Below are 57,671 nucleotides of genomic sequence, written 5' to 3' on the forward strand. Positions count from 1 at the left end.
ATCGCATTTAATACTTCTTCATCACTTGCCCCTTGTCGGCCATAACGAACATTTTCGAAAATGTTGTCGTTAAATAACACCGTATCTTGCGGAACTATACCAATAGCGCTACGCAGTGATTTAAAGGTAAGTGCACTGATATCTTGGCCGTCAATTTCTATTGAACCACTACTAAGATCATAAAAACGAAATAACAGTTTAACTAAGGTAGATTTGCCGCCGCCGCTGGCGCCAACGATAGCTACTTTCTCGCCTGGATTAATACTGAAATTGACATTTTTTAGGATAGGGCGGTCACTATGGTATTTAAATGAGACATCATTAAAATCAACACGACCATCGATAATTTTTAAATCAATGGCGTTTTCTTTTTCAACAACGTTGGGTTTAATGGCAAGCAGGTTAAACATCAACTCAATATTGGCTAACGAGCCTTTCATTTCGCGATAGACAAACCCTAAGAAATTCAGTGGTAAAAATATTTGCATCATAAACGCGTTTATTAAGACAAAATCGCCTAAGGTCATTTCACCATTTGCCACTTGTGTTGCTGCCAGCGCCATCATTGCGGTCATAGATGCTGCAATGACTAATGCTTGCCCGCCATTTAATACAAACAGTGATAAGCGGTTTTTACGCTTGGCAATTTCCCAGTCAGCCAATTCGTTGTCATAACGTTTTGCTTCATAGTCTTCGCTGGTAAAATACTTGGTGGTCTCAAAGTTTATCAAACTGTCTATGGCTTGTGAGTTACTTGATGAATCTGCTTTATTCGCTTGCCTTACATAACCTGTGCGCCACTCTGTAGTCTTTATCGAATAGCCAACATAAACAAGTATTGACGTTAAGGTAATAGCAGCAAAACTGATACCGTAATTAAAAAACAGAATGAAAACCACTAAGCCTATTTCTAACAAAGTGGGGATGATATTGAACACCATAAAGCGCATTAAAAAATTGATACCGGTGGTGCCTCGTTCAATGTCACGAGACAAACCACCGGTACGTCGATTTAAATGAAATTCTAAATCTAAACTGTGCAGGTGCTGAAAAACGTTTAAACCGATGCGGCGAATAGCTCGTTCGGTGACTCGGCCAAACAGAGTATCGCGAATTTCACCAAACAAGACATTTGAAAAGCGCACTACACCATAGGCAACTACTAATGCGATTGGGGCGATAACTAAAGCGCTGGCATCACCTGTTGAGCTATCTAAATCATCAACAATATATTTCAAAATAAAGGGCAGACCAACACTAGCAAGCTTGGCTAAAACCATAAAAATTAATGCATTAAAAATGCGCCGTTTATATTCAAATAAATAGGGAATAACGTGTTTGATTATTTTCCAATTGAAGTTATCTGCTTCAGTTGTTGCATGATGTCCATGGCGCATAGATATGATTACTAATAAGTTACTGTATTATTATCATAACTAATCGATGGTGATTGAGAAATACAAACCCGCATTTAATCGCAGGTTTGTTGTTTTAATTTATAGAAGAATTAATTGATAATTGCTATAGATGGCTGAAATTTTGTTGAAAGGTTTAGTAATAAAAATCATCATGGTTATGAATTTGTGGATCTTCGATTATTTCTTCAATGCCAACTTCGATTTTGTGGTTATCGATTAAATCAGTTATATAAACGGTTTGCGTCGCGCCATCAACCCAAGTTACTGTGCCGCTGCCCTTATGCGTGCCGCAGATCATACCTATGCGCACTTTATTTAAATCCATAGCTTTCCCCTTTTAGCTGTTGAACAAAGTTTAGACGAATTAATGCTTGATTAGTTCAAAAAATGTACAATTTCATTCTGTCTGAGGTGGAGAGAAAAAGTGATTTTTGTTAAGGCTGATATTCACAACCTAAAGTTGTTGCATGTGATGCGCCAGTTACTTCGGGTAAGTTACCTTTAAGATTATGGTCAAACGCGAAAGCTAGCCAAGCAAATACCACTGCCTCTAAACTGTCGTTTTCAACGCCCTTATTTTCGGCAGTGGTAATGCAGTGCTCAGGGAGTAATACTTTTAATTGTTTCACTAACTCTGGATTATTGGCGCCGCCACCGCAGAGAATAACTTCTGAGTTAAAACATAATTTGTCTAAATCATTGGCAATGGTTTTACACGTTAACGCCAGCAACGTTGCTTGAATGTCTTGTGGCGACACATCTTCGATGAGGTTTATCGTTTTTAGCCAATCTAAATGAAAATATTCTCTGCCAGTGCTTTTAGGTGTGGGCAGAGCAAAGTATGGGTCATCAAGCATATTGGTTAATAACTGCGTGTTCACCTTGCCGGTTCGTCCCCATTTCCCGTCTAAATCGATACCATGCGGGCATTTTTCATGATGCTTCCGATACCAATCATCAAGTAGGGCATTGCCAGGGCCTGTATCGAAACCACAAATTTTTTGGCGTTTATCTTTTGGTAGAAATGTAATGTTACTGATGCCGCCAATATTTACTGCACACACATTATTTTTAGATGTGGAAAACAGCGCCTTATGAAAAGCAGGTACTAAGGGAGCTCCTTGGCCCCCAAGCGCAATGTCTTTATCTCTAAACTTACCAATGACTCTAATACCGGTTAAACAAGCTAACGTTTGATTACAGCCTACTTGCAGGGTAAATGGAGAGTTGGATGTGGGTCGGTGCCTAATCGTTTGGCCATGATTGCCAATTGCTTTAATGTTGTCACTGGATAAGTTTTGTTGAATTAACAGGGCACTGATTGCCGAGGAAAACTCTTCTGCTAAAAGCTTATCCAATTCACCCATGCGATCAATTTCGTTGTTACCAGGCGTATACAAGGAGGTGATCAGGTTTTGTGTGGTTTTGTTGTAAGCTTGAAAATATGAAGCGACTAAGTGATGGCTATCTGCTTTAAACTGTACCAGTGCCAAATCGATTCCATCGGCACTGGTTCCTGACATTATACCAATATAATATTGGTCATTATCGACGCTACTCACTAACACCTTGGGGCGCATCATCTGTGGCTGCAATTAATGTTTGTTTAGAGTTTTCTAACTCTATTAGTGCTTGTTTCGCTACAGCTGCAAATTCAGTTTTGTATTTTTTATTGATCGGCTCCGCATCCGGTAATTTTACCGTGCGCGGATTGCGATGTACGCCGTTTAGCAAAAATTCATAATGTAAATGTGGTGCTTGTGACAAACCGGTTGAGCCAACATAACCAATTACTTGGCCTTGCTTAACACGTTGACCTTTTTTAACAGCACGTTTGGAAAAATGTAGATACTTAGTGACTATGCTATTGGCATGTTGAATAAATACATAGTTACCATTGTATTTATTGTAGGTTGCGGCGATTACACGGCCATTACCTGCTGCTTTTACCGGTGTGCCTGTTGGCGCGCGATAATCTACACCATTATGTGCTTTTACACGTTTAAGAATAGGGTGGTAACGTTTAGGTTTAAAGCTTGAACTGATATATTGGAAACTAACAGGAGCGCGTAAGAATGATTTGCGCATGCTGTCGCCATTCGCAGCGTAATATTCACCATCTTTAAAACGAACCGCTTGAAACGATTCTCCCTGGTTAATAAACTCAGCGGCTAAGATATTGCCATGGCCAACAAAATCACCATCAATATATTGGTCTTCATACATTACGCTGAAACTGTCGCCTTCGCGAATATCTAAAGCAAAATCGACATCCCAACCGAATATATTAGCCAAATTCATTATTTGGTTGTTGCTCATTCCTGCGTTTAGCGCTGAATTCCAAAAGTTACTGGTAATGTTTGCTTGCGCATAGCCAATACGAGTTTCAATTTGTTTTTCATCGACGGTACTTTCAAAGCCGTTGTCGGTGCGAGATACCAATAACGTCTCAGTGATCGACTTTTTATATTTAACCTTTAACAGCTCACCATTATCGTTGCTGGCAATTTGAATTTCGTCGCCTACTTTCAACTTACGTAATGATTTACCACCTGCAGTTTTATCAACTGCATAGGTAGTTGCAGCGCTAAAACCGAAGCGTTTGAATATTTTTCCTAAAGAGTCGCCACTTTTAACCGTAGCAGTTTGCCACGAAATTGGATCCGGTTTATTTTGTTCCGCTTTTTTAAGTGCAACTTGAGTTTCTTCAGGGATTTCTAATGAATAAGTTTTTCCCACTTTAATTGCCGGATTTTCACTATTTCTACTCGCCGAAGCTTTTTCGGAAGGAAAAACTAATAAAATCAACAAAAATAAGCTGCAACAACTGATCATCAGTTGATGTTTTTTGGGAAGCTCTAAGAATATATTTTTTAATTTAATCAATGCTTTACTGCTTTATAAGGTGATTAGTACTAACTTTGCTTAATTTACTATACCAAAAAAATTAAAAAACTCACAACCCTAGGGTTCCCACAAGCTGTATATTTGCAGTAGAATCCGAACATTAAGATTAAAATAACACCGCGTTTTGAACTAAACGATGGGTGAATGAATTACTAAAAGGCGAAATAAATGACCGATATTCAGCAAGCGTTTGCCGAAATAAAACGTGGTGCAGAAGAAATATTGCTTGAAGATGAATTACTGGCAAAATTAAAAACTGGCAAACCATTAAAAATTAAAGCTGGTTTTGACCCTACAGCCCCAGATCTACACTTAGGTCATACAGTGTTGATCAATAAAATGCGCCAGTTTCAGCAGTTAGGTCATGAAGTGATTTTCCTAATTGGTGACTTTACTGGCATGATTGGCGATCCTACCGGTAAAAATGTTACCCGTAAGCCGTTGACTGAAGCTGATGTGTTAGCCAATGCAGAAACTTACAAAGAGCAAGTATTCAAAATTTTAGATCCTGCTAAAACCCGGGTAGAGTTTAACTCAACTTGGATGGAAAAATTAGGCGCTGCCGGCATGTTAAAACTTGCATCGCGTCAAACCGTTGCTCGTATGATGGAACGTGATGATTTTAAAAAGCGCTTTAAAGAAGGTCAGTCAATTGCTATTCATGAGTTCATGTATCCACTAGTCCAAGGTTGGGACTCAGTTGCATTAGAGTCTGATGTTGAGCTTGGCGGCACCGATCAAAAGTTTAACTTACTAATGGGCCGTGAATTACAAAAAGGTGAAGGACAACGTCCACAAACCGTATTAATGATGCCATTACTTGAAGGCCTAGATGGCGTGCAGAAAATGTCAAAATCATTGGGCAATTACATCGGAATTACTGATTCGCCAACAGAAATGTTTGGTAAAATCATGTCTATCTCTGATGTATTGATGTGGCGATATTACGATTTACTAAGCTTTAAACCAATCAGCGAGATTGAAGGTTATAAAGAAAGCATCGCTCAGGGCTCTAATCCTCGCGATGTGAAAATTGAACTAGCAAAAGAACTAATTGCACGCTTCCATGATGAAGATGCAGCACAAGCTGCCCATCAAGAGTTTATTAATCGTTTTCAAAAAGGTGCGATGCCAGATGAGATCGATGAAAAAGCTTTAACAACAGTTGAAGGCAATATTGGTATTGCCAATCTGCTTAAAGATGTTGGCTTAGCAGCAAGTACGTCGGAAGCAATGCGAATGATCAAACAAGGCGCAGTGAAAATTGACGGTGAAAAGGTTAGCGACAATAAATTGCAATGCCAAGCTGGCACGACTGCAATTTATCAAATTGGTAAACGTAAATTTGCTAAAGTAACGCTTAGCTAACCATTATATAAATTAAATTTCTTTGCAAAACCTAGCCAGTGTTAGTTCAATTAGCACTGGCTTGTTTTTATCTACTTTTCACGTAAAGTAAACTAACTATCTATACTTAATGGCTAATTTAATGCTCATAATAAAAAAATTGACCTTGCTAAGCGTTATATTTTGCTCTGCAACTTTTCTTAATGGTTGCTCGTCTAGCCCTGAAACCAGCTTTAATGAAGAGTTTGACTTCTCAAGTGTGAAAACCTATAGCTTGTTTCCGCGTGAATCTAAGTTTACTGAATTACAGGATATGAGCGACTTTCATCGAAATCGAATTGAACTTGCTGTTGAAAAACAAATGGAAAAACAAGATTTTAGCTATAGCCAGTTTGAACAAGCTGATGTGATCATTAGTTACTTTTTAGTGGGCAAAAGTCTACGTGAGTTACAAAAGTATAATAAAGGCGTGAAGGCTTGTTTGGGGTGTAGTGATAAAGAACAAGCTGCATTGAACAAAGAGATAAAAACTTCTATGTTGGTTTTAGATATACTCGATAGTGAAAAAAAACGTTCGGTATTTAGAGGTTTTACTAAGCTTGATTTAGACGTGGAAGATACCAGCGAAGAGAACCAGCAAGAAACAATCGAAGCGGTGCAAATGATCTTGTCGAAATTTCCACCGAAATCTAAAAATTAATTAGACCATCAATAATAAACTTTTAAATTTTATAATTTCTTATTGGACGCTATAATGCGCGCAATATATTTAGCTTAAAGAGCAACTCAATGACATTTCCAAACGATGAAAACGGTATAGTTCTTGCTGAAATGCAAGATGCAGGTATAGATTTAAGTAAATTGCTTACCGTTGAATTTTTTCAGTTATTTGAACACGAAAAAGATGCTAAAGACATGGCAAAATTTATCAGTAACAGTGATATGAATGCTACTGTCAATGTTCACCCGGATCAAACACCTAATGTGTGGGATGTGGATTGCAAAGTTGAAATGATCCCAAGCTATGAAAATATAGTTGCCATGGAAGAAAAGTTTGAACAGCTAGCGCAAAAATTTAATGGCTTTAATGATGGCTGGGGCGTACAACAAGACGATTAATCCGCTGGGTTTAATCGTCACCTCTGTTTGCCGTGAATTAATCCTTCAATTCATCATCAAAATGAAAAGCAGGTAAAGACACTTTCCAATAAATACCAGCTAAGCGTAATATTAATGCACCTGCCATTGCTAATGAGCCCGCTATAGGTTCTGACAACCCCAAATAAGTTAAGCCAACGAATAAGAAACTGCCTAACATGGCGGCTAAAGCATATATCTCTTTACGTAAAATAAGTGGGATCTTATTACAAATGATGTCGCGGATCATTCCTCCAGCTACGCCGGTAATAGTACCCATAATAACCGAGGTAAGAATAGTTTGATCATAGCTCAACGCTTTTTGTGTTCCTAGCACCGCAAATAAAGCTAAGCCGAAGGCATCGGCCACATGCATAAATCGTTTTGGTACAAGCCTGGGTTGTCTGATCAGTAAAATAGTAACTAATGCAGTAAAAAAAATGACGCCAACATATTCATTTTGTACTGTCCAAAATATTGGCGCGCCTAAGATTATGTCACGAATTGTGCCTCCACCAACAGCAGTTACAGCAGCTAAAACCATGACACCAAACGGGTCAAGGCGATATCTACCCGCCATAAGAGCACCCGATAAAGCAAAAACAATGACTCCGAATATATCGGCAAAATATATAAAGGTACTGATAGGGTTATCGCCATTAACCATAAATTGCTTTCCTAGTTTTTTACTACGTCTAAATCTGCCGTTTGCCAACCTTGCATATCACCACTTAAGTGACTCAGGTGCTTAAATTTATTGTCTCTTAGAATGTCTATTGCTATGCCTGCGCGGCGACCAGAGCGACAATATACAACAATATTTTTGTCTTTAAACTGGCCTATTTCAGCTAACCTGTTTGCTAATTTTTGATGGGAGATATTTATTGCACCAGGTATGTGGCCTTCATTATATTCTTCCGTACTACGTACATCTAGAAGTAAAAAGTCTTCATTTGCGGTTTGCATTTTTAACAATTGCTGCTGAGCTATATCACCGCTGAGCTTTATTTGCTGCTCATTTTCAGCAACTGAAGAACAAGCTGTAAGTAAAGTGATGAAGATAATTACAATTAATTTATGCATGGAATACTCTAGTTTGTTTAAAATACCAATCTGCATAAGCACCCAAAGGCCGATACTAAAATAATTTTATGCTGCGTTAAACATTTTTTCAGTGGAATAACCACAGTACAAAAAGAAAGCCTTGCCTAAAATTCTTTTACCTAATGCTGAGTGGCTCAATCCTTATGCAGCTTGGTATATTTCAAATACTAGCAGAAATATCAGGGCAACTGATACTTCTGTAGTTTTAAAGGCTGGTCAATTTAAAGAGTTTTACCCGTTAATTCATTGAGCATATTCAGCACTAATTCAGAAGAGTTTACTGATGCAGTTTCTAGATATTCTTCAAACGAAGTAGGAGACTCTTTACCGGCAATATCGCTCATTGAGCGAATAACAACAAATGGCACATTAAATTGATGACAGGTTTGGGCGATTGCGGCACCTTCCATTTCAACTGCTGCCATAGTAGGAAAATTAGCACGGGCTTTAGCAATATCATCATCTTTGGTCATGAATGTATCACCTGTGGTAATAAGGCCGGTCAGCGTTTTAATGCCTACTAGCTTATCAATTCCTGCTTGTGCTGCTGTGACTAGGGTAGGATGAGGTACAAAAGCGGCGGGCATACCTGGTAGTTGACCAATTTCATAACCAAATGCGGTTACGTCAGCATCATGATGCCTTACTTCTGAACTGATCACTATGTCGCCAACTTTTAATGATTGTTCAAAGCCACCGGCGGAGCCAGTATTTACAATGTAATCAGGAGAGAACTTCTCAATCATTAATACTGTGGCTAACGCTGAGGCAACTTTACCAATCCCAGATTGCACAAGTACTACTTCAGTGCCATCAATTTGACCGGTAAAAAAATTATAGCCGGCATGCTGGTGCTCGGCAAAATTCTCTAGTTTAGCTTTTAAAATTGCTACTTCTGGCTCCATAGCGCCAATAATGCCTGATTTCATAATGATACTCTTTATAACTATATTTTATGGCGGCATTATACTCGTGAGTATTCAAAGTGCAAGATTGAATACTCACCGATATTACTTGGGATAAGCTGCTTTTAAGCCTTTATAAACATTGCTTTGAAAGTCTTCAGCAGTGGTATCTAATGAGGTTACTAAGTCGGCTAATACTTCATTGTCTTCTTTGCCATTCCAGATTTTAATGTAAGTACCTGTTTTGTACCCGTAGTCTTGGCGGAAAAAGTTAAGAGTATTTTTACCAACGTACTGACGGAATAACTCATTTAAATCCATATCCATCAGAGCCATACAGGCGGTAAAACTTTTACCATCAAAATCTTTATTTGATACGGCCGCGGCAGCTAAATCTTCTAACGCCAGTTTAAAGTCAGTATGTTCAACAGATTGTTGTAATTCTGCAGCCAATTGCTCAGCGATTATGTCAACGTTACTTTCTTTCATTAAACGCAATGATAAGCCAAAATGAAAAATATCAACCAATTCTAATTGCACTTGCGGTACATCACACTCTTGATGTTTCCACCATTTCCAACCGTGATGATCAAGCATTTCGGCACATTCAACCCAAATGGCGCGATACCATTCATAATTGTCTGCGCGCCAAGAATCACTCACTCGAGTATTCATAGCATCTTGCATGATTAGCATTTGTTTAATTTGCTTAATAGAAGTAGATAAATCAGACATCATAGGCCCTAAAGTTGGATAATTTATAATAGTTTTAAGGCTGATATTTTGCCGTAAATTGACTAATATTGCTATTGAAATTGAACGCTATCAGGTTTTATTTCTTGGCTGCTGTCAGAAGCCGATCAAGGTTATTAGCAAAAGCTTGTTTGTCGGCTTGATTCAGCGGCGGTGGACCGCCACTTTGCACACCGCTGGCACGCATGGTATCCATAAAATCGCGCATATTTAATCGAGCGCGAATATTACTGGTAGTGTATAACTCACCACGTGGATTTAATGCGATAGCGCCTTTATCGATAACTTCGGCCGCAAGAGGGATATCTTGGGTTACCACTAAATCGCCTTGTTCAACTCGTTTAACTATTTCATCATCGGCGACATCAAAGCCAGCAGAAACCCTTACAAAAGAGATAAACTTTGACGGCACAATTCGCATAGCGTGATTGGCAAAAAGGGTCGTTTGTGTTTGTGTTCGGTCCGCTGCTTTAAATAATATTTCTTTAATAGCAACCGGGCAGGCGTCGGCATCAACCCAAATTTTCATAATTTATACATCTCAAATAGGTATTAGATATCAATCGGTTTTTCAATTTCATAAATTGCGTCTGAAATATCAGCTACTTTATCATTTAAAATAGCTTGAGCGTCATACAAGCCTTGATTATAAAATACTGCGCCCATTTCTTTGGCAAAGAAATCCAATAAAAAATCAGCATCAAACTGGCCTAAATCCTGATCTAGCTCGGTTTCGAAGTAACGTTGTAGCTTTATTACTAAACCATCTTTTTGTGCTTTTGAAAATTCAATTGTAGACAAAGTAATCCTTATTTGTGTGTTGCAATTGGTATTAATTTAACGCAATAACCTTTGGGTGTTTGTCGCTAGAATATTCGTGGTAAATATCATCTAAATAAGTAGCTAAGTTCGTCACTTCCATTTCAGCAGGGATTATTACATCATAAACCCTAGAGCGTATACCAACATCAGATTCGATAAACAATAGCCACTCGTTATTCCTTCTATGAACAGACATTTTTTTGCCGAATACGTCAAATTGAAGCGGTTTATTGTGCTGCATTAATATTATTCATTAACTAAAAAATCTAGATTACTTAGTTAAAGATTAATTTTCAAGAGAAAATCTAGACATAAAAAAGGCGGGTATAAGCCCGCCTTCGTGATCATTATAATGATTTAATCTAAGCTTGCTGAATTTGAATTAACTCTTCTGCTAAGACAAAATCTAGTATGCCCATTGCTGCTTTTCGGCCTTCATCAATAGCGGTAACCACTAAATCCGAGCCGCGCACCATGTCACCACCGGCAAAGATATTTTGCTTACTGGTTTGCATGGCAAAGCTAGATTGTTCCGTTGCTAATACTCGGCCGCGAGAATCAACCTCAACACCGGCATCTTTCATCCATTGTGGTGGACTCGGTAGGAAACCAAAAGCAATTACTACGGCATCTGCTTCCATAATGAACTCACTGCCTTCGATTGGCTCCGGACTGCGACGGCCATTTGCATCTGGTTGGCCAAGTTGTGTTTTAACAAATTTTACGCCACAAGCCTTGCCACTTTCATCAACGGCTACATCTAAAGGTTGAATGTTAAATTCGAAATTTACACTTTCTTCTTTAGCATTTTGAACTTCACGTGGTGATCCGGGCATGTTTGCTTCATCACGACGATAAGCACATGTTACATCTGTAGCACCTTGACGAACCGCTGTTCGAACACAATCCATTGCTGTGTCACCACCGCCCAATACAATAACTTTTTTATCGGCAAAGCTAGTGTAAGGTTTTACGTTCTCGGTAATGCCCATGGTTTTTTGAGTATTGGCGATTAAGTAATCCAGTGCGCTATAAACACCTGGAGCCGTTTCATTGTCAAAACCACCCGTCATATCAGTGTAAGTACCTAAACCTAAAAATACTGCGTCATATTGCTCGCTAATTTCGTTAAAGCTTATGTCAGTACCAACATTAGTATTAAGTTTAAACTCAATACCCATGCCTTCAAATATTTTACGGCGACGAACAACCACATCTTTCTCAAGCTTAAACGATGGAATACCAAAGGTTAGTAGACCGCCAATTTCTGCTTGTTTGTCAAAAACAACAGCTTTAACGCCATTACGTGTTAGTACATCAGCACATGCTAAACCTGCTGGACCTGCACCTATAATCGCTACCGTTTTGCCGGTAGATATTACGTGGCTTAGATCAGGAGTCCAGCCTTGGGCGAAAGCGGAATCAGTAATATACTTTTCAATATTACCGATAGTTACGGCGCCAAACTCGTCGTTTAGTGTACATGCCGATTCACATAATCTGTCTTGCGGACATACACGTCCACACATTTCAGGTAATGAATTAGTTTCATGACAAAGCTCAGCCGCTTCTAAAATTTTACCTTCAGTAACTAACTCTAACCATTGTGGAATATAATTATGTACCGGACATTTCCATTCACAATAAGGGTTACCACAGTCTAAACAACGATCAGCTTGACCAGCACTTTGATCATTGCTTAAAGGTTGGTAAATTTCCACGAAATTAGCTTTACGTAAATCGATAGCTTTCTTTGGTGGATCAATTCTTTTTACATCAATAAATTGATAAACATTTTTACTCATAAACTTTCCTACTGCGCCTGAACTCTTAATTCAGCTGATGAACGGCTGCGATGACCTAATAATGTTTTCACATCAGTGGCTTTCGGCTTTATTAGTTTGAATTTCGGTGCAAATTCACTGAAATTTTCGAGAATAAATTCTGCTCTAAGGCTACCGGTTTCTTCAAAATGATGGTTAATAAGACCACGAAGATGCTCTTGATGAATAGCTAATTCATTAAGCTCTAAAATTTCAATAGATTCTCCATTTAAACGTGAATCTAAGTCATCTGCTTCATCAAGTACGTAAGCAAAACCACCGGTCATGCCGGCACCGAAGTTAAGGCCAACTTGACCTATAATTGTTACGATGCCGCCTGTCATATATTCACAAGCATGATCACCAGCACCTTCAACTACAGCATTACAGCCAGAGTTACGTACCGCGAATCGCTCGCCAGCAGTACCTGCAGCATACAAGTGACCACCAGTAGCACCATATAAACAGGTATTACCCATAATTGGTGTTAGGTGAGTTTGATAAGTAACACCTTTTGGCGGCATGATAGTAACGATACCGCCAGCCATGCCTTTACCAACGTAATCGTTAGCATCACCGGTTAATGTAATATTAAGACCACCAGCATTCCAACAAGCAAATGATTGTCCTACGGTACCTGTCAGATGCAGATGAATAGGATTAGAACTCATGCCTTGATTACCGTGATGACGAGCAATTTCACCAGAAATTAATGCGCCAACTGAACGGTCAGTGTTTTGACTGCTAAAGTAATAATCACCACCTGATTTGTCTAAAATCGCTTCTTGTACTTGCGCCAGAATACTATTGTTTAATTCTGCTTTATCAAATGCAGGGTTAGCTTCAGTTTGATAAAGAGCTGTATGCTCAGGCGCCACAACAGGAGCCACTATGCCAGACAAATCTAGATTTTGCTGTTTAGCTGTTAAGCCTTCAAGTAATTCTAGTAAATCGGTACGACCAATTAATTCAGTTAATGATACAACGCCAAGTTTTGCTAATATTTCGCGAACTTCTTGCGCAATGAAGCGGAAGTAGTTCATTACCTGGTCAGGTAACCCTTTGAAGTATTCATCACGCAACAATTGGTCTTGCGTTGCAATACCGGTTGCACAGTTATTTAAGTGACAAATTCGTAAGAATTTACAACCTAAAGCCACCATAGGAGCAGTACCGAAACCGAAGCTTTCAGCACCTAAAATAGCGGCTTTAACAATATCAACACCGGTTTTTAAACCGCCATCAACTTGTAAACGTACTTTGTGACGTAAGCCATTAGCAACCAAAGATTGATGTGCTTCAGCTAAACCTAACTCCCAAGGACAACCCGCATATTTAACAGAGGTAAGTGGGCTTGCACCTGTACCACCGTCATAGCCAGAGATTGTAATGAAATCGGCATAAGCTTTGGCAACGCCAGATGCAATAGTACCAACGCCAGGGCCTGATACTAATTTCACTGAAACGATACACTTAGGATTTACTTGTTTTAAGTCGAAAATTAATTGTGCTAAATCTTCAATCGAATAAATATCATGATGTGGTGGCGGTGAAATAAGCGTTACACCTGGTACCGAGAAACGTAGTTTCGCAATTAGTGGTGTTACTTTATCGCCAGGAAGCTGACCACCTTCACCTGGTTTTGCACCTTGCGCTACTTTTATTTGTAATACATCGGCATTAACTAAGTAATGTGGCGTTACGCCAAAACGACCAGAGGCAATTTGCTTAATACGAGAGTTACGTACCGTACCAAAACGACTGGCGTCTTCACCACCTTCACCTGAGTTTGAATAACCGCCTAAACGGTTCATCGCAATGGCTAAAGCTTCATGAGCTTCCGGACTTAAGGCACCAATACTCATCGCGGCACTATCAAAGCGTTTGAACATTTCAGTATCGGCTTCTACCTCGTCAATATTGATTGAGTCAGTATCTTCTTTAAAGCTGATTAAATCTCTTAATGTTGCCGGTGGTCTTGAATTAACCGCATCAGCATACACTTTGTAATCTGCGTAATTGCCAGTTTGCACCGAACGTTGCAAGCTAGACACTACGTCAGGGTTAAAACAGTGATATTCTTCACCGTGAACGTATTTTAATAAACCACCATGGGTGATTTTTTGATGTGGTAGCCAAGCTCGGCGAGATAAGTTTATATTGTCTTGTTCGATATCTTTAAATTTACTGCCTTGAATACGACTTTGAATGCCAGGGAAACATAAATCCATGATCTCGTCTGATAAACCAATTGCTTCAAACAAGCCCGCACAGCGGTAACTGGAAATTGTTGAAATCCCCATTTTAGATAGAATTTTTAACAAACCTTTATTGATGGCATTGCGATAATTTTCGACCGCTTGTCTTGCTGGTATATCAATTTGGCCTTGCTCTACCATTGTTTCAATCGTTTCGTAAGCCATAAATGGGTAAACGGCGGTAGCGCCTAAGCCAAATAATACGGCAAAATGATGTGGGTCACGAGCCGACGCAGTTTCAACAACTATATTTGAATCACAGCGTAGATTTTGATCAACTAAACGTTTTTGCACTGCACCCACAGCCATAGCTGCAGGAATTGGTAATGTCTGTTTAGAAATTTCACGATCGGATAAAATTAATATGACAGTGTCTTTTTCACGAACTAAATTTTCAGCTTCATTACAAATTCGTTCAATCGCTTGTTGTAAACCTTCGCTAGCTGGGTAGTTTAGGTTAATTGTTTCAGAGTGATAATGTTTAGGATCAAATTCACGCAGCTGTTTAATACCGGTATACATTAACACTGGTGTTTCAAACAACACCCTATCAGCATGGCCGGTAGTTTCGTTGAATACATTGTGCTCACGGCCAATACAAGTGCCTAGAGACATTACAAAACGCTCACGTAATGGATCGATTGGCGGATTAGTTACTTGCGCAAACTGTTGGCGGAAATAATCGTATAAAGTACGAGACTTACTCGATAACACTGCCATAGGTGTATCATCACCCATAGAGCCTGTTGCTTCCTGGCCATTTTCAGCCATGGTTTTGATGACTTGCTGAATTTCTTCGTATGAGTAATTAAACAGCTTATGAAATTCATTCATTTGCTGGTCAGTAAATACTCTTTTACCGATTCGTTCCGCTTCTAATTTTTCAAACGGCACTAAGTGGCGAATGTTATTATTTAGCCAATCACGGTAAGGGTGACGATCTTTTAAGTCATTATCAATATCGCTAGATTTCAATAGCTTACCTGTGTAGGTATCGACTGAAAGCATTTCACCAGGGCCAACACGACCTTTTTCTATAACTTCATCTTCACCGTAATCCCAAATACCAACTTCAGAGGCAAGGGTAATAAAGCCATTTCTAGTTCTGACGTAACGAGCAGGGCGCAGACCATTTCGGTCTAGGTTACAGGCTACGTGACGACCATTAGTCATTACAATGCCTGCTGGACCATCCCATGGCTCCATATGCATAGAGTTAAATTCGTAGAATGCTTTAATGTCATCATCCATTGCTGGATTATTTTGCCATGCCGGTGGCATTAATAAACGCATACCACGGTATAAATCCATACCGCCAGACATAAATAGCTCAAGCATGTTATCAAGTGATGATGAGTCTGAGCCACTTTCGTTTACAAATGGTGCAGCATCTTGTAAATCAGGAATGAGCGGCGTTTTAAACTTGTAAGTACGTGCTCGGCTCCATTGGCGATTACCACTAATGGTATTTATTTCACCGTTATGTGCTAAGTATCTGAATGGCTGGGCAAGATGCCATTGTGGCGACGTATTGGTTGAGAATCGTTGGTGGAATACACATATAGCCGACTGCATACGAATATCTGCCAGATCTAAATAGAAGTTTGGCAAATCTTTCGGCATTACCAAGCCTTTATAAATCGTGACTAAGCAAGATAAACTGGCAACGTAAAATCGACTGTCTTCGATGCGTTTTTCTGCACGGCGTCTTGCCATATATAAGCGGCGTTCAAAATCTTGATTTTGCCACCCAGACGGGCCATTAACAAATACTTGTTCGATGCCTGGTAAATTACCTTTCGCGATTGGGCCCAGTATATTTAAATCTGTAGGAACAACGCGCCAGCCAACTATACTAAGTGTTTCTTGCTCAAGTTCTTCGGTTAGAATTTGTTTTGAAAGCTCAGCTTGTACAGGATCAGGGTTTAAGAAAATGGTACCAACAGCGTACTTTGCACTTAAGCTCCAATCGTTTTCATCAGCAATTGCTCTAAAAAAGCTGTCTGGTTTTTGCATTAACAAACCACAACCGTCGCCGGTTTTACCATCTGCAGCGATACCGCCGCGATGCTGCATACGATCTAACGCAGAAATTGCAGTTTTAATAAGCTTATGACTTGTTTCACCCTCTTGATGGGCGATTAAACCAAAACCACAATTATCTTTTTGAAAATTGGGATCATAAAGTTGCATGCATTGTTCTCCTGAATACTTTCTCGTTGGCGATATTTTTATGCAATAAAGAGAATATTAATATCTAAAAAATGAATAATTATCACAAATCCCAACGGGGGAACTTTCTAAGATATAAGGATGTGAGGCAAAGGTCAATATAAATTAGAGTTATTACTCTTTATGTTTTATAGGTCGTATGGGGCCATTTTCAAAGTATGGAGCTCGGTATGTTTTTACAAAAACCAGTAAAAATAAGGGGATGAAAGATTTGTAGTTTACCTTGGAAACTTTTGACTGTTATTCCATTTGTGTCAAAAAAATAAATAAAAAATATAATTCGATTATATAAAGCAATGTTTGTTCTGGTTAATTAGTGTTCAGGTAAGGTGGTTTGCATTTTAATATCGATATATTTTCGAAGCAGTTAACTGCGCTATAACGAGTGAATAAATTCATGCAGAGCCCACTAGATTGAAAAACTCATAGAACGATGATTAGAAAAGTTGATTGCTCTGATTTGAGATTATCATCAGAAATATTTATCCTGAGGTTATTTCCTAATGAACGGCATAAAAAAGCCAGTAGTTAAAAACTACTGGCTGTTAAAACCGTCAGATATAAGGTTAGCTAAACTATTAAGCTTTATAACCGTCTTCAATGCCTTTGGTGGTGATAGCAATAGCATCATGGGCATGTAAAGATTCAAGGTGGTTAATTTTAACCCAGAAGTCATCATAACCTTCAATTAAGTTCATTGCATGTTGAACACGACGAGCAGCATCTTCACAGAACATTAAGTTTTGACCATTCAAGCGAGCAAATTCTTGTTCGTCTTCGCGCTTAACTGCAGCTTGTACAGGTGTTTGTAATGACGCTTCTACCGTGTCAACTATATCGGTAATAGGGAAGGAACTTACCATTGAATTAAGTTTCACTTTTATTTCAGCAATAGAACGTTGGCTATGCGGAGTTGCTACAATACCTTCAGTGGTGCCTAACCATTGCTGGATGTCTTCTTTTGCAATACTGTCTTGCTGTTCAAACTTACTTGCAAATGCTTGTTGAATTAATTGGCGGGCAAGGGCAGCTGAACATGGACATGTAGATGAATAGGCAATATCTATGCATAGTTCAATGTCTAGTTTGCCTTGTTCAATTTTACCAATAATGGTCACCGGGTATACACGCCAGCCTTTTTTACCACTAATTAACGCTTCTCTGCGCATCGGATAGTCAAAGCTAAATTTAACAAATGCAGTATCACTTAAGTCTTCATGTGAACTAATAAACTCATTAAGTAAGCCTGTTAATGCTTGGTAAGTCAGAGTGTTGTTGCTGGCTAAATCGTCAAGTAATAAATATAAGCGCGACATGTGAATGCCTTTCGCTTTTGGATCGTTTAAATTAACAAAAGCATCTATGTGAGCAGAAACAACACGCTCAGCTTCATCTTTAGCTGCAACCATTACTGGCATTTCAATATTACCCATACCTACTCTATCTAGAGTACCTTCGGTTTGTGCCGCGGTTTGGTTGGCTATATCTGGCATTGATGTAGGCATATTGTTCGTGATTCCTATAAGTATTCGTTAATGTGCAAATTGCTTAATTTAAAGGCGCATATTTTAGCTGAACTTGGCTAATTATTTTATCTTTTTTTAGAGTTTAAAAGAAAAACTTATATACTTTTTTAAAGACCTAGTAAAAAGGTCGGCTATTTTGAATGAATTATGCGCTAAAAGCAATGTTTATACCTGTTGCCATTCAAAGTGAAGTTAAATTTTAGACCTGATTATTGAGGATCTACAGGTATCGAAGGGATTTAACTATACTAAAAGGTTAAATCCCTTAAGTGTTTGTGAGTTTTAGGTTGCAAAAATGTACTTTGTTGGTAACTGCAGGTGTTAATTGTATTTTATTGCAGCAAAGCGAAATCTTTCATGCTATGTTTTTCAAAATTATAAACGTAAAAAGTTTCACTTAAATATTTTCCGGAGAAGAAATAATGGAATTTCTTGATAAAGAGTTAATTAAACAATACATGGATGCGTTGGGAAATGAAGTGTTTAATCAAACAATTGATTTATATATTGAACAATCAGAAATATATTTAAAGCAATTAAATAATGCAATCAGTGACCAAAACTATACTTTATGGCAGGAAAGTTGTCATATTTTGAAATCAGCATCGGGTAATACCGGTTTAAAGCAAGTTTTTATTAAAGCTGGCAATATTGAATATTCTAAGCGCGACTTTTCGCAATTAGCCAAAGATTTAGATGAATTACACCAACTTAATAAAATTAGTATTGAACACATACAAAAATGGCTAGCCTGATCAGGCTAGCCATTTTACTTCATCGATTTGTAGTTATTAATTAATAACTACAATTAAGCGTTTAAATTACCAACAAAACGGTAACCTTCACCATGAATTGTATTGATAAATTCAGGGCTTGTTGCATCTGTTTCAAAATGCTTACGTAAACGACGTATTGTTACATCTACAGTACGGTCATTTTCACGTAAATCTCGGCCTGTCATCTCTTGGATCAAATCTTGACGAGTTACTATTTTACCACGATTAGCCATCAATAAACGTAATGCACGGTACTCACCACGAGGAATTGGGAAAGTATTACCTTGTGGTGAAGTCATTTGACGAGAGTTAGGATCTAATTGCCATTCATTAAATTGAATCATCGCTGTATCGGCTACTGGCGTTGACTTTTCAGGTTGTGACATACGCTTTAATAAGTTACGTACGCGAATGGTTAACTCACGTGGATTAAATGGTTTCGTGATATAGTCATCGGCACCAATTTCTAGCCCCAATACTTTATCTACATCGCTATCACGACCAGTGATAAAGATTAAACCAGTATCATTTTTCTCAACCAATTCACGAGCTAGTAATAAACCGTTTTTACCCGGTAGATTAATGTCCATTAATACTAGATCAATGTCGTTATCTTGTAATTGCTGTGACATGCTTTCGCCATTGGCTGCAATTAAAGTAGTGTAACCTTCAGCATCAAATAAGTTCTGTAGGTTTAAACGTGTTACTTCTTCATCTTCAACAATTAAAATTTTAGCTTGAGCTTGGTTGATCATATCTACCTCTGTTTAATAAACTTTAACAAGTAAGTAGTGCCTACTTGTTGTTCAGAAAGTGATGTTATTTTAGACAATCAATTTTCTGTTCAAAAATATATGTTGCATATGATAGAGCAAGTAGCCAAGGATACAATGGTGAAATTGTTGTAAAAATGTAAGTTAAAATATGTAAATGAGAATCAGCAATACTGAGTTAAGTTGTTGAAAATTAATAATAAATAAATGTACTTAAATTGTGTGATGTAAAACTTGATTTGCAACAAATTGTAAACAGGAAGGTTTTTTTAGGTTAGTTAGAGATGAATTTCGCAAATATATGATTGAATTTTGGTTAATGGCTTGTTGCCATCAACCTTTAATTAACTTTGTTTTGAGTTAATTATAACTTCTCATCAATAGTTCTTACGTTAATGGCTATTTTTACAATGATGAATGGCAAAGCCTTTTTTATTAGCTAATATTTCAGGCTGGTTAATTTCAGCTTTAATAATTGGTGCATATTTTAGAAAATTATTAGCAACGATGGTTAGAGTGGCATTTTTTAACAAGTGCATTTTTATATTCTTTAAAAATTGCTCTGTTGCCTGGTAATTGGTTTTAATACCCTGATGGAATGGTGGGTTTGATAATACCGCATTGTATTTACCACTAACGTTAGATAAACCGTTTGATGGATAAACCTTTGCAGATAATTTATTCAGTTGCAGAGTTTTATTGGTGCTGGCAATAGCTAGGGCATTTACATCAAGCATTTCTACTTCAGTATTTGGAAATGTTTTTTTCACAAAGCCGCCAATGATACCGGCGCCACAACCAAAATCTAAAACCTTTCCTGAAATGTTACTGGGCAAATTCTCCAACAGTAAACGAGTTCCATTATCAACTTCGCCGCTACTGAATACTCCCGGTAACGATGCCACCTGAATTTCAGTATTATCAATAGTTAAACTGAATTTGTCGTACCAAGCCTCTAAATTAAACTCCGGAGCATGATTATTAAATATGATCTCAAATATAATGCAATGTCTGGCAGAGTCTATTTTATTAGCGTTGAGAGAATAGTCGCTACTTAATTTTATAGCTGATTTAACGCCACCTTTATTTTCACCGACCACTAAAATCACAGCGTTTTCAGCCAGTGTTGGTGCCAGCATAGCCAATAAGAATTGATATTCTTTTTTTGATTTTGGAAAATAGATAATAACCAAGTCGTGCAATTGTTCTGTTATGTACTGTTCACTACACTGACTATTTATTTGGCTTGAATATTTTGAGCTGATGCTTTGGTATTCTGCGTAATTTACGTTGTAGCTACTAATCGTTGCTTGCGGGACGGTTGTTTGCAAGTGGGTAAAAAATTCATTATCAGGACAGCCAACAACCAGTGGATTTGTACTTTCCAGTAAATCTTCGTTTCTAAGTAATAGTTGTGATGGGTTTGATAATGACATTAAGTAAACTCAATTAAATATTTAAGCGCTATTTTCTTAATTAAGCAGAGAATAGTAAAGAAAATATTCATAAAAGCGGTAAGTAATATACCTTATGCTTAAAATGATTCACTTTTTGATGTTAAAACATTGAAATAAATTTAACTAGATGATTAAATAGCCAGCATTGAATGTCCCTAGAAATAGGGTTACATCAGAAGAGGAGCGTTAACCAGGTAGTTATCTTTAGGGGCCTTTACCCCGAAAATAGATAATGAGGGGGATTAACGCCGAGGCATAAGTGAAAAAGGTAACACTTATGTCGGACGAATGGGTTGAATCCCTTCGGCTGTCACTTAACGGCACATAAATGTTTACTACAACAGTAGATAATTTTGGTTTAAGTGGAGAGCTTCTGGTATTTGCACATTACTTGTGTAAATTCCTCTCTTCCTTTCTCTAAAACGCTTAACGATTAAATTAATAATAGGTATTTCCATATTATTAAGAAGTAATGAGATTTAACATGACAACTTTTCAACTTAATGATTTTGCTCTTTGGACTGCACTTGTTACCCCCTTTGACCAAAACGGTAGCGTCGATTATAACTGCTTGGCAAAAATTGTGGACGATCAGCAACAAGCTGGTAATGGTATTTTAATTTGCGGCAGTACCGGCGAAGGTTTAGCTCTTAAGCAAGAAGAGCAATTAAATATTGTAAAATTCATTTGTGATTTAAAACCAACGGTGCCTTTAATGGTCGCAGTTGGCGCTTTTGATCTTCCTGCTCAAATAGCTTGGATTGAAGCGTGTAATGAATTGCCGGTGCACAGCTATTTATTAACCGCACCAATTTATGCCAAACCAGGTGTTATTGGTCAAACTCAATGGTTTTCAGCGTTGCTTGATGCGGCAAAACAGCCTTGTATGTTATACAACGTGCCTTCTCGTGCAGGTATTAGTATTCCAGCTCAAACCGTTAAAAATTTATCAGAACATGAAAATTTATGGGCGATGAAAGAAGCCAGCGGTGATATAAACGAATTTCTTGCTTTTGCGGGCGCTGCGCCAAACATGAAAATGTTTTCTGGCGAAGATACACTTATCCCTTATTTAGCCGCTGTTGGTGCTGTTGGCTTAGTATCGGTATGTGCCAATGCATGGCCAGAAGCCACTAATTTGTATGTACAAAAATCTTTAGCCGGCGAAGGTACTGATCTGGTTCCTGTTTGGAATAGCGCTATCTCATCATTGTTTGATGTAGCTAACCCTATTCCTGTAAAAGTGTTAATGCATAAACAAGCGGTGTTAAACACCCCTGTTTTACGTGCACCTTTAACTCATCTTGAACTCGAATCAGATAAAGCAATACTAGCAGCTGATTCTGCTATTACAGAATGGTTATGTCAAAGCCGTACTCATTTACGTATCGTTAAGTAATTAAATTCTAACTGCATTAAGTGTGACCGTTGGCGGATAGCCAGCGGTGCTTCACACACTATTTCTGTTAACTCCTTTAATTTTATTTGATCTTGGCAAAATAAAACCGCACAATCCTCGGCTGATCTGCAACTTGCCATAAACGCAGTATAAAGCAGGGTAAAAAATCAAGAGACTAATCCGTTTGGTATTAGACCGCAAGCGGCAATATTTAATCCGATTGGTATTAGTGCGTAACAAGAGTAGAAAGCATGCATTCAAAAATACAGCTTAGCAAAGAAGACATTAGAAAAACCAAACCAGCACGAAATGAATACTTAAATAAGCCAAAAACACCGTTGATACTGGTATTAGATAATGTAACTAACAGCTACAATGTTGGCTCTTTGATACGCTTGGCTGATGCTTTTGCTATCGAAAAAATTATTATTTGTGGCGAGCTAACTATCTCAGATAAGAAGTTTAAAAAAGCCTCCAGAAATGAAGCTAAGTGGGTTTGTATTGAATATAGTGATAGCACCACTGCAAGTGTACAAACATTAGTGGAGAAGGGGTATGCAGTTTATAGTGTTGAACTATGCCATCAGTCTGTTGATTATAGTGATGTAACTTACCCATCGCGCTGCGCATTAGTATTAGGCAATGAACGAAAAGGCGTAAGTGAAGCAGTATTGCAATTAAGTCATCAGCAAATACACATTCCTATGTTTGGTATGGGTAACTCACTAAATGTGTCAACCGCTGGCGCTATTGTATTAGCTGAATGTGCAAATCAAATTAGAAAACAGCCATCAGCCTAATTTCATAGTCAAAAAGTGCTAAAATATTTTCAGACACCTATCATTTAAATGAACATAAGTTGTATTGGAGTATCTCTCAATGAATAGCATTGATCTGTTTGTAAAAAACTGGGGTAGCAAACATTCGATGCTCCCAATAGATAACCATGATATTGCCGAGCTTGAGTCAAAATTTAATGCATTCTTACCAGACTCATATAAATATTTAATTTCTAAATACGGCTTAGTCCACACGCCAAATGTGTTAACTAAAATCTGTGATTTAGGTGTCGATATATCTGAAGTCCAAGACTTTTTAAGCCTTGATGATGTGTTTTCATTATCAAAGTTATATGAAATGAGTGGCATGCCAAAAGGGCATGTTTTGTTTGCATCTGACTGTAAGGGAAATATGTTTTGTTTTAAACTTGCCGATTGTGCAGTTAAACAAGCAGATATACCCGTATGGTTTTATGACCATGATGCTCGCACTGTTAAAAAGGTATCCAATACTTTCACCAAATGGTTGGAAGAGTTCAATGAACTTTGAGACAGCTAACAAGGTTGTGGAATGAATAATTGATTCAAACAATTACTTCACTGCAAATTTAAAAAATAATACCGATACAAAAACAATCAAAACTCTTTACTAAATCTAACTGTGGCTTATTGCTAGTTGCAGCTATACGATTTTAGAAAAAATACCCCTTCATCTCCCACTAGTGGAGCGAGATGAGGGACCTCATTAAGCGCATTGTGAATATAAAAATCTCGACTTCCGGAACTTGTTTTAGAATCAATCAAATGTCGTCTTATCCTATTCAGGCCTACTTCTTCAAAGTATTTTTTGTTTATTTTCAAGTAGTAAATTTCTGTATGCTGATGGACTATAACCAACTACTTTTTTAAACGCTGTATTGAATGTTGATTTAGAATTGAAACCAACGTCATAGGCAATACTTGTGATTAATTTGTCTCTATCTTGTAAAGCCTGCTTCGCTTCTTCGACTCGAAAGCCATTCACAAATTGGAAAAATTTGGTTTGTAAAAATTGAGAGAGTGTTTCTGAAATGTGGTTTTCAGTTTCAGATATGGACTCAGATAGCTTGTTTAGCGATAAGTTATCTTGCAAGAACAACTTATCTTCTTTCATTGCATGCTCTAGCTTTGATGCAATTAATTGCATTTTTTCATCGCTAAGTAAAACTGCTCTAGTCTGATTAGTACGAGGCAAGCCTTTATCAGATTCCTTAAGCACTTTTTGGCTTAATGCCTTCTGTATAAAAATAGCCAGTGCAAAAACCTCTAAAACTGGAAGTAATTTCCCTGAACCAAACCAAAACCAACCCAGTGCACCTAAAAAGAACTCGACGGCATACATCAACCAAACAGCTCCCCAGATTACCAGTACAGTTCTAAACCAGCCTAATGAACGTTGCTCTATTTCAGAAAAGCGCTCCATGAGTTGTTGACGGTGGGAGATATGGAGTTTTAAGGCCATTATTAAGAATAAAACGGTGAATGAAATAAAGACACAAGTTGCGAAAAAACAAGTAAACACTGCTATTTGCCAAAGTTCTGGATCTCTAGTCGAAGGATCTGCTAAAGCCAGCTTTTCTGCGGGACTGATCATAAATATAAAAGGAAGCATTGCCAGTAAAACAAGAATAGGCCCAGAAAACGCTAATGCCCATAACCGTTTATCAATTGCTTTGTCTGGTGACATAGTTGCATGAGCATAAAAGTAGAGGGCTGGACCAAGCAAAACTCTAAACGGAAATTGTGCGCCCGCTAAGGCTGGCGCATAAACATATGCACCTGAATATATAAACAGCTCACCCGCCAAATGTATCAGCAACAACAACAACAGCCCTTTAAGGAAAACGTTTTGTCGTTCGTTCGGCCTATTGAACACCTCTATTAAAGCAAATATTGTCATTCCCATCATGCAGGAATATATAACCGTGGGAAAAAGGTTGACCATTAAACTACCAAAGATAAAGATTTTTAAGACTCCTTGGATTATAAAACTAAAATTCACCTGAATCCATATATCGTAAAATAAACCGATTTATACGCAACAGAAAAGTTCACCCCCATTTACCACTCAGTAAAGGTCAGTAAATGGCTAGTAATGCTTAGCTACGCTTGTGAGCGCAGTAAGCAAAATTTAGCTTTATTAGTTGTCGTTGATTTATTTATTAGGCGTATTGTCACTGTCATTTGGAAAGTTTATGCCCATAGTTAACAGCCAAATACCCACTCCCAGTTCAAAAAGAGCACCAGGAAAAAGCACGAACATTGCCTCGCGAGGTAAGTCAGGTATAAGCAGTTTAGCTAGAGGGTACAGAATCAAGCTCGAGTAAGTAATAATTCCCCATACTGACCAAGCTTTTGGTATATAACGAGTTTTAAAAAACAAATAAAATGTAATTACACCCGCAACTCCCATAGAAATCCAGCTATATTCATACGCAGGCACTCTAAAGCTTGAAGCTACAACAACTATTGTGTGTAATTGCTCCAAATCAAACATTTCTAAGAGGTATGCTTTACTCGATAATGCCAGTATTGCCATACTGATAACAACAGCAATTCCGCCAATAATTATCTCGACTAATCTAAGGCATAAGGCTGTTTGTGCTAGTTGCTTATTTACTGATTTTAGAACAACATAAAATGACACTGAAGCCATAATAACACCAAGAAACATTATTATTTCTGCCGCGATTCCTAGTCGAAAATGCATTTCGTTTTCAAATAAGCTGTTTGCTTGCATAGCGCCTATATCAGACAACTTAGTATTCAATAAAAAGTTATTAACCAAGCCTGCGACAGTAAAAGCAATATAAGAAAAACCTGCTATTCTGGCGTATAAATTTTGAATGTTTCGTTCAGATTCTGTACTCATTTTACATCTCTATTAGTTTTTAAATTAAGTGTTAAAGTTAAATTTTCTATTTATCTTCACCTTCTGCTGGTTGTCATTCATATTTAGCACCTAGGGCTAGGTAAGAATTGAAGTTCAACACTGTCGCTTATGCAGTAAACGATTTGGTACTTCTCGTTATGATTTCAAACTACGACGCAGTTTCTTGTTTCCAAGTTACAGCTAAATAAATAATGAATAAGCCGGTACAAATCTCAAAAAAACTAAAGAGCATATAGTGAAGTGTCGCGCCCCCCATAGCTACTGTAAAAGCTTGGACTGAAGTGGTGATGATGCCCGCAACAATATTAAAATATTTGTTTAGCGTGAAAGTTAAGAACTTAGATAAAACAATCATGATCATAGGGACCTGCATTATCACGGCAAAGACTAATAAAAATTCTTCAGTGATCTTCATACCACCTACATCACCAGATAAAAAAGCCTCTAAATAACTTGCAAGATGTAAAGTCATCACATCGCAAAAGATATAATTCACCGTTAGGAAAATCCAAAGATAAGGTAATAGGTTTTTACGATTGCCATCCCATTCAAAAATTTTCATATCATTCCTCTTTTTAAGTAATAGGTTTTGATATGAAAAGTGCCTCAATTTAGCCGTGTTGTCGTTTAAATGGGCCTATTCGAACGTATTTTTCAATTATTTTTCAAAAATTTGCACCTTTTGCTGCTTGCTAAAGGTTTAGGGGGTAAGTCTGTTGATTTTTTAAACGACTTATTAAATGCCGATTCGTTTCTTCAATACGAAAGCCATTTATAAAATAGAAAAAATCAGATGCTGTTTATTTTTCACATTGGCAGTCAAATTATTGGTAAGTATTAACAACTGCTTTGTCGCATCAGCTGACAAAATACATCCATTCCATTATAAAATTTAGGGCAATGGAAAATAATTAATAAAACATTTATATAATTGCGTACCGCATAATACTGACGCAGAAGGGAAGTGTAGTATGGTGATTAAATCTTCAGGCGCGTAAATATAACTCACTGCATTGTCATTATCTAAATCATCTACGTTTAGCATTTTTGCGAGTACATCACCTTTTTTTACATGCTGTCCAGGTTTTACATTATATTCAACAATGCCACCTTCTTGGGTGTACAAAATTTTATAGTCTTTGAGCATTACTGCGTACCGATCTATATTTTCTGGCTGTATGTCAGTGTCAATTAGGCAGTTCTTGTAATTAAGATAGGCCAAAATACCTTTTGCATCATACTGGCCCGAGTCAAAATTAATGACTTCTTGGCTGCCCATTTCCAGGGTAAATGCTTCAACCGGAATAGGCCATTGGTGTTGTGGGAATTTTTCAGAAAGCTTGTCCGCTAGTGTCCACCAATGACAAAACATGGCTTCGTCCAGAGCGCCGTTAAATTGATTTGGTATGAATATAACATGGGGGATATTAAAATATTTCGCCGAGTCTTTGGCATATTCCGGCACATAAATATGCCTGGTTGCTACAGGACCATTATGTAAATCGATGACTATATCGGCATCAAATGCTTGCGCTTGCAGCTGAAGATTTAAGCGCGGTGCTAAACCAATACCCCATTCTTTATTGAGCTCAGCTTCTATGGCTTGTTTTACCCATAGACGAAAATCGCGTTTTATATCATCAAATGATACATCTTCAGTCACAGTATCAATAAAGTCATTGACTAATTCTTCTTTAAAGTAATATCCGCGATTCCAATTTTGACCATTGATGGGATCAAAGCGTCCTAAGGTATATTCACCTGATTTGATATTTGTGCCTACGGGGTTACAGTTTGGTACTAAAACCACTTCTCCGCGAATAGGGGTACTTTTTAGATATTCAATAAGGTGATATATAACCACGTTACCTTGTACCTCTGCCCCATGAATAGAGCTTTGAATATACACTTTAGGGCCAGGCTCTTGTCCTTTAAAACGATAAATGGGCACATTCATTTTGCGCCCCGATGCGTTCGAGGCGACAGTTAAATGTTCTTTGAAAAATTTATTCATGGCTTAGCCTAATTCGATCTACATATTTGTATACTTGCTCTTAGTTTAAAGTTTATTATTAATTATTAAAATATCTTAATTTGTTAAAAGAGTAATAAATTTGAATCGAAATAGTAAAGACGTATCACCTGAAACAGTAAACTCTGCAGCTGCAATTGCTAAAAGCACCCAAAAGCCAGGGCAAACTAAAGAGCAAACGAAGCTAATTGCGCAAGGTATTCAAAAGGGTATTGAGCAATATAAAAAACAGCAAAAAGCGAAAGCTAGAGATGCTGATAAAGCGAAAAAAAAGCAACACAAAGCGAAGTTGCTCAAAAGTGCATCTATTGAAGCCGCAGTTGAAGACGTTAAGCCTGCAACGTTACCTTGGCTGTTGTTAGGAATTTCTTGGCTGTGCTTTGCTGCCTACATCCTTTTTGTTTAATTGGTGTGGTTGCTAGTAATTGCCTTTTTGACATAAAATCAGTCTATTCGCATTATTCGAAATGTATTAGGAGTCTATATGAAATTAATGGTTGTGGCGTTGTGGTTAGCCTGTTTTTACAATTTGGTTGCACCATTTGAGCAAGGGCTAGAGCAAGTTTTTCATTGGGTACTGATAGTGTTACCTATTGCTCATTTACTTGAATGTATTATTTTCAAGAAAAGGGTAGAAGAAGCCGAAGGTGATAATATGAAACATTACTTACAAATTTTAGTGTTTGGTGGTGTTCATCTATTACACCTTAAAAAGAAAACTAAAATAAAAGCCTAACCTCACTAAGTAAACTTAAATATCAAATCAATTACAGACAAAACTACCAATTTTGCCTGTTTTCAAAGTTTGTAGCCTGTTCTGGTTTAAGTTGTTTATTTACAGCACGGCGCTGGTTTTTTCCTAATATTACCTTAATTTGATACCAGCTTTCTTTGGCAAGTATATGCCAAGATTTTTTGTTCCAGGTATTGTTGTAAAGCTTTTTAACTGCGGCAACAGAGTCCGGTGAGCGCTCTGCAAAAGGTTTAATAAACTGCTGTGCTGCTTGATAAGGATCGTCTGCAATTTGGCTGATCAGTCCATAACCAAGAGCTTGTTCAGCAGGAATTATTTTCCCAGTCATGGCAAGTTGTTTGGCTACATCAATGTTTACTAGTTCCCTTAATGCCAAGTTAGCGCCCATATCGGGAATAAGCCCCCATTTAGCTTCCATGATAGACAAAGTGGCATCAGGAGTGGTTATTCTAAAGTCAGCGCCAAGGGCAATTTGTAAACCGCCGCCCCAACACCTGCCTTGGATTATAGCAATTACCGGTACTGGAATTTTACGCCAATTGGTACTTACCCGTTGCGCTAAGTTCGAACTTCCAGGGATAAATTTAAACAGCAACTTTAATATATTAGATTTTTCATTTAGTACTGATTTAACATCTAACCCGCTGCAAAAATCTTCGCCATTTCCACATAAAAACACTGCTCTTATTGCTTTGTTCTGACATAATTTTTTACTAACTTTATCTAATGCCTGAAACATCGCCATATCTATGGCGTTATGTTTATCTGCTCTGTTTAAACGCACTATTGCGATATTGTTTTCGATTTCTAAAGTAATTCGCTGTTGGCTCATCTGTTTATTCCGTTAAATTAGACTAATGAAAATATTTACTAATAAAGCCCATAAGCACATAGAGCTCAACATATAGACTTTAAATCTTTGCATCACTCTATTATTAGTACATTGAATAAAGCTATGTATTATTCTAAAGGCTACAAATCCCCAGGCTAAAAACGTTAAACTTGCTGAATCTAGTTCAGTGATTAACGCTAAAATAATAAGCCCATAAAAAATTACCGGTAGTTCAAATAAATTTTTTAAATTATTCGCCGGTCTATTTACTTCTTCAGGTAAAAGCTCAGGTATCTTTTCCGGTGAGCTTAACTTTTGCGCATTAATTTTATGCTTGATTACATAACGTAAGCGCAAAATATACATGTTTATCCAAACGATAGCGGTAAGTATCATAAGGGTTAGCATTGGCAGAATAAGGGGAGATGCTGTCATTCGAATTTAACTCTTTGTTAACATGAATATAGCCTAAACTATTTTTGTTGTTGATACATAGCATATTTTGTTTAGTAAATTTTTTAAGTGTGATAATATCACAAAATAAATGATGTTTTTAATTCAAATCCGAACCTCTGTTCGGTAATAAATCTGGCTAATATGATTTTTAAACGCTTACAGCAAACTAATAAAATGCTATCTGCAATTGTTATTGTGGCTATTTTGTTGTTTGCGCCATTAGCCAAAAGTACTCATTTAGCCGAGCATGACTTTTCTATTGATGATGTTCACTGTCACATATGTTTAGCAAAGGTTATGGATGACGATGACTATATCAACAGCGATGGTATACGCATTGAGAATCACTATTTTTCTCAAGTTTATTTTCAAAGCTATTCACTGTTATTAAAAGTTAAATCAAGACTTTACTCGCCACGTGCACCTCCTAAGTTTCTTTAAATAATTGGCCATTACTCATTATGGTATGAGTGATTTAAACAATATTTTTTGGAATAAATTTAATGAAATTAAGTAAAATAACTACTGCGGTAGTTTTAGGTTTAGCTGTTGTTCAAGTGCATGCTGCAACTGATGATATCAATGTAAGTGCTATTATTAATGTGGGTTATACCGAGCGTGAAGACTTTCAAGGCATAGCTGGTTATGGTGTAGATGACCATGCTGCAGGATTAAAAAACGGTTTTTGGACCGATCATACTGAAATAGCCATTAGTGCTCCTATTGATGATATGTTTTTCGGTAAACTAACTATGGTGTTAGATGAACATGAGGGCGAGACTGAAGTTGAACTTGAAGAAGCATTTATTCAAACCACCGCTATGCCTTATGACCTGTCTTTTCGCGCTGGTCGATTTTTGTCAAATGTTGGATATTTAAATGGTAAGCATGCTCATACCGATAGCTTTGCAGACAGGCCATTAGTTTACCGGGCTTTTATGAATGGCCATTATTATGATGACGGTGCACGTTTATCTTGGTTAGCCCCAACTGACGCGTATATTGAGTTAGGTACAGAGGTTTTTAAAGGCGCAACAATGCCTGCTTATTCTGATGGCGATGGTATTGGATCGCATTCATTATTTGTAAAAACCGGTGGTGACTTTGATGAATCACACAGTTGGCAATTAGGTGCATCTTATATTGGCTTTAAAAACGATGAAGAATTTTGCAGTAGTCATGACCATAGTGAAGATGAACATGAACCGCATGCATTAGAAGACGAGCATGGTGAAGTATTTGGCGCTTGTGATTTTAGTGGCGACAAAGACTACTATATTGTCGACGCTACATGGAAATGGGCACCTAATGGTAACTATAAATATCAGAATTTTACCTTGTCAGCCGAATACTTTTTTGTTGAAGAAAAAGGTGAATTGCATCATGAAGATGATCATGAAGAACACGTTAATGTATTTGAAGATGAGCACCACCACGATGAACTTGACGCCGAGCATAGCGGCTATTATGTGAGCGGTGTTTACCAGTTTACCCCTAATTGGGCTGCAGGGTTACGTTACTCTGAAATTGACTTTGAAGAACCTTATTCTGACGGTTTTAAGCCTGCAGTTTCAACAGCAATGTTGGAATACCGTCACTCTCATTTTTCAACTGTCAGACTACAATACAGCCAAGAAAAATCTGTTGAAGACTTCACGGATGATCAAATAACGTTACAATTTAACATGGCATTAGGAGCTCATGGTGCACATCAATTTTAAACAAAAAATTGCTCTAGCTTGCGCAGTGTTGCTGATAACTACGTTACCTGCACAGGCGCAATTAAACATATTTGCTTGTGAACCTGAATATGCTGCCCTTGCCAAAGAAATAGCAGGTGAAGAAGCAAATATCTTCAGTGCAACTACAGCTAAACAGGATCCTCACTTTGTACAGGCCAGACCAAGTCTAATATCTAAAATGCGCCGTGCTGATGTGGTTATTTGTGCTGGCGCCGATTTAGAAATTGGTTGGTTGCCCATGCTACAAATGAAATCAAATAATCGCGACGTACAATCTACTGACAAAGGTCTATTTTTAGCCTCTGATCATGTTGAAAATCTCGATGTTTTGGTTAACGTTGACCGCTCAATGGGTGATGTACATGAATTAGGTAACCCGCATGTACATTTAGATCCATTTAGAATTTCTAGTTTGGCAGAGTCTTTTACGACTAAACTTGTACAATTAGATGCTAAAAATGCTGCACTTTACCAACAAAATTTAGTAAGTTTTAGCGAGCGTTGGCAAGTTGCGACGTCTAAATGGCAGCAACAAGCAAAGCCGTTGCAAGGAGTGAAAGTGATTGCTTACCATTCCTCTTTCAAGTACTTATTTGAGTTTTTAGGTATGCAACAAGTTGGTGATCTAGAGCCTAAACCGGGTTTACCACCAACAAGTTCACATTTACTCAGTGTGCTAGATATTGCGAAGCAGCAACAGATAAAGCTAGTGGTTTATACTACCTATCAAGATGAAAAAGCAGCAAACTGGTTACAAGATAAAACTGACATCGTCAGTTTGCAGCTGCCTTATACGGTAGGTGGCAATGATCAGTCTCGCGACCTATTTACTTTGATGGACCAACATATCTCTATGTTGTTACTGGCATCACAACAAAAATAAAAAGGCTAAGTGCTAATGGTTGAATTAATTGATATTTTATTGCCGGCATTTGTGGCTGGCCTGTTAGTGCTTAGCACACATGTCCCTTTAGGCTATCAGGTATTAAAGCGCGGTATTATATTTATTGATTTGGCTATTGCTCAAATTGCAGGGCTTGGCGCTGTAGTCGTGCAAACAACCGATATTGGTCACCATCTCCCTGGTGCCAGTTATATCGTTGCTGCGCTGTTTGCCTTAAGTGGTGCTGGCGTTATTGCTTTATTTGAACGCTTTGCTAAGCAGCAGTTAGAAGCCCTGATTGGCTGTTTGTATGTATTGTCAGCAACTGGCGCCTTTTTATTACTTGCTAACGATCCACATGGCGGTGATTTATTAAAGCAAGTGCTATCAGGTCAAATTCTCTGGGTTACGTTTTCAGATCTATATCTTCATATGGTGCTATACGCAGCCATTATTGCACTTATGACGTTTAAATCAGCGCTATTATCGGGCAGGTGGTTTTACTTTGTTTTCGCTATTGCTATTACTAGCTCTGTGCAAATGGTTGGTGTATTTCTGGTCTTTAGTACGCTAATTATTCCCGCTTTAGCAACTGTTAGGTTAGCAAGGTTTAATACTCGTTTTGCTTACCTAATTGGTGTGCTGGCATACCTGATTGGTTTAGTCGCTTCAGCTACATGGGATTTACCAAGTGGTGCTGCAATTGTATGGTCTTTAGCGATGGTTGCGATCATTATCACTTTGCTGATGAATAAAACCAAATTGGTTAAGTAATTAATTAACGGTTATACGACATCAGAAAAAATACTCCGTCATCCCCCACGAGCGTAGCGAGATGAGGGATCTCCAGCCGAGTATCGTGCTTTGGAAGTGTATTTTTTTAAACCACAGTTTGCATCAGGAGATCCCACCCAAAAGCACGGTGGGATGACGGTTTATTTTTTCAAGTTTATATTCGTACTCTACTTAGAGTTATTTTTATATGGAGATGATTTACCGGCAACGGTTTTTTTATGCGTTTTCGGCTTAGCTGCATTACCCCTTTTGGAATCAGGCTTTTTAGCATAAGGCTTGCTTGATGTTCCGCTAGCGCTTTTACCTTGGTTGTGTTTACCTTTATTTGGTTTCGACTCAGTAACTGGCTTTTTCGGCTGTGGGTTTTTAACAAAGCGAATGCCGTCAGCTTCAATGCTTACTCGCCCATGTTTGAATAAATTACCAATGGTGCTTTTAAAAGTTTTTTTGCTTACGCCAAACGTTTGTTGAATAAGCTCAGGTGAGCTTTTATCGTTGATTGCACTAAAGCCATCATTATCTTGTAAATAAGCAATAAATGTTGGTGCAAAGTCATTCACTTTACCTATACCTGGTCGTGTTAGGGTTAAATCGACTCGGCCATCAGGGCGCATGGTTTTAATATAACCTAAGATGTTTTTGCCAACTCTTAACGGCTGAAAAATCTCGTTGTCGTACAACAAGCCCCAGTTCCTATCATTAATAATCGCTTTAAAACCAAGGTCAGTTTTGTCACCAATAATTAAATTAACACGTTCGCCAATTTCATAATTTGCTGGCCATATATCTAAATATTTATCTAATTTGCTCGATGCAGCAATACGATCAGTTTGTATATCGCGATAAATTTTCACCAAGTAGTATTTACCTACCACCATTTTGTGATGCTGCTGATTATAAGGAACCAATAAGTCTTTTGGTAAGCCCCAATCTAAAAAGGCACCGGTATTATTTACTTGCAGAACTTTTAAGCTAACAAAATCGTCAACTTGGCCTTTTGGTGTTTCAGTTGTAGCGATAAGACGGTCATTAGAGTCAAAGTAGATGAATACTTCAACGTTATTTCCTTCCATACATCCTTCTGGCATGTAACGCGTAGGTAATAGTATTTCACCTAAATCAGCGCCATCTAAATAAGCGCCAAACTCAGTAAGTTTTACGACCTTTAGCGTATTGATTTTGCCTATATCTGCCATTGGGGTTCCTAGTATTGGGTAAATTCGCGCAATTGTAGCATGATGCTTTAATTTCCGCGGGATCTTTTTACAGTTCAGCCTGCTGATTTTGGACTTTTAATTTACACTGAATGAATTCTCCATGACGTAAATGCAATAAATCAGCAATTCGCCTGATGATATGTTCTTCTATTATATCTAAATGACCATCGGCGTATGCGACTTGCCATAATAACTCAACTATCTTTATACGGTCACTTAGTTCGTAATGTTCATTAATTAATGTGGTGTACCGAAAAAAGTCATTGGCATGATGCGACTCATCTTCTGCGACGGCTAATACATCCTGCACTTCATGTTTATCAAGTTGAAATTGAGATTGCAGTAATTCAATAACCTTGTGCTTTTCATTATCTTCAAATTTGTGATCGGCCCGCATTACTTCAAACAGTAATACCGCCGTAGCAATTTCTAATGATAAAGTGTTATTTACAACATTATCTTGTTGCAGGTTTTTTATAAAAATTCGAATTTTAGTGAGCATGATTTACCGTTCTTAATGTTGAGTTAAAGATTATTTATCGAAGACTATTTTAGCTTGATTGCGACCATTATTTTTGGCCTGGTACAACGCATTATCTGCTATACCAATAGCGCGAACCAGGTTCATTTTTTCTGTACTTTTTCGCGGCGGCGTCATTAATGTAGCGCCGATACTTATTGTTATTGATTTTGATACCGAAGAGTCCGGATGTAAAATTTCGAGCATTTCGATACTTTCAATCATTTCTGTTAATTTCATTTTCAAGCCCGCTAACTCTATACCGCTAAATAGAATAATAAATTCTTCGCCGCCATAGCGAGCAACCATGTCGTTAATTCTTCTTGAAGATAATGTTAACGCTTGTGCTACTTTCACTAATGCATCATCTCCCGCTAGGTGACCTAAAGAATCATTATATTTTTTAAAGTAATCAATATCACACATTACGATGGCAAATGGCGTTTGATTACGCTGTAAATGGGCCCATTCTTGGGTGAATTTTTTCTCAAAAGCCAGTCTGTTTGGAATTTGAGTTAAAGCATCAGTTAATGATAACTCTGACAGTTGCTGTTGTTGGGAGTTCACTATTTCAACCATATGGTTGAAATGTTTAACAAGTAAATGAAACTCTCCTATTCTGCTTCTATGATGCAGTTTGATCAAATTCTGTTTGTCATTCATGTTAGTAATCGCGGTATTTACCTGCAGCAATGGTTTTACTACCTTGATTCTTATTAGCCAGAAAATAAGCAACATAATAATCAATTGGATTAATAAAGTGATTAGCAATTCTTTAGTTAATAACGTTTCTTTATAAACATTCAGATGAGTAATTCTTAACACTAAACTAGGAATACCCATTTCATCTTGTAAAACACGATATTTTATTTGTTCGATTGTAGTAACATTTGAAATTTCGTCTGACAGAATTGGGTAATCCTGAAAGTCGTCCGAATAAGGCAAAATAGTTAATTTAATTTTTACTTGTTCTTCTAGCTCTGAAACAAAGTTTTTGTCAAAACGTTGCAGAAATAATAAAAATCCATTTGTTTGTTCTGTTATATCACTGTCATATATAGCAGTTAATGCATACACCATTAAGCCTACATTAGTGTTTATAGTACCAACTAATGCTTTATCTGTAGTGCTAGCTTGTTTCAGTAACCCCGCATGGATAAGTTTTTGTTCAATTAATAGTTGTTTAAAATCCAACGGCTTTAATGTCATATGGTCTAAGCCTTTTTGAAAAATTGTTTTTCCGGAAGTGTCTAAAATAAAGGCGCCATCGATCTCTAAGTTTTGAAATACGTTGGTCGAAAAATTGGTATCAATATAGTCATCATTTGGTTGGGTTATATAATTATAAGTATCTTCCAAAATTGCATAACCATAATTCATTTGAGCGAGTGCATCGCCCATATGAACTGTGGTCGATATAATTCTATCCAAATCTCGGTTTTGTAGCTTAAGTACTGCCAATTTTTCATTAGGGATCTCAACAAAAAAACGATATCCTAACGAGATTGTTAATAAACAAATGGATAAGACTACGAGTATCACAATTGAAAGCGAACTTAATGAGAGTTGTTTTTTCATTCTGTTATGAGTTATTCCAATACGATCAATTAATCTACAATAAATGTTAAAATATTCAAATATTTACAGTTAGTTAATTATTACTTACACAGTATAGTGTACAAATAGAACTTTTATATACAGGCACAATAAAAATGACGGAAAATGTACAAGCGGTCGTAGATAAAACCAATAAAAGTAAGCGTTTATTATCTATTGATGCGTTGCGTGGCTTCGATATGTTTTGGATTTTAGGGGCTGAGGGGGTGTTTGCTGCATTATTTTTAATTACCGGGTTATCTGTTTTTAATGTTGCTGCAGAGCAGATGTTGCATACCACATGGCACGGCTTCACCATGTACGATTTAATTTTTCCTTTATTTATTTTACTTTCCGGTGTTAGTTTAGGGCTTGCAGCTAAGCCCATATCATTATATTCGGCAGTTGAACGAAAAGCTAAATATAGACATGCGTATAAACGACTATGTTTATTAGTGTTACTAGGTATTGTTTATAACCATGGCTGGGGCACTGGTATTCCAGCAGATTTTGGCGAAATAAGGTACGTTAGTGTACTTGGCCGTATCGGTTTAGCCTGGTTTGTTGCCGCCATGTTGGTTTGGCACTTTAAAACTAAAACTCAACTTTACATCACAGCCGGCATATTTTTCGCTTATTGGTTTATATTGGCATTTGCCAGCGTTGGTGATTTTGGTGGTGGTAATTTAGGGGCTAATTTCTCAATAAATGCATGGGTTGATCAAACAATGCTGCCGGGTATTCGTTATCAGGATTCAGCAGTTGATCCGGAAGGATTATTGTCAAATTTAGGCTCCATTATAAACTGTTTAATTGGTGTGTTTATTGGCCGCCTAATGAAAAGTCAAAAAGATATATCGACAGTTTTATTGCGAAATTTATTGATAATAGGTTTTTTTACTTTGAGTCTTGGATGGTTATTGGATCCAGTTTTACCAGTAAATAAAACATTGTGGACACCAACATTTGTATTGGTAACTTGTGGTTGGAGCGTATTATTTTTAGCGCTGTTTTATTGGTTAATTGACATGCTTAACTGGCAAGCATGGGCAAAGCCTTTTGCCATCATCGGGATGAACTCTATTATTATTTATTTAGGTACGGCTCTGGTAAATTGGAAGTACATCGTTGATAGCTTGTTTGGTGGGATTTTAACTTCCCTAAGTGATGGTTGGCAGGCATTGTTGGCGATTGTGTTTTTATTGTTGCTGCAATGGTTGTTGCTAGCCTGGATGTATAGAAACAAAATATTTATTAAAGTCTAATGCGCCATCATTTTTTCAGGCAATAACAAAAGGGTCCAAAAATAATATTATTGGACCCTTTTGTTATTTATGTTGTTTGTTATTATTTGCGCTCGTACACTTTGAAATTGTAGTTATGCGGATTTTTTTCATCTAAGCTATGCGGATCTTCTTTAACACAATGCCAATCGTTATCTGCATTATAATCAGGGAAGAGGGTATCACCATCAACGCTTAAGTCTATTTCAGTAATGTAAAGGCGTTGTGCTGCTTTTAAACAGTGTTCGTATATACTACCTCCACCTATAACCATTATTTCTTCCACATCAGTTACAAGCGCTAATGCAGCATCTACAGAGGTTACTGTTTCAATGCCTTGTGCTTGATAATTTTCATCACGGCTTATCACAATGTTACGTCGACCAGGCAGTGGAAAACCGATAGATTCGAACGTTTTTCGGCCCATAATTACCGGCTTTTTTAATGTTGTTTGCTTGAAGTACTTTAAATCGGCAGGCATGTGCCAAGGCATTTGATTGTCTTTACCAATTACCCGGCCATTGGCGTGGGCAACAATCATAGATAATATAGTCATTAAGGACCTTAAATCTGGTTTGAATTTAGCATAAAAATTTGCCCATAGAATAGCAAATAAGTTCAAGCTTGAGCAACAGTTCTACTTAACATAAAGAGTGTGCAATGTGATTAACCTAAGTTAAAACTTTCCTTTATCGGTATAACAAATGATATTATGAAACTTCGCTGGCTGTGTGGAGGTATTACGGTAGCCGTGATTTTGATTCGCATCAAATTTTACCACTTCTCCCGCTCTTAAAGGATGCCACTGCTGATCTAAAAAATATTCTATTTCACCTTCAATAACTAAAATATGTTCAATTACGCCAATATTATGAGGTTGTGACATCTGCTCATGCGATGGTGTCAATATTAACGACAGAACTTCACTTTTTGTTGTTTTATCAAAAGGAAATAACGTGGTAATGGAAATCCCTTTTTCTGTATTTAGCACTTTTGCGGTCTCATTATTTTCATGGGGAGTGCTGAGAAAGTAAGTGATTGGTAAATGAAAACCACTGGCAATCTTCCATAGACGAGTGATGGTGGGGCTTGACTCACCACGTTCAATTTGTCCTAACATAGCTTTTGAAACCCCTGTATGTACACTGGTGGTATCAAGACTCCAACCTTTCTCGTTTCTCGCTATTTTTAGTTGGGTGCCGACAGTATTATTAATATCTTTAGTCATTATTCCCTTGTGCGTTATAGCATACGGTGATAACTTTGTGCGTTAAAGCGCACGATGAAATATTATTATGGGAGTACTTGCTATGTTAGTCAATCGAATTTTAAGCGCGACGGCCACGGGCTTGGTGGTTGTGATTATTGGCTTTGCAAGTTCTGCAGCGTTAATTTATCAAACAGTTATTACCTTAGGGGGGGATGTTAGTCTAGCAGCAAGCTGGATTTTAACTTTAGGATTATCTATGGGAGTTACTTCCATAGGCTTATCACTTTATTATCGAGTACCAATATTAATTGCTTGGTCAACCCCTGGTGCAGCATTACTCATTACCATTGCCCAAGGAGTTACAATCAATGAAGCTATAGCAGGTTTCATTTTTTCGGCATTGCTGATTTTTTTATGTGGTGTCACTGGCTGGTTTGAAAAATTGGTAAATAAAATTCCATTGCAGTTGGCGTCAGCTATGCTTGCCGGAATTTTAGTTAACTTTGGCATTGATGTCTTTAACCAAATGAACGCAGAACCGCTACTTGTTGTGACTATGTTTGTCATTTTTTTGATTGCCAAGCAAGTCATGCCCAAATTTACCATGTTGTTGGTATTATTGAGCAGTATTGGCTTGGCATGGCAACTTGAATTAGTCTCATTGAGTGGATTTGTTTGGCAGGTGAGTGAGTTTAAATACATCTCACCTGAATTTAGCGTAGAAGCCTTGTTTGGTATTGGCATACCATTGTTTATTGTCACCATGGCAGCGCAAAACTTGCCAGGCATTGCCGTGCTAAAAGCACACCACTATAAAACACCTGTATCTTCTATTCTAAGCGTAACCGGGCTAGTTAACATACTAACAGCACCTTTTGGTGGTTATGCGATAAATTTAGCGGCAATAACGGCTGCAATGTGCATGACAACAGAGGTAGATAAAGATCCCTGTAAGCGTTATTTATCCGCTGTATTTGCCGGTGGATTTTATATTTTAATGGCATTATCTGCGGGGTATTTAATGGGAGTGTTCTCAGCGTTACCGTCAGCACTAATTTATTCATTGGCCGGTATCGCTTTATTCACCACAATTACCCACAGCATTGAACAAAGTTTGTCTGATAAAAAAGTGTCAGAAGCCGCTATAATTACCTTTTTGGTAACTGCTTCAAATATAGCATTGTGGGGATTTAGTTCAGTGCTTTGGGGGTTGATTGCTGGCTCTGTAACTTTACTTATTCAAAATTCATTTATGAAAGGTAAACTAACCTAGCTATTGCTATTAGAAACAAAAAGGCCAGATTAAAAATCTGGCCTGTTATTTTTATCTATGAATCATGCAAATATACCATGGTGCATAAACACTGAGTTGACTATATACTTATGCAGATTGGTATTACTTACGATATTCTACTTCTACGTCGTAATCGTCTTCATCCCAATCTTCATCATCAAGATCATCGGATAAATCACCACCTCCGGCAATAGTTTCCTCGTGGTAAGTATCCCACTTGAATTCTACATCTTCGGTTGGAACTTCTTCTTCGAAGGTTTCTTCTGGCAGCTCTTCAATAAAGGTCATTACTTTTTGAGTTAACTCATTAGTACCTTCACGATTAAATGCCGAGATGCTGTGTACTTCACCTTGCCAATCTAATGCATCAATAACGCGCTGCATTACTTCTTCAGCTTCGTCTTCCAGCAATAAATCAAGTTTATTGAACACTAGCCAACGAGGTTTGCCGGCTAATTTTTCAGAGTACTGGTCAAGTTCACGAATAATCGTTAATGCATTTTCTGCAGGATCAGATTGATCACTAGGTAATAGGTCTACCAAGTGCAAAAGAATACGACAACGCTCTAAGTGTTTAAGGAATTGGATGCCTAAACCAGCACCGTCAGCGGCGCCAGAAATAAGACCTGGAATATCAGCAATAACAAAACTGCGTTGTGAATTTAAACGCACTACACCTAAGTTTGGCACCAGTGTTGTAAATGGATAATCGGCCACTTTTGGTTTTGCTGCCGAAACACTACGAATAAGCGTAGACTTACCGGCGTTTGGTAAACCTAATAAACCAACATCAGCTAGCAGTAATAACTCAAGTTTTAAGTTACGTACTTCACCGGCTGTACCTAAACTCTTTTGTCGTGGTGCACGGTTCGTACTACTTTTAAAACGAGTATTACCCAAACCATGCCAGCCGCCTTTGGCAACCATTAGTTTTTGTTTATGCTTGGTTAAGTCGCCAATTTGTTCGCCCGTATCTTGGTCGGTAACTCGAGTTCCTACTGGAACTTTAAGTATGCAATCTACACCACCTTTACCGGTACAGTTACGACCCTTACCATTTTCGCCACGCTGGGCGTTATGGAAGCGTTCAAATCGGTAATCGATAAGAGTATTCAGGTTTTCATCAGCAACTAAATATACTTCGCCACCGTCGCCACCGTCACCACCATCTGGACCACCGTACTCAATGTATTTTTCACGACGGAAACTTACACACCCGCTACCACCGTCACCGGCTTCTACGCGAATTTCAACTTCATCTACAAATTTCATTAGCTTTAATTAAGCTCCAAACATAAATGTATGTATTTATTATAACCAGTGATTCAAAAAACCACTAATTAGAAAAGGTTGCCTTCGTAACCAAGCTGACTTTGGATATCTAAAGTAAAACTTGATTATTTAAACAAAAAAAAACCCGCTAGTTAGCGAGTTTTTTATATCTGTTTCGCTTATTGCTATTATTCAGCAATAATAGATACAAACTTGCGGTTTTGAGGACCTTTAACATCGAATTGTACTTTACCATCTGTTAAAGCAAATAATGTGTGGTCTTTACCAATACCCATGTTAGTACCAGCGTGGAATCTAGTACCACGTTGACGAACGATAATGTTACCCGCTAAAACTGACTCGCCACCAAAGCGTTTAACACCTAAGCGTTTCGCTTCTGAATCACGACCGTTACGAGTACTACCTGCTGCCTTCTTATGTGCCATCGTTAACTACTCCTATTAACCGTTGATGCCAGTAATTTTCACTTCAGTATACCACTGACGGTGGCCTTGCTGCTTACGTGAATGCTTACGACGTTTAAATTTAACGATTTTAACTTTATCGCCACGACCTTGAGAAACAACTTCAGCTGTAACTTTACCACCGGCAACATAAGGTGCTCCGATGTTGATGTCGTCGCCATTAGCAACCATTAAAACATTTTCGAATTCTACTGTTGAACCGATTTCTAGTTCAAGTTTCTCTAAGCGAACAGTTTGACCTTCGCTTACACGGTGTTGTTTACCACCGCTTTGGAATACAGCGTACATTTGCTACTCCGTACTGCGCCCATTAATAGTGACGCACAAATTAAAATAATAGGTCGCGGATTCTACGCGAAGATTTAGGGCTTAGCAAGCCTATTTAACAAAATTACTGTAATTTTTTATGAAAAAATATTTACAAAAAGTAACCTTTGCTTTTTCATTAGTTAAGGCAGGCCCAATATGGATTTTAATTGTAGCTATTTTAAGCTTATTTTACTTAGATAACTATGCTATTTGCTAAAATAGTGTAAAATCATCAGCCATATAAAAGTAAACAATCTTTGCATTGTATCCAGCAATAATAACAGCCAAATAAACTATGAACATAAATCAAATCCAAGAACTTGCCAGCTCTGATATGAGTGCGGTGAATGCACTTATTTATTCGCAATTAGAATCTGAGGTTGTGCTTATTAATCAACTTGGCATGTATATAGTTAATTCTGGTGGTAAACGTATTCGTCCACTATTGACGGTATTGGCTGCTCGTGCCATGGGGTATCAAGGTGATAAGCATATTTGCTTGGCGGCTATTATTGAATTTATTCATACTGCCACCTTGTTACATGATGATGTGGTTGATGAGTCATCAATGCGCCGTGGTAAAGAAACAGCTAATGAGCTTTTTGGCAATAGTGCCAGTGTACTCGTTGGTGATTTTCTTTATACCCGCTCATTTCAAATGATGGTCACTCTTGACGATATGAGTATTATGAAAGTACTTTCCAATGCAACTAATGTTATTGCTGAAGGTGAAGTATTGCAATTGATGAACTGCAATGATCCTGACACAACGGTAGAAAGCTATAAACAAGTGATTTATTGTAAAACAGCTAAATTATTTGAAGCCGCTACACGTCTTGCAGCAGTTGTTACCGAACAATCTGAAGATATGATAAAAGCTATGACAGCTTATGGTATGCACCTAGGTACAGCGTTCCAGTTAATCGATGATTTACTTGATTACACTGCAGATGCACAAGAAATGGGTAAAAATGTTGGTGACGACTTATCTGAAGGCAAGCCGACATTACCACTATTACATGCGATGCATAATGGTACTGAAATTCAGCGAGTGTTGATTCGTGATGCGATTGAGCATGGTAACGGAATGGATCACCTTGATGAAATCTTAACCGCTATGCGTGAAACAGGTGCATTAGAATTAACCCAACAAATGGCCGAAGAAGAATCTGAAAAAGCAATAGCTGCTTTAGATTGTTTGGCCGAGTCAGACCATAAACAGGCATTAATCGCACTTGCCCATTTGGCCGTAAAACGTAACGCTTAAAATCTTCAATTGGTCTGGCAGTGCCACCTACAGAAGTAGAAAAAGTACATCGTCATATAAAAGAAGAAGTCCTTAAGTAATGTTGTTACTTAAGGAGTAAGCTAGAGTGAGAAGAAGAGGCTATTAAAAAGACAAATCCTGAATGGAAGGACTTGTATTAGGAGCTACTTTAATTCTGTTTTAGTCACAGTTTACGTCAGGAGAACCCACCCAAAAGCACGGTAGGGTGGCGGCGCTCTTTTATTAATTTTGTGGGGCTGCAATTCGCTCAAAACAACTCGTTTGTTTGCCGCTTTGCTTTCGATGTTGCACGTACTCCTTAGCTCACCATCGAATACTCTAATGATTGTTGGGGCAATGTAAACCCAAAATAATAGAAAACCACCAGATTAAAGAAATCTGATGGTTCTATTTAGCTCCGCGCTAGGAAATCGGTTTGGCAAATTACTCCCCATTTTTTAATGAAAAATTAGCTGGTTAATCAACTCTCCTTACAAGTTTAGGCCGTTTAAAATTTAGATTAAAAGCATAAACTGCAAACACTACATTGATTCCATTCGTATATATGTATCGACATTTTTCACACTGTCTCTCCAATATCTATAAGCACGCTCTACAAGTCGCCACTGTTTTGGATCAAAATTCTTCAATTGCAATCTGACTTGTTTCAAATTTAATTTTTCTTGTGCAGAATGACAAAAGTTATAATCGTCATCTTTTATTACATTTTCAGGAATACCATCTTTTAGTTTAATTGCTTTAATACTTGCTAACACAGGTAATAACAAGCATTGCTGATAGGTGACAATCTCTTGCTCGTTGAGAATATTTTGCATATGTTTGTTGATGGATTTGATATCATTTTTCGCAAAATAAGCAGCTAGTTCGACCGACAGCCAACGCTGAGTACGAACCACAGAAAGTTCTTCTAATAATATTTGTGCGCTTAACAACTTTTTATTTTTCTTAAGTGTTGCCTGGTATAGCGAATCCTTATTGGCGTTTTCAAAACGAATAATAGGCTCAGAATTTAAGTAACTTTCAATATCGTCATAATTACTCTCTTTTAAATATGAGTTAATGGACTCCATTGCTTGCTGGTAAATTGGCAATGTACTGGAAAAATAAAAACCTTGCTGCTCTGCAACTTCTAAATCACTCAGCTTAGAAGACTTGGTTAATTTACTCGAAGTTAATGCTTTAAAAAAGTTATCGGGACGCCAATATAACTCGGTAAGTTCGGGGTCATTAGAAAGTTCAGGCCACGAATTTAGTAACGCCGTTTGCATCAAAATACTACAATTATTCGTCAAAAATTTATAATTTCCGGAAAAACTCCAATGAATATCGATTAAATTGCGCAACAGTAATTTTCGTTGGGCTTTCGTCATTTTTAACGGCAATGAATAGATCTCGCGAAACTCACCTATTGCGTACTCTTGGTAGGTATCGATAAAATCATGAGCAAATAAATAAGAGTTATAGCCGCCGAATAGCCCCTGAAAAGGATCAAGGTTAAATTCATCCACATGAGCTCTAAATCCCAGTACGATATGTTCAAATAAATTACTGTTGCATGCTTGCTCACTATAGTCGTTTTCAGGACAAACGATTAGCCGTAATGATATATGGCCAAACGTCGAAACAATGCCTTCACCACTGCCGGCAAATAAAATGTGAATCGCACTAACTCTGTCAGCATCGATATTCAATTTATTCTGGGTAGTGAGTGTTGATGTTAAATGAATTGGTAAGTTATTTTTACATTCGGTTGCTGATGCTTTAAGCCCATATCGCGTGATGAAGTACTGAGCATAAACAGGCCTTACACAGTGGTAGTCATGTCGAGTAATAAATGAGGATAGCGCCAATGCGAAGCTGTTTAAAACATCACTTTGATGATTGCCAACAATATTGAAGACCCGATAGAACTCTTCATCAGGAAGCAATGAAACATTCTCAGTAGCTAATAAAACCGCAGCTATAGAGTCAATCTTAGATAAATCATTAGAGCCAAATAACGATTTAGATTTGAGCGCTTTTACCTTTGAAAATTTGACTACTTCATCAGCAAGTATATGTTCAAGCTGATTTTGATTAGCCAGGTGTTCCACACTAGATAAATTTTCTGGTGGTGTCAGTCTTTGGCTTGTACATGCACAAACAAACAAAACTGTGAATAATAATGCAAAGCTAGATTTCAAATGCATAACAATGAGCTTAAAAGCCTTTTTTGTCAGGATTATTTCTCAGAGTTAACTTTATTATTAACCGCCTTTGAAATCATCGCGTCGGGCTTGGCATGAGTTGATGGCCGTGTTGAAATTTCATCTTGCAATCTGTTCAGCTCTGTCGCTTTCGTTGGTGCGCTAGTGACATCCATCATAATGCCGGCAGAAGTTGTTATCGGCACAGGAATTGAGGACATCAACACCCCACCTTCTCCGGAACTTACCATATCACTTGCACTATCTCCAGCTACATCAACTGACCCCTTGGTCATTTGAAAGAACTCAATTTCATCAATTTTCTTTTGCACTGCAATTGCCTGTTTTGCTGACGAAGCTTTTCCTGACCAACGCTCGGCCTCACTAGTATTTTGTTCAACGCCTTGGCCTTTTGCATAATAGTCAGCCATTTCTTCCATTGCCGCTATATCACCATTATTGGCTTTTACAAGTGCGATTTTTGCAACTTCAGTATCAAATTTTTGTTGCCAGTAATTGGCTAATTCTGAATTTTTTTCTACCCCTTCACCTGTGCTATATAAATTCACTAACGTTCTCATCGGTTTAATATAACCAGCGCGAGCTTGAGCAATCAAAGTGTTTGCATATTGACGTTTTTCTTCTTCTAATGCTAACTTTTCGTGCTGGCTTTGCTTTGCATGCTGCAACCAATAAGCAACTTTAGTAGTATCACTACCTATTTCAATACTATCGTCTGAGTTAGGATTATAAAAACGGTCATCATCGACCGCATCTGCTCGTTCATTACTTTGCGTTTGTGCTATTTCTTTATCGCTACTGCTGTTATCAAGTTGTTCTCCTTGTTGTTGATAATATGCATGTGCGGTCAATTGAGGATCAGGAAATACCACATCGATTTGCTTCGATTGTTGCTCGAAAAGAACAATATTTTTAACAAATACTTGCTCATGTGTTTCATCAACAGGTTTAACCACTATCAAGTTGACATCACCTTGCTCAACAAGCAACTTTGCTGAACAAATGGCGGTAAACTCACCATTAATATAAATCGCAGCATTTTTATCCCAATCATCACATACAACGCTAAGTTCAATATCAGTTTCGGCAATTGCATTGCTGTTCATAAAGAAAACTAGATAAGTTGCCAAAACGGTTTTTATGGTATTTTTAAACATTTTCTTCCCTTAAAATTTTTATTATTATTTTACGTTTATTTACTGGAGCCATTAAGCATTTCATCAGTCAATTTATCGACCATAAGATCCATAGCCAATATCATCGCTTGACCATCTTCTTTTTTGCTTTCTATTCGATTGTCATAATGCTGTTTATCGTATTGCTCAGTTGACGAGGAAATCAAATTTTTCACAACAACAATTGGCTTTGCTGATAGTTGGTCGTATAACTCAAGCTCTGTTAAGGTCGCTCTGTAATTATAAGAATAACGCTTACTGTTCTTTTCGATATTAAATATTGTGAAGGTTGAATTGTGGCTTCGCGTTTCGTAGATCATAGACTCAACGCCTAAAATGCTATCAACACGTAACGCTTTAGCAAGCTCTAATTTTTCTTGTGGCGTCATTTTAAAAAAAGCGGCTGCAGTTAACATTTTGTTGTTTCGATAATTAACTGAATGAGCACGATATTGGTTATCAAACGTCCCATATCTTTTGATCATTTGCAGATAATATGGGTTTGTTATTAATTCTGTAGGCTTTAAAACTTTAACGTTTAATTTTTTAGCGTAAGAGCTAATAAATGATTTATATAAATCATCAGTAATAACAGCTCTTAACTTTTTCTCATCGTTAGTTTCTCTATCAGACAAAAACACCTGTTCTTGCTCATTAAACACAGAAAAGCCTACGATAGCGGTTGTTTTCGCCTGACTTAAGCGATGTTTGTCGACTGTCATTGAACAACCTGAAAGCGCAATGATTGAAATAACTAATATAAGTTTTGTTGTTTTATTAATACCTAAATCCGTTGTGAATTGGCTATTTCCCTCATTCAAAGTTAACAGGTTTTACGTATTAAACCAAACAAATGTTCAATTTTAAGCCTGAGAAAAACAAGTAAAACACTAAGCTTATATTTTAAAATGGTCGAATTCGATCAGTTTATATCGATTAAGCAATCTGGAAATTTTGCACATTGGATGTCTCTGCCGCGCCATCAGCCGCTATACTACATTTGAAAAAATACTCCGTCATATAAAGGGGAGTGTCTTTATAAAATTATCGAATAAGTACACCGTCCTCCCACTATTTTTAAAGTGACTTTGTAAATACATTAAACCAATAGCTACATTTTTCATCTACACTTTAGTTTCAAGTATTGAAAAGGACTTCGATCATGAAACAACCAACCATATATATTCCTTCCAACGATTCAAATACTGTTATTTATGTTAGTGTTCCTAGCCACCTGGACAGAAAGACCGATTAAAAGGACAAATTCTGAATGGCAGGACTTGTCTCAGGAACTACTTTAATTCAGTTTTAGTCACAGTTTGCTTCAGGAGAATCCAGCCAAAAACATGGTGGGATGACGGCGCTCTTTTACTAATTATGTGCGGCTGCAATTCGCTCAAACCGCAAGTTCATTACCCGATGAAATAAGTTTACCCAGCTGATATTATTGATATTGTCAATTAGCAAGACAGGGGAGATTAGTGATAGAACAACAATTAACTATAATTATCGGTAGAAAAAATTTAGTAAAAAAAACCGGTCATGGACCGGTTTTTAGTGGATGTTTAATCGACTTATAATTAAGCGATAAAATCAACACCTTCTTTAATATCAGCATTTAAAGTTGCTAACATTTCGTTTTTAGCATTTTCTTCATAAGCACTTAACGCGCCGTAAGGTAGGTATTCTTCAACACCATTTTTGCCAAGGCGTACCGGCTGAGCAAAGTAAGTTGCATCACCAGTGTTACCCTCAACGTATGCGTAATCGATAACGTCTTCACCTTGTAAGCCTTTAACAAGAGACATACAAAAACGAGCAGCAGCTGCGCCCATTGATAACGTAGCAGAACCGCCACCAGCTTTAGCATTCACAACTTCAGTACCAGCATTCTGGATACGAGGAGTTAATGAGTCTATTTCTTCTTGAGTAAACTCAACGCCTTCAACTTGAGAAAGAAGAGGTAAGATAGTAGTACCAGAATGGCCACCAATTACCGGAACTTTAACATCAGAAGTTGATAAGCCTTTTAATTCAGCAATGAAAGTTTCAGAGCGGATAACATCAAGAGTTGTTACACCGAAAACACGGTTAGCTTCATAAGTACCCGCTTTTTTGAATACTTCAGCAACAATCGGCACAGTGCCATTTACTGGATTAGTAATAACGCCAACTAATGCTTTAGGACAATTGGCAACAATGCCTTCTGCTAAAGTTTTAATGATCCCAGCGTTAACTGCGAATAAATCAGCGCGGTCCATACCAGGCTTACGTGGCATCCCAGCAGGAATGATCACAATGTCACAACCTGTTAGTGCGTCACCTAAAGCGTCAGCACCGTAACCTTTAACGGTTACATCGGTAGGGATGTGAGAAAGATCTACTGCAACACCTGGTACTACTGGCGCAACGTCGTATAAAGATAACTCAGAACCCGCAGGTAATTGAGTTTTTAATAATAATGATAAAGCTTGGCCGATACCACCGGCAGCACCTAAAACAGCAACTTTCATTGAAACACTCCTAAGATATTTGTGGTGAGCAATTACCTCAGATTATTTGGAGTAATTACTTTATTTTCTAAAAACGGACAAAAGATACCGAATTGCGCGGTAAATTACAAACTATTTTGTCATGACAGGGCAAAGGCTGATATGATACTTTAGTTTAGATTTCCATGATTTGTACATAAATCTTACCGTTAACCAGATATTAACAATAAAAGACGACTTTATGAGCTCACAACAAAAACAAGAAGCATTAGTAAATGCATTTAAAGACCTGTTGAAACAAGAACAATTTGGCTCCCAAGGTGACATAGTTGACGCACTAAAAAGTGAAGGCTTTGATAATATTAGTCAATCAAAAGTGTCACGTATGTTAAGCAAATTTGGTGCAGTTAGAACACGCAATGCCAGACAAGAAATGGTTTATTGTTTACCTGCTGAATTAGGTGTTCCTACAGCGAAAAGCCCACTTAAACAACTTGTACTAGATATTGAAAGTAATGATGTAATGATCATCGTGCGCACAAGCCCTGGCGCTGCCCAGTTAATTGCTCGTTTACTTGATTCATTAAGCAAAGCTGACGGAGTGTTAGGTACCATAGCAGGTGATGATACTATCTTTATTGCACCAACAGCTGTTGGTGATATTGAAGTAACAAAAGAAAAGTTAAATTTATTGTTTCAGAAAATGTATTAATATTTAGAAACGAGAAACGAGAAACGAGAAACGAGAAACGAGCATTAAGCTTTCAAAAATAATTTATGAAAAAGGGCACATCATGTGCCCTTTTTTATGGCTATGCCAAGGTATTGAACTCTTATTCTTCTTTAGCAACGTTCGCAATTAGATCTAACGATGGGGCGAAAAATGCAGCTCCCGTTTCAGCTTGAGTATATTTAAGCAAATGATCAAAATTACCATGACCATCACCTTCAATCATGCTTTTTAGTTGTAGTTCAAAATTGTCTGGGGTATTACAGTACGCAACAAAAAATAAGCCCTGAATCTTCATGTGGCCGTACGGCATACTTTGCCTGACTATTTCGAGCGAGTTACCGTTCTTATCTTTTAAATTAGTTCGCTTTATGTGAGCGGAATGAGGCTTGTCTGCAGAGGCATATTCGATATCATCACGCTTGGTCCTACCGATAATATCTTCCTGCTGCTTTTCTTCAAGGGTTTGCCATAAGTTCAAATTGTGGCGATAACGTTGAATGTGCAGATAACTGCCTTTAGTAAATTCACTTTGGTCTTGTTCTTTTACTAAGGCAACTTCACGCTTATGCATGCCTTTGGGGTTTTCACTACCATCAACAAAACCGGTTAAATCTCTACCATCTAAATAGCGAAAACCTTTTACTTGCTCAACAAGTTCAACTCCATCATTTAATAAGTCACAGACTTTGGTGCTTACCACGTGATTTACATCAGCTCGATCACTGCGAATTTCTATAAATAAATCATAATTAGTCGCCGGAGCAAACCGGTCTTCAACTTGCATATGAGCAAAGGGTTTTAACCCTCTCGGCTTAGCGTGTGGGTAATATTCATCCCAATAACTGGCACCGATGGCAATTACTGCATTTAAATTAGACTCTGAGAATTGATCAGCGTAATCGTCAAATAACTCGGGTAGGGCAGCGAGTGCTTTACGTATAAATTTGTTTTTATTATCTAAAACATTAAACATTAAATAATAACTGTGTAAATTTGGCTCGGCACAAATGCCAAATTGCTCTCTAGCCATGAAGATTCTCAAATGGTTAATTTTATTTAAGTATATGAGTTTATTTGTGTTTAACAAAGAAAAATATTAATGGATGAGAAACGAAAAACGATAAGCTTTGCAGTGCCGCCGTTTCAGTGGGCACTCATTTAAGGTTGGGCAGGAACTGAAAATAGTTGTTTGTCATGCCAACGCAGCATGGTTAGCCTTCCACCCCAAACGCAACCTGTATCAAGTGCGAAAACATTAGGATTTGCTACTTTGCCATTTAAGCTAGCCCAATGGCCAAATACCCACTTTGTTGTATCTAGTGACCTAGATAAATCAAACCAAGGCGCAAGGTTGGGAGCTGAGTTATATTTTGGGGAATCTTTACTGGCAAACTCTAAGGAACCATCATTAAAGCAAAAACGCATACGAGTTAAAGCATTAACACTATACCTAAACTGCTCTTCCTCAGTTTTAGCGTCTATCCAGCTATTTGGAAAATTGCCATACATTACGTTTAGCCAATGAACACGTTGTGTACCTGAAATACGCTGCTGCACAAAATTTGATTGTGTTAAAGCATCCCTAGGTTGCCATTGCGGTGATAAACCTGCGTGACTCATATAGGCGTTTTCATTGGGAAGTTGCTCTACTAGGGGAAATTGTGCAAGCCAACTCATTAATTCATCTAGATCAGGTGCATTAAGCAAGTCGTCTAGAAGATCATTTTTTTTGACTTTTTTAATACCAGCATGAACAGCAAGTAAATGTAAATCGTGATTACCTAAAACAACTTTAGCACTATTACCTAACGATTTTACCAACCTTAATGTTGCTAAAGAGTCAGGGCCGCGTGCGACTAAGTCGCCGGTAAACCAAATTTGATCGTTATTAACATCAAAGTTAACCAGCTTCATTAATTGACATAATTCACTATGACAGCCTTGAATATCGCCAATTAAGTAAATATTCAAGGTTAGTTAACTATATTAGGGATAGAAAGACCAAAAACAGGAATGGCAATTTTATGCTTGTTGCCTTGTAAATCTTTCATCGTATAAAATCCTTCCATGGTGCCAAATGGAGTTTTTATTATTGAACCGCTTGAGTAACGATAGCGTTGACCGCTTTGTAAAATTGGCTGTTGGCCAACAACACCATCTCCTTCAACAGATACTTTATTACCATCTGCATCAGTTATTAACCAGCAACGTGATAGTAACTGCAAAGTTTTATTACTATTATTTTCAATAGTAATGGTATAGCTAAAAACAAATCTGTCTTGATAATGATCAGACTGCTCTTCTATAAAGTCGACTTGTGTCGAAATTTTAACTAATTGAGCTGGTGATGAGTTTTCTGTTTCCAATGCAAATCTCCATTTAAAGCTCTGGCGGATTGTCCGTTAAGTAATTTGCTACAGTGATATAGTCGTGCATACTTAAATTTTCAGGTCTCAAGCTGGCTTTTATACCTAGTTCTTCTAACTGTTCAGCGCTAATAAGCCTTTTAAAACTATTACGAATTGTTTTACGACGCATGCTAAATGCTTCTCTGGTCACTCGTTCTAACCACTTTACATCTTTTGCCGGATATTTAATTTCATCATGCGGTATTAAACGCACAATTGCACTGTCAACTTTAGGTGGCGGCTGAAATGCTTCTGGGCCAATTTCCATCACCGGTATTACCTGACAATAGTATTGGCACATTATTGATAAGCGACCATAAGTTTTTGAGTTAGGCTCTGCAGCCATTCTATTCACAACTTCTTTTTGCAGCATAAAGTGCATATCCTTTACTTTATCTTTAAAAGTAAGAAGATGAAAGATTAGAGGGGTAGAAATATTATAAGGCAAATTACCAAATATTCTTAATGGTTGTTCAGCAGCAAGCGTAGAAAAATCAAATTTTAAGGCATCGGTTTCATGAATGGTTAAATGCTTTGCAATAAACGGGTGGTGGCGCAATCTATGGGCAAGATCCCGGTCAAGCTCTACCACTGATATATCGCCAGCTCTTTCAATCACCGGTTCAGTTAAAGCACCTAAGCCAGGACCTATTTCAACTAGGTTTTCTCCTGAGCACGGGTTTATTGCATCTACTATACGGCTAATTACAGCATCGTCATGTAAAAAGTTTTGGCCAAAACGTTTTTTGGCTTGATGACCTAAATGGCTTTTATTACTCATTGCTGATTTTGCACCAGGTTAATTGCATTATTCATTGCTGCTCTGAAACTTCCTGTATCGGCATTTAATGAGCCGGCAAGGTCAATTGCAGTACCGTGATCTACCGATGTTCTAATAAACGGCAGTCCTAGAGTTATATTTACCGACGCGCCAAAGCCTTTATATTTAAGAACGGGTAAGCCTTGATCATGATACATAGCTAAAACAGCATCTGCATCGTCTAGGTATTTTGGTTGAAAAATAGTATCTGCGGGTAAAGGACCAACCAAGTGCATACCTTCTGCCCGTAGTGACTCTAGAGCCGGACTAATGACTTCAATTTCTTCTTTACCTAAATGGCCATCTTCACCAGCATGAGGGTTTAAGCCGCAAACATAAATTTTTGGCTCTTTGATACCAAATTTTTCTTTTAGATCTTTATGTAGTATACGTGTAATCTTTTGAATTCGTTCAAAGGTTATCGCTTTTGACACATAAGCTAAAGGGATATGAGTTGTCATCAATGAAACTCGTAGACCTTCAGTTGCAAGCATCATCACCACATCAATACAGTTTGCTTGTTGAGCAAAATATTCAGTATGACCGCTAAAAGGGATGCCAGCTTGGTTAATCAAGCCCTTATGAACAGGACCTGTGACGATCGCTTTAAACTCACTTGACATGTTCCCTTCACAAGCAAGCCTTAATGTTTCAACAACATAGGCACCGTTATTAGCGTTTAAAACGCCAGGTTGACACGAGTCGGCTAATTTTACCGGTAATACGTCCAAGCTACCTGCTTGATGTTCTTTTGCTGTTGCCGAACTGTCATAAATATTAATATTCAAAGGCAAATCTAATTGTTTCGCCCGCTGCTTTAACAACTCAGGATCTGCAATAGCAACAAGTTGAACTGGCCAGTTTTCTTGAGCCAGCTGTATTAATATATCAGGGCCTACGCCCGCAGGCTCTCCTGGAGTAATGGCTACTTTATTAACCATTACTATTCACCTTCATCATCAAAAATTTCAATGTATGCTTCGTCTCGTGTTTCTTTCATCCATCGAATGGCTTCAACGCCAAATTTTCTATTGAATAACAAACTATAGGCACGGTTTTCATTAATTTGATCGGTTGCATCTAAATTTCTTTTACCGGTTAGTTGCACTAAATGCCATCCAAAAGATGAACGAAATGGTGGATGAAATTCATCAACTTCTAGCGTAGACAAGGCATTTGCAAATACCGGGTCGTAACTGCTTGGATCTGCCCAGCCTAAATCACCACCTCTAGTTGCTGTTGGCCCTTCAGAATGCTCACGAGCTAAAGTGTCAAAATCAGCCTCACCTGCATTTATTTGTGCTAAGAAATCCAGTAATATTTTTTCTGCTTTCTCTTCAGATAATATAATTGAAGGTTCAATTAAAATATGGCGCGATTTAACTTCACTTATTTCTACCGTTTCTTTACCGCGGATGTCTAAAATTTTAATAATGTTAAAACCTAGACCGGTGCGAATGGGTCCAAACACTTCACCTTGTTTCTTACCATCAACTAATTCAGCAAATAAGGTCGGCATTTCATTAATACCGCGCCAACCAATATCACCACCTTCTAATGCACTTGGTGCGCCGGAAGAGGCAATAGCGATTTTCTTAAAATCAGAGCCGTTATTTAATAAATCAATAACTTTATCTGCTCGGCTTTTTGCATCAACTAAGTCATCTTGAGTTGGTTCATCAGGAAAGCTAATTAAAATATGACCAATATTATATTCAACATCAGCATTTTTTTGTTGTTTCATTAATTCAACAAGATTAGAAATTTCTTGTGGGCTAATGGCAACACGGCGACGTACGTTGGCTTTTCTAACTTCATTAGTGATCATTTCAGTACGAATACCTTCACGATAACTCTCATAATTAACGCCATCAGCCACTAATTTTTGCCTAAATTGTTCAGTTGTCATACCGCCATTATCTTTGGCTACAGAAGCAATTGCTGCGTCTAATTGTGCATCACCAATTTGCACCCCCATGCGCTCACCCATTTGGATTAATAAACTATCGTTTATTAATTTTTCCATTGCTTGGGTACGTAGCGCTGCGTCAGATGGTAAACTTTGCTTTTCAGCTAAAGCCTGCTTCTTAACATTATTTACCAGCTCGTCGATTTCTGATTCAAGCACTACACCGGAATTTACAACTGCGACTACTTTATCTAATTCTAATTCTTTTGCATTGACAACAGTTGTTGTTATAGCGCTGCTTACTATGCCTGAAATGATAAAGGCAATTTTGATTATTGTTTTCATGGAATAAAATCTACGGTTATTTATTTCGAATTTGTTAAATTTATTTGAAAGTTCAACTTATTAAAATCTATTTTACTTTTAATGTTGGCCCAAATATGACTTAGTTACTTAGAAAATACGGGCGTTTGTAGCCAAATATGCCTGATTCTAACATATCATCTATAGGAAGTGGTTTTTGATTTCCACCTAATCCTTTAAGAATAAACTGTAGCATAAAACCATTATCAAATTCATCGCGATTTTCATTACTAAAATCTTGCTCATCTAAATTAGTATTTATATTGCGATAAACGGCAAATCGTACAGCCCAACAGCAACTTTCATATTGCACCCCACCATAGGCTTCAAGTGACCGTTTTCTGATTAAATCATGAGTTACCCGGCCAACAAATTGCCAATCTTCATTGATTGGAAAACTTGATAACGCTGATGCTTGCTCAATTGGCACACCCGAAACATTTTCAATATAGCGATGACTCAACTGAAAAATATTACTATTATCTTTACGGTAATCTATGCTTACATGGCTTTTGTCGGTGCGTTTATTCTCTGTATCGTACTGAATATCAGATTGAAATTGCCATCGCCGAGCTAGCTGAATAAACATATCAGCTGCAAGAGCCGAAGAATCTTCTCGTTTACCTTCCTCATCGAAACTAATGTTACTATCATCTAAGTAAAATATACGACCTACGCTAAGGTGAAATAGTTCCGTATTAGTTTTATCTAAAAGTCGAGTTGTCGCACCAATAGATACTTGATCAGCTTCTGCGATTCTATCTAAGCCACTAAATCTTCGGTCTCTAAATAAACCATCAAAATCGTCCTGTAGGGGAGAGGTATCATAAATAAATATATCGCTTTGATCTTTTTCTGGAATATATAAATATTGAATCTGTGGCTCAAATGTGTGGGTCATATCTTCAACAAAAAAAGAGGTATCTCTGTCAAAGTTCAGGCCAGTATGTATTCTAACTTTTGGTAAGGTTCTATCTGCATCTTCAGTAATATTAAGTCCCGTAGATATATTAACGGTATCAATATTATCTTGTTGGTAAGCGGTATGCATCACTCTAAAGTCAGAATTAATAAACCAACCAGGTTTTGAATATGGAATGGAAAGTCCTGCTTCTATGTGTAACCTATCAGCCGTTGGTAAATCCTCATCAGATATATCAAAGTGCGAGTATTCACTATAAATATTCAGGGTGCTATTGAGAAAGCCTAATGGTTGATAAAGGTCGAATTCCAATTGTGGCAACGTTC

Annotated in this window: 58 protein-coding genes and 1 riboswitch (2 of these 59 cut by a window edge); of the genes, 17 read left to right on the top strand and 41 right to left on the bottom strand. The window is 37.6% G+C overall.

Features of this window, described 5'->3' with window-relative positions:
* The 4 genes from RI844_RS17475 to RI844_RS17490 form a co-directional block, all read right to left on the bottom strand.
* Nucleotides 1-1,397, bottom strand: the 5' portion of a protein-coding gene (locus RI844_RS17475) for an ABCB family ABC transporter ATP-binding protein/permease (RefSeq protein WP_348395928.1). 394 nt of this gene lie to the left of the window's left edge; only the first 1,397 of its 1,791 coding nucleotides appear in the window; its start codon is at nt 1,395-1,397; its stop codon lies off the left edge, out of view.
* Between the two features lie 154 nt (nt 1,398-1,551).
* Nucleotides 1,552-1,743: a hypothetical protein gene (locus RI844_RS17480; RefSeq protein ID WP_348395929.1), complete on the bottom strand. Its 192-nt coding sequence runs from the start codon at nt 1,741-1,743 to the stop codon at nt 1,552-1,554.
* Between the two features lie 109 nt (nt 1,744-1,852).
* Complete coding sequence (locus tag RI844_RS17485) at nt 1,853-3,001, bottom strand: anhydro-N-acetylmuramic acid kinase (RefSeq protein ID WP_348395930.1); 1,149 nt, start codon at nt 2,999-3,001, stop codon at nt 1,853-1,855.
* A complete protein-coding gene (locus tag RI844_RS17490) occupies nt 2,973-4,304 on the bottom strand; it encodes a peptidoglycan DD-metalloendopeptidase family protein (RefSeq protein ID WP_348395931.1) in 1,332 nt (443 codons plus the stop codon). Before RI844_RS17490 ends, RI844_RS17485 begins: the two co-directional genes overlap by 29 nt.
* A 189-nt stretch (nt 4,305-4,493) precedes the next feature.
* On the opposite strand from RI844_RS17490, the gene tyrS reads away from it, so the two are divergent.
* The 3 genes from tyrS to RI844_RS17505 all read left to right on the top strand — a co-directional run bounded on the left by tyrS (nt 4,494) and on the right by RI844_RS17505 (nt 6,791).
* Nucleotides 4,494-5,693, top strand: a complete 1,200-nt coding sequence (tyrS, locus tag RI844_RS17495) for a tyrosine--tRNA ligase (protein ID WP_348395932.1) — start codon at nt 4,494-4,496, stop codon at nt 5,691-5,693.
* 121 nt (nt 5,694-5,814) lie between these two features.
* Nucleotides 5,815-6,372 (top strand): DUF4136 domain-containing protein, encoded by a 558-nt coding sequence (locus RI844_RS17500; RefSeq protein ID WP_348395933.1) that lies wholly within the window; start codon nt 5,815-5,817, stop codon nt 6,370-6,372.
* An 89-nt stretch (nt 6,373-6,461) separates the two neighbouring features.
* The gene (locus RI844_RS17505) at nt 6,462-6,791 is read left to right on the top strand and encodes a ribonuclease E inhibitor RraB (protein WP_348395934.1); all 330 of its coding nucleotides are present in this window, start codon (nt 6,462-6,464) and stop codon (nt 6,789-6,791) included.
* A gap of 37 nt (nt 6,792-6,828) precedes the next feature.
* Here the strand turns inward: RI844_RS17505 and RI844_RS17510 are convergent, their stop codons facing one another.
* The 10 genes from RI844_RS17510 to folE2 all read right to left on the bottom strand — a co-directional run bounded on the left by RI844_RS17510 (nt 6,829) and on the right by folE2 (nt 18,211).
* On the bottom strand, nt 6,829-7,455 hold the full coding sequence (locus tag RI844_RS17510; RefSeq protein ID WP_348398380.1) for a trimeric intracellular cation channel family protein: 627 nt from the start codon (nt 7,453-7,455) through the stop codon (nt 6,829-6,831).
* A gap of 32 nt (nt 7,456-7,487) precedes the next feature.
* On the bottom strand, nt 7,488-7,892 hold the full coding sequence (locus RI844_RS17515; RefSeq protein WP_348395935.1) for a rhodanese-like domain-containing protein: 405 nt from the start codon (nt 7,890-7,892) through the stop codon (nt 7,488-7,490).
* Between the two features lie 242 nt (nt 7,893-8,134).
* A complete protein-coding gene (gene mtnN, locus RI844_RS17520) occupies nt 8,135-8,842 on the bottom strand; it encodes a 5'-methylthioadenosine/S-adenosylhomocysteine nucleosidase (protein WP_348395936.1) in 708 nt (235 codons plus the stop codon).
* Nucleotides 8,843-8,923: 81 nt separating this feature from the next.
* Nucleotides 8,924-9,553 (bottom strand): dUTP diphosphatase, encoded by a 630-nt coding sequence (locus RI844_RS17525; RefSeq protein ID WP_405054423.1) that lies wholly within the window; start codon nt 9,551-9,553, stop codon nt 8,924-8,926.
* A 97-nt stretch (nt 9,554-9,650) separates the two neighbouring features.
* Entirely contained in the window at nt 9,651-10,100 is a 450-nt protein-coding gene (locus tag RI844_RS17530; protein WP_348395938.1) for a YaiI/YqxD family protein, read from the bottom strand.
* Between the two features lie 23 nt (nt 10,101-10,123).
* Nucleotides 10,124-10,372, bottom strand: a complete 249-nt coding sequence (locus tag RI844_RS17535) for a DUF2164 domain-containing protein (RefSeq protein ID WP_348395939.1) — start codon at nt 10,370-10,372, stop codon at nt 10,124-10,126.
* Between the two features lie 31 nt (nt 10,373-10,403).
* Nucleotides 10,404-10,634 (bottom strand): DUF7661 family protein, encoded by a 231-nt coding sequence (locus tag RI844_RS17540; protein ID WP_451923622.1) that lies wholly within the window; start codon nt 10,632-10,634, stop codon nt 10,404-10,406.
* A gap of 121 nt (nt 10,635-10,755) precedes the next feature.
* Nucleotides 10,756-12,198 carry an FAD-dependent oxidoreductase gene (locus RI844_RS17545; RefSeq protein WP_348395941.1) on the bottom strand — a complete coding sequence of 481 codons (1,443 nt, stop codon included), beginning with the start codon at nt 12,196-12,198 and terminating at the stop codon, nt 10,756-10,758.
* 8 nt (nt 12,199-12,206) lie between these two features.
* The gene (gltB, locus tag RI844_RS17550; protein WP_348395942.1) at nt 12,207-16,667 is read right to left on the bottom strand and encodes a glutamate synthase large subunit; all 4,461 of its coding nucleotides are present in this window, start codon (nt 16,665-16,667) and stop codon (nt 12,207-12,209) included.
* A gap of 617 nt (nt 16,668-17,284) precedes the next feature.
* A complete protein-coding gene (gene folE2 / locus RI844_RS17555) occupies nt 17,285-18,211 on the bottom strand; it encodes a GTP cyclohydrolase FolE2 (RefSeq protein ID WP_348395943.1) in 927 nt (308 codons plus the stop codon).
* A 443-nt stretch (nt 18,212-18,654) separates the two neighbouring features.
* Between folE2 and RI844_RS17560 the strand changes: the two genes are divergently transcribed.
* Nucleotides 18,655-18,987 carry a hypothetical protein gene (locus tag RI844_RS17560; RefSeq protein ID WP_348395944.1) on the top strand — a complete coding sequence of 111 codons (333 nt, stop codon included), beginning with the start codon at nt 18,655-18,657 and terminating at the stop codon, nt 18,985-18,987.
* A 53-nt stretch (nt 18,988-19,040) separates the two neighbouring features.
* On the opposite strand, the gene arcA is transcribed toward RI844_RS17560, so the two are convergent.
* Together arcA and RI844_RS17570 are read right to left on the bottom strand one after the other, a co-directional pair.
* Nucleotides 19,041-19,763, bottom strand: a complete 723-nt coding sequence (arcA, locus tag RI844_RS17565; RefSeq protein WP_348395945.1) for a two-component system response regulator ArcA — start codon at nt 19,761-19,763, stop codon at nt 19,041-19,043.
* Between the two features lie 410 nt (nt 19,764-20,173).
* Entirely contained in the window at nt 20,174-21,217 is a 1,044-nt protein-coding gene (locus tag RI844_RS17570) for a methyltransferase (RefSeq protein WP_348395946.1), read from the bottom strand.
* 189 nt (nt 21,218-21,406) lie between these two features.
* A riboswitch (Lysine riboswitch) is annotated at nt 21,407-21,619 on the top strand.
* Nucleotides 21,620-21,722: 103 nt separating this feature from the next.
* Between RI844_RS17570 and dapA the strand changes: the two genes are divergently transcribed.
* From dapA to RI844_RS17585, 3 genes are all read left to right on the top strand, one after another.
* Nucleotides 21,723-22,637 carry a 4-hydroxy-tetrahydrodipicolinate synthase gene (gene dapA / locus RI844_RS17575; protein WP_348395947.1) on the top strand — a complete coding sequence of 305 codons (915 nt, stop codon included), beginning with the start codon at nt 21,723-21,725 and terminating at the stop codon, nt 22,635-22,637.
* Nucleotides 22,638-22,888: 251 nt separating this feature from the next.
* Nucleotides 22,889-23,437 carry a TrmH family RNA methyltransferase gene (locus tag RI844_RS17580; protein ID WP_348395948.1) on the top strand — a complete coding sequence of 183 codons (549 nt, stop codon included), beginning with the start codon at nt 22,889-22,891 and terminating at the stop codon, nt 23,435-23,437.
* Nucleotides 23,438-23,516: 79 nt separating this feature from the next.
* A complete protein-coding gene (locus tag RI844_RS17585; RefSeq protein WP_348395949.1) occupies nt 23,517-23,966 on the top strand; it encodes an SMI1/KNR4 family protein in 450 nt (149 codons plus the stop codon).
* Between the two features lie 285 nt (nt 23,967-24,251).
* Here the strand turns inward: RI844_RS17585 and RI844_RS17590 are convergent, their stop codons facing one another.
* The 4 genes from RI844_RS17590 to RI844_RS17605 form a co-directional block, all read right to left on the bottom strand.
* Nucleotides 24,252-25,355 carry a helix-turn-helix domain-containing protein gene (locus RI844_RS17590; protein ID WP_348395950.1) on the bottom strand — a complete coding sequence of 368 codons (1,104 nt, stop codon included), beginning with the start codon at nt 25,353-25,355 and terminating at the stop codon, nt 24,252-24,254.
* 255 nt (nt 25,356-25,610) lie between these two features.
* Complete coding sequence (locus RI844_RS17595) at nt 25,611-26,327, bottom strand: DUF4386 domain-containing protein (protein WP_348395951.1); 717 nt, start codon at nt 26,325-26,327, stop codon at nt 25,611-25,613.
* A gap of 169 nt (nt 26,328-26,496) precedes the next feature.
* Nucleotides 26,497-26,910 carry a DUF6326 family protein gene (locus RI844_RS17600; RefSeq protein ID WP_348395952.1) on the bottom strand — a complete coding sequence of 138 codons (414 nt, stop codon included), beginning with the start codon at nt 26,908-26,910 and terminating at the stop codon, nt 26,497-26,499.
* 330 nt (nt 26,911-27,240) lie between these two features.
* On the bottom strand, nt 27,241-28,362 hold the full coding sequence (locus RI844_RS17605) for a succinylglutamate desuccinylase/aspartoacylase domain-containing protein (RefSeq protein ID WP_348395953.1): 1,122 nt from the start codon (nt 28,360-28,362) through the stop codon (nt 27,241-27,243).
* A gap of 100 nt (nt 28,363-28,462) precedes the next feature.
* Here RI844_RS17605 and RI844_RS17610 point away from each other — a divergent pair, with 100 nt between their 5' ends.
* Both RI844_RS17610 and RI844_RS17615 read left to right on the top strand, forming a co-directional pair.
* Nucleotides 28,463-28,786, top strand: coding sequence for a DUF2956 domain-containing protein (locus RI844_RS17610; RefSeq protein ID WP_348395954.1), 324 nt, complete (start codon nt 28,463-28,465; stop codon nt 28,784-28,786).
* Nucleotides 28,787-28,864: 78 nt separating this feature from the next.
* The gene (locus tag RI844_RS17615; protein WP_348395955.1) at nt 28,865-29,116 is read left to right on the top strand and encodes a DUF1145 domain-containing protein; all 252 of its coding nucleotides are present in this window, start codon (nt 28,865-28,867) and stop codon (nt 29,114-29,116) included.
* Between the two features lie 43 nt (nt 29,117-29,159).
* On the opposite strand, the gene RI844_RS17620 is transcribed toward RI844_RS17615, so the two are convergent.
* Nucleotides 29,160-29,966, bottom strand: coding sequence for a crotonase/enoyl-CoA hydratase family protein (locus RI844_RS17620; RefSeq protein ID WP_348395956.1), 807 nt, complete (start codon nt 29,964-29,966; stop codon nt 29,160-29,162).
* A 12-nt stretch (nt 29,967-29,978) separates the two neighbouring features.
* Complete coding sequence (locus RI844_RS17625) at nt 29,979-30,401, bottom strand: MAPEG family protein (protein ID WP_348395957.1); 423 nt, start codon at nt 30,399-30,401, stop codon at nt 29,979-29,981.
* A 162-nt stretch (nt 30,402-30,563) separates the two neighbouring features.
* On the opposite strand from RI844_RS17625, the gene RI844_RS17630 reads away from it, so the two are divergent.
* The 4 genes from RI844_RS17630 (at nt 30,564) to RI844_RS17645 (ending at nt 33,821) form a co-directional block, all read left to right on the top strand.
* Nucleotides 30,564-30,863, top strand: a complete 300-nt coding sequence (locus RI844_RS17630; RefSeq protein ID WP_348395958.1) for a hypothetical protein — start codon at nt 30,564-30,566, stop codon at nt 30,861-30,863.
* Nucleotides 30,864-30,925: 62 nt separating this feature from the next.
* Nucleotides 30,926-32,143: a hypothetical protein gene (locus tag RI844_RS17635; protein WP_348395959.1), complete on the top strand. Its 1,218-nt coding sequence runs from the start codon at nt 30,926-30,928 to the stop codon at nt 32,141-32,143.
* Nucleotides 32,127-33,047 (top strand): metal ABC transporter solute-binding protein, Zn/Mn family, encoded by a 921-nt coding sequence (locus tag RI844_RS17640; protein ID WP_405054424.1) that lies wholly within the window; start codon nt 32,127-32,129, stop codon nt 33,045-33,047. The genes RI844_RS17635 and RI844_RS17640 overlap by 17 nt, the downstream gene beginning before the upstream one ends.
* A gap of 15 nt (nt 33,048-33,062) precedes the next feature.
* The gene (locus RI844_RS17645) at nt 33,063-33,821 is read left to right on the top strand and encodes a metal ABC transporter permease (RefSeq protein WP_348395960.1); all 759 of its coding nucleotides are present in this window, start codon (nt 33,063-33,065) and stop codon (nt 33,819-33,821) included.
* Nucleotides 33,822-34,009: 188 nt separating this feature from the next.
* Here the strand turns inward: RI844_RS17645 and RI844_RS17650 are convergent, their stop codons facing one another.
* The 3 genes from RI844_RS17650 to RI844_RS17660 form a co-directional block, all read right to left on the bottom strand.
* On the bottom strand, nt 34,010-35,038 hold the full coding sequence (locus RI844_RS17650) for a CvfB family protein (RefSeq protein WP_348395961.1): 1,029 nt from the start codon (nt 35,036-35,038) through the stop codon (nt 34,010-34,012).
* Between the two features lie 67 nt (nt 35,039-35,105).
* Nucleotides 35,106-35,561: a tellurite resistance TerB family protein gene (locus RI844_RS17655; protein ID WP_348395962.1), complete on the bottom strand. Its 456-nt coding sequence runs from the start codon at nt 35,559-35,561 to the stop codon at nt 35,106-35,108.
* Nucleotides 35,562-35,591: 30 nt separating this feature from the next.
* Nucleotides 35,592-37,157, bottom strand: coding sequence for a diguanylate cyclase domain-containing protein (locus tag RI844_RS17660; RefSeq protein WP_348395963.1), 1,566 nt, complete (start codon nt 37,155-37,157; stop codon nt 35,592-35,594).
* Between the two features lie 134 nt (nt 37,158-37,291).
* Between RI844_RS17660 and nagX the strand changes: the two genes are divergently transcribed.
* Nucleotides 37,292-38,440: a transmembrane glucosamine N-acetyltransferase NagX gene (gene nagX / locus RI844_RS17665; RefSeq protein ID WP_348395964.1), complete on the top strand. Its 1,149-nt coding sequence runs from the start codon at nt 37,292-37,294 to the stop codon at nt 38,438-38,440.
* A gap of 82 nt (nt 38,441-38,522) precedes the next feature.
* Here nagX and folA read toward each other — a convergent pair whose 3' ends face one another.
* Both folA and RI844_RS17675 read right to left on the bottom strand, forming a co-directional pair.
* Nucleotides 38,523-39,014, bottom strand: coding sequence for a type 3 dihydrofolate reductase (folA, locus tag RI844_RS17670; protein ID WP_348395965.1), 492 nt, complete (start codon nt 39,012-39,014; stop codon nt 38,523-38,525).
* Nucleotides 39,015-39,134: 120 nt separating this feature from the next.
* A complete protein-coding gene (locus RI844_RS17675) occupies nt 39,135-39,686 on the bottom strand; it encodes a helix-turn-helix domain-containing protein (RefSeq protein WP_348395966.1) in 552 nt (183 codons plus the stop codon).
* A gap of 82 nt (nt 39,687-39,768) precedes the next feature.
* On the opposite strand from RI844_RS17675, the gene RI844_RS17680 reads away from it, so the two are divergent.
* Complete coding sequence (locus RI844_RS17680) at nt 39,769-40,941, top strand: benzoate/H(+) symporter BenE family transporter (protein ID WP_348395967.1); 1,173 nt, start codon at nt 39,769-39,771, stop codon at nt 40,939-40,941.
* Nucleotides 40,942-41,064: 123 nt separating this feature from the next.
* On the opposite strand, the gene cgtA is transcribed toward RI844_RS17680, so the two are convergent.
* From cgtA to rplU, 3 genes are all read right to left on the bottom strand, one after another.
* A complete protein-coding gene (gene cgtA, locus RI844_RS17685; RefSeq protein ID WP_348395968.1) occupies nt 41,065-42,234 on the bottom strand; it encodes an Obg family GTPase CgtA in 1,170 nt (389 codons plus the stop codon).
* A 188-nt stretch (nt 42,235-42,422) separates the two neighbouring features.
* Nucleotides 42,423-42,680, bottom strand: a complete 258-nt coding sequence (gene rpmA / locus RI844_RS17690) for a 50S ribosomal protein L27 (protein WP_348388451.1) — start codon at nt 42,678-42,680, stop codon at nt 42,423-42,425.
* 15 nt (nt 42,681-42,695) lie between these two features.
* Nucleotides 42,696-43,007 carry a 50S ribosomal protein L21 gene (gene rplU, locus RI844_RS17695; RefSeq protein ID WP_348395969.1) on the bottom strand — a complete coding sequence of 104 codons (312 nt, stop codon included), beginning with the start codon at nt 43,005-43,007 and terminating at the stop codon, nt 42,696-42,698.
* Nucleotides 43,008-43,323: 316 nt separating this feature from the next.
* Here rplU and ispB point away from each other — a divergent pair, with 316 nt between their 5' ends.
* The gene (gene ispB / locus RI844_RS17700; RefSeq protein ID WP_348395970.1) at nt 43,324-44,295 is read left to right on the top strand and encodes an octaprenyl diphosphate synthase; all 972 of its coding nucleotides are present in this window, start codon (nt 43,324-43,326) and stop codon (nt 44,293-44,295) included.
* Nucleotides 44,296-44,837: 542 nt separating this feature from the next.
* Here the strand turns inward: ispB and RI844_RS17705 are convergent.
* From RI844_RS17705 to mdh, 4 genes are all read right to left on the bottom strand, one after another.
* Nucleotides 44,838-46,505, bottom strand: a complete 1,668-nt coding sequence (locus RI844_RS17705) for a lipoprotein N-acyltransferase Lnb domain-containing protein (RefSeq protein ID WP_348395971.1) — start codon at nt 46,503-46,505, stop codon at nt 44,838-44,840.
* Between the two features lie 32 nt (nt 46,506-46,537).
* Nucleotides 46,538-47,680 (bottom strand): tetratricopeptide repeat protein, encoded by a 1,143-nt coding sequence (locus RI844_RS17710; protein ID WP_348395972.1) that lies wholly within the window; start codon nt 47,678-47,680, stop codon nt 46,538-46,540.
* 35 nt (nt 47,681-47,715) lie between these two features.
* Nucleotides 47,716-48,420 (bottom strand): hypothetical protein, encoded by a 705-nt coding sequence (locus RI844_RS17715; RefSeq protein ID WP_348395973.1) that lies wholly within the window; start codon nt 48,418-48,420, stop codon nt 47,716-47,718.
* 858 nt (nt 48,421-49,278) lie between these two features.
* Nucleotides 49,279-50,211, bottom strand: coding sequence for a malate dehydrogenase (gene mdh / locus RI844_RS17720; protein WP_348395974.1), 933 nt, complete (start codon nt 50,209-50,211; stop codon nt 49,279-49,281).
* A gap of 220 nt (nt 50,212-50,431) precedes the next feature.
* Here mdh and argR point away from each other — a divergent pair, with 220 nt between their 5' ends.
* Nucleotides 50,432-50,902, top strand: a complete 471-nt coding sequence (gene argR / locus RI844_RS17725) for a transcriptional regulator ArgR (RefSeq protein ID WP_348390756.1) — start codon at nt 50,432-50,434, stop codon at nt 50,900-50,902.
* 121 nt (nt 50,903-51,023) lie between these two features.
* Here argR and RI844_RS17730 read toward each other — a convergent pair whose 3' ends face one another.
* The 7 genes from RI844_RS17730 to lptD form a co-directional block, all read right to left on the bottom strand.
* On the bottom strand, nt 51,024-51,953 hold the full coding sequence (locus RI844_RS17730) for a Dyp-type peroxidase (RefSeq protein WP_348395975.1): 930 nt from the start codon (nt 51,951-51,953) through the stop codon (nt 51,024-51,026).
* A 128-nt stretch (nt 51,954-52,081) separates the two neighbouring features.
* The gene (locus tag RI844_RS17735; RefSeq protein ID WP_348395976.1) at nt 52,082-52,894 is read right to left on the bottom strand and encodes a symmetrical bis(5'-nucleosyl)-tetraphosphatase; all 813 of its coding nucleotides are present in this window, start codon (nt 52,892-52,894) and stop codon (nt 52,082-52,084) included.
* Nucleotides 52,895-52,896: 2 nt separating this feature from the next.
* The gene (gene apaG, locus RI844_RS17740) at nt 52,897-53,289 is read right to left on the bottom strand and encodes a Co2+/Mg2+ efflux protein ApaG (protein ID WP_348395977.1); all 393 of its coding nucleotides are present in this window, start codon (nt 53,287-53,289) and stop codon (nt 52,897-52,899) included.
* A gap of 13 nt (nt 53,290-53,302) precedes the next feature.
* Nucleotides 53,303-54,112, bottom strand: a complete 810-nt coding sequence (gene rsmA / locus RI844_RS17745) for a 16S rRNA (adenine(1518)-N(6)/adenine(1519)-N(6))-dimethyltransferase RsmA (protein WP_348395978.1) — start codon at nt 54,110-54,112, stop codon at nt 53,303-53,305.
* Nucleotides 54,109-55,092, bottom strand: a complete 984-nt coding sequence (gene pdxA / locus RI844_RS17750) for a 4-hydroxythreonine-4-phosphate dehydrogenase PdxA (RefSeq protein ID WP_348395979.1) — start codon at nt 55,090-55,092, stop codon at nt 54,109-54,111. The genes rsmA and pdxA overlap by 4 nt, the downstream gene beginning before the upstream one ends.
* 2 nt (nt 55,093-55,094) lie before the next feature.
* Entirely contained in the window at nt 55,095-56,405 is a 1,311-nt protein-coding gene (surA, locus tag RI844_RS17755; RefSeq protein ID WP_348395980.1) for a peptidylprolyl isomerase SurA, read from the bottom strand.
* Between the two features lie 100 nt (nt 56,406-56,505).
* Nucleotides 56,506-57,671, bottom strand: partial view of an LPS assembly protein LptD gene (gene lptD / locus RI844_RS17760; RefSeq protein ID WP_348395981.1) — the 3' portion only. It continues 1,120 nt past the right edge of the window; the window shows 1,166 of its 2,286 coding nt (coding positions 1,121-2,286); its start codon lies beyond the right edge, outside the window — the gene reads right to left on this strand; the stop codon is at nt 56,506-56,508.

Source organism: Thalassotalea fonticola, from assembly GCF_032911225.1.
Lineage (GTDB): Bacteria > Pseudomonadota > Gammaproteobacteria > Enterobacterales > Alteromonadaceae > Thalassotalea_A > Thalassotalea_A fonticola.

Coding starts and splice junctions, on each gene's coding strand:
- RI844_RS17600 (WP_348395952.1), bottom strand. CDS start 26,910: ATGAAAATTTTTGAATGGGATGGCAATCGTAAAAACCTATTACCTTAT.
- mtnN (WP_348395936.1), bottom strand. CDS start 8,842: ATGAAATCAGGCATTATTGGCGCTATGGAGCCAGAAGTAGCAATTTTA.
- tyrS (WP_348395932.1), top strand. CDS start 4,494: ATGACCGATATTCAGCAAGCGTTTGCCGAAATAAAACGTGGTGCAGAA.
- RI844_RS17615 (WP_348395955.1), top strand. CDS start 28,865: ATGAAATTAATGGTTGTGGCGTTGTGGTTAGCCTGTTTTTACAATTTG.
- RI844_RS17630 (WP_348395958.1), top strand. CDS start 30,564: ATGATTTTTAAACGCTTACAGCAAACTAATAAAATGCTATCTGCAATT.
- RI844_RS17675 (WP_348395966.1), bottom strand. CDS start 39,686: ATGACTAAAGATATTAATAATACTGTCGGCACCCAACTAAAAATAGCG.
- RI844_RS17660 (WP_348395963.1), bottom strand. CDS start 37,157: ATGAAAAAACAACTCTCATTAAGTTCGCTTTCAATTGTGATACTCGTA.
- RI844_RS17650 (WP_348395961.1), bottom strand. CDS start 35,038: ATGGCAGATATAGGCAAAATCAATACGCTAAAGGTCGTAAAACTTACT.
- pdxA (WP_348395979.1), bottom strand. CDS start 55,092: ATGGTTAATAAAGTAGCCATTACTCCAGGAGAGCCTGCGGGCGTAGGC.
- rsmA (WP_348395978.1), bottom strand. CDS start 54,112: ATGAGTAATAAAAGCCATTTAGGTCATCAAGCCAAAAAACGTTTTGGC.
- gltB (WP_348395942.1), bottom strand. CDS start 16,667: ATGCAACTTTATGATCCCAATTTTCAAAAAGATAATTGTGGTTTTGGT.
- RI844_RS17485 (WP_348395930.1), bottom strand. CDS start 3,001: ATGATGCGCCCCAAGGTGTTAGTGAGTAGCGTCGATAATGACCAATAT.
- RI844_RS17710 (WP_348395972.1), bottom strand. CDS start 47,680: ATGTTTAAAAATACCATAAAAACCGTTTTGGCAACTTATCTAGTTTTC.
- RI844_RS17570 (WP_348395946.1), bottom strand. CDS start 21,217: ATGTCATTATCAAACCCATCACAACTATTACTTAGAAACGAAGATTTA.
- mdh (WP_348395974.1), bottom strand. CDS start 50,211: ATGAAAGTTGCTGTTTTAGGTGCTGCCGGTGGTATCGGCCAAGCTTTA.
- RI844_RS17730 (WP_348395975.1), bottom strand. CDS start 51,953: ATGGCTAGAGAGCAATTTGGCATTTGTGCCGAGCCAAATTTACACAGT.
- RI844_RS17560 (WP_348395944.1), top strand. CDS start 18,655: ATGGAATTTCTTGATAAAGAGTTAATTAAACAATACATGGATGCGTTG.
- RI844_RS17655 (WP_348395962.1), bottom strand. CDS start 35,561: ATGCTCACTAAAATTCGAATTTTTATAAAAAACCTGCAACAAGATAAT.
- RI844_RS17645 (WP_348395960.1), top strand. CDS start 33,063: ATGGTTGAATTAATTGATATTTTATTGCCGGCATTTGTGGCTGGCCTG.
- rpmA (WP_348388451.1), bottom strand. CDS start 42,680: ATGGCACATAAGAAGGCAGCAGGTAGTACTCGTAACGGTCGTGATTCA.
- RI844_RS17635 (WP_348395959.1), top strand. CDS start 30,926: ATGAAATTAAGTAAAATAACTACTGCGGTAGTTTTAGGTTTAGCTGTT.
- folA (WP_348395965.1), bottom strand. CDS start 39,014: ATGACTATATTATCTATGATTGTTGCCCACGCCAATGGCCGGGTAATT.
- RI844_RS17525 (WP_405054423.1), bottom strand. CDS start 9,553: ATGTCTGATTTATCTACTTCTATTAAGCAAATTAAACAAATGCTAATC.
- RI844_RS17530 (WP_348395938.1), bottom strand. CDS start 10,100: ATGAAAATTTGGGTTGATGCCGACGCCTGCCCGGTTGCTATTAAAGAA.
- RI844_RS17505 (WP_348395934.1), top strand. CDS start 6,462: ATGACATTTCCAAACGATGAAAACGGTATAGTTCTTGCTGAAATGCAA.
- RI844_RS17625 (WP_348395957.1), bottom strand. CDS start 30,401: ATGACAGCATCTCCCCTTATTCTGCCAATGCTAACCCTTATGATACTT.
- folE2 (WP_348395943.1), bottom strand. CDS start 18,211: ATGCCTACATCAATGCCAGATATAGCCAACCAAACCGCGGCACAAACC.
- RI844_RS17585 (WP_348395949.1), top strand. CDS start 23,517: ATGAATAGCATTGATCTGTTTGTAAAAAACTGGGGTAGCAAACATTCG.
- arcA (WP_348395945.1), bottom strand. CDS start 19,763: ATGATCAACCAAGCTCAAGCTAAAATTTTAATTGTTGAAGATGAAGAA.
- RI844_RS17545 (WP_348395941.1), bottom strand. CDS start 12,198: ATGAGTAAAAATGTTTATCAATTTATTGATGTAAAAAGAATTGATCCA.
- RI844_RS17595 (WP_348395951.1), bottom strand. CDS start 26,327: ATGAGTACAGAATCTGAACGAAACATTCAAAATTTATACGCCAGAATA.
- RI844_RS17500 (WP_348395933.1), top strand. CDS start 5,815: ATGCTCATAATAAAAAAATTGACCTTGCTAAGCGTTATATTTTGCTCT.
- RI844_RS17680 (WP_348395967.1), top strand. CDS start 39,769: ATGTTAGTCAATCGAATTTTAAGCGCGACGGCCACGGGCTTGGTGGTT.
- argR (WP_348390756.1), top strand. CDS start 50,432: ATGAGCTCACAACAAAAACAAGAAGCATTAGTAAATGCATTTAAAGAC.
- RI844_RS17705 (WP_348395971.1), bottom strand. CDS start 46,505: ATGCATTTGAAATCTAGCTTTGCATTATTATTCACAGTTTTGTTTGTT.
- RI844_RS17580 (WP_348395948.1), top strand. CDS start 22,889: ATGCATTCAAAAATACAGCTTAGCAAAGAAGACATTAGAAAAACCAAA.
- cgtA (WP_348395968.1), bottom strand. CDS start 42,234: ATGAAATTTGTAGATGAAGTTGAAATTCGCGTAGAAGCCGGTGACGGT.
- RI844_RS17540 (WP_451923622.1), bottom strand. CDS start 10,634: ATGCAGCACAATAAACCGCTTCAATTTGACGTATTCGGCAAAAAAATG.
- rplU (WP_348395969.1), bottom strand. CDS start 43,007: ATGTACGCTGTATTCCAAAGCGGTGGTAAACAACACCGTGTAAGCGAA.
- RI844_RS17480 (WP_348395929.1), bottom strand. CDS start 1,743: ATGGATTTAAATAAAGTGCGCATAGGTATGATCTGCGGCACGCATAAG.
- ispB (WP_348395970.1), top strand. CDS start 43,324: ATGAACATAAATCAAATCCAAGAACTTGCCAGCTCTGATATGAGTGCG.
- RI844_RS17590 (WP_348395950.1), bottom strand. CDS start 25,355: ATGACAATATTTGCTTTAATAGAGGTGTTCAATAGGCCGAACGAACGA.
- RI844_RS17515 (WP_348395935.1), bottom strand. CDS start 7,892: ATGCATAAATTAATTGTAATTATCTTCATCACTTTACTTACAGCTTGT.
- RI844_RS17715 (WP_348395973.1), bottom strand. CDS start 48,420: ATGACAGTCGACAAACATCGCTTAAGTCAGGCGAAAACAACCGCTATC.
- dapA (WP_348395947.1), top strand. CDS start 21,723: ATGACAACTTTTCAACTTAATGATTTTGCTCTTTGGACTGCACTTGTT.
- RI844_RS17605 (WP_348395953.1), bottom strand. CDS start 28,362: ATGAATAAATTTTTCAAAGAACATTTAACTGTCGCCTCGAACGCATCG.
- nagX (WP_348395964.1), top strand. CDS start 37,292: ATGACGGAAAATGTACAAGCGGTCGTAGATAAAACCAATAAAAGTAAG.
- surA (WP_348395980.1), bottom strand. CDS start 56,405: ATGAAAACAATAATCAAAATTGCCTTTATCATTTCAGGCATAGTAAGC.
- RI844_RS17620 (WP_348395956.1), bottom strand. CDS start 29,966: ATGAGCCAACAGCGAATTACTTTAGAAATCGAAAACAATATCGCAATA.